This is a genomic window from Gracilibacillus timonensis (genome assembly GCF_900086715.1).
Lineage (GTDB): Bacteria > Bacillota > Bacilli > Bacillales > Amphibacillaceae > Gracilibacillus > Gracilibacillus timonensis.
Map to the genome: position 1 here is coordinate 57672 of NZ_FLKH01000012.1, position 57671 is coordinate 115342.

Here is a 57671-nt window from a genome sequence, read left to right on the forward strand (position 1 = left end):
GAGTCGTTCAGCCGATAGATGATATCACAAGCTACTGGACGGAGGAAACGGGTTTATTAGATGAAGAGGATTTTCAAGATTTCTCGGTTGATGAGCACGTGTATGCCGTCCCAGCTAATACGAATCCAACGCATATGATTTTCTATGATAAGGATATGCTGGCAGATGTGGGGTATGATGAGTTTCCTCAGACCTATGATGAGTTTTTGAATTTAGTGGATGATTTGAATGCAGAGGATATCACGCCAATTGCACTAGGTAATGCCGATGGCTGGGTGTTACAATCTGTGTATATTTCCACTATTGCAGACCGCTTTACCGGTAACGATTTCTTGGAAGGGGTTGCAAATGGGGAGAGAGCGTTTACGGATGATGATTTTGTTGAATCATTAGGGGTAATCGAAGAGTTGATGGCTAAGAATGCCTTCAATGAAGATCTAAATACCATTGATAGTACACAGATGATTGATTATTTCCTTCAAGGAAGAACAGCAATGGTCGTTGATGGCAATTGGGGCATCGCCGCTATTTTAGAAAATATGCCAGAAGATAAAAATATAGGCGTAGCTTCTATTCCGTTAAATGATTCCAATACCATTTCAACAGTAGCAGGCACAGGCCATGCGATTAATAGTGAGTTAGAAGGGGAAGAATTAGAGGCGGCACATACCTTCTTGCAATATGTGTATAATGAAGAGTTATGGCAAAATTTAATGGAAGTAGGCCGTCCGATTATTGCAAATTTGGAACTTCCTGAGGATGCGGATATCAATCCAATCACAGAAGAAATGTTGCAAGTCATTGCTGATTCTGATCCAGCTCCCGTGTATGATGCGACACTATCACCAGCGGTTAATGATCAGCTGGAGAATGAATTGCAATCTATCACCGTTGGTGGCTCTACCGCAGAAGAAGCGGCCGCTAATATTCAACGAGTGGCAGATAGTGAACAGTAAATAGATAGAGTATTAGGTAAAGTAGAGTGTCTTATTCTAAGATGCTCTATTTTATTGGGTGATATTGTTCAAGCACAGTTGTTAGCGTAAATGCGCTTTATGTAAGAGATCCTTTCACCTAGCTTTTTCAAAATAAGGAAAGTGTGCTTGGATAGTATCCTCTATACTCATAGAGTAAATTGTACTTGTTACGCCAATTGATATACAGTTAAAGTAATAGAAAATCTGAAAAGTTGTTACTATCTTAAATGGGGAGAAGTCTATGAGACGGTTTGTGTCATTCATTCGGAATAGTCTGAAATGGAAATCTATCATCATATTCTTATTACTAGTCACGATTCCAAGCAGTTTGATTGGTTCCATCGTTATTAACCAGTCGAATACTATTGTGAAGCAACAGGTGATGGATACTACACAACGCAATTTAAACAATATGGAATCGAAATTGACGGATGTTATCGATGAGGTGGAAGAAATATCACGATATATTATATACAGTAACGAATTCCGGGATTTCATGACACATTCGGCTGTTACTAGCAGTGATTATACCGTGTTAAATCGCTTGCGTAGCAATTTAAATGGCTTTTTTGTCTTTCATCAATCGGAAAAGGATTACTTTCACTCTGTGGAAATTAAGGGACAGAATGAACAAGTGCTTTCAGCAGGGGAGCTTGTAGAAGCAGATGAGACAACATGGCGGGATCGCGCTGCTGAATTAAAGGGAAATATTTTGTGGAGTGAGCCTTATTCTCTTTACAATATTCGCAAGAGTGAAGAGGAAACAGTGATTAGCTTGTATCGCACGATTAATCATCTTTACGATATAACGGAACCTATTGGATTGGTTACCTTTCGTTTAGATCAAGAAGCCTTATTTCAACATGTTTCAGAAGGGTTTGTTAATCAGCAGCATCAAGCTTTTTTCATCCATGAAAATTCGGGTAATGTCATTGGCTCAATGAACGATGCACCATTTGAATATGAGGAATTGATTGATAATATAAAAAATGATGGAGAGAGTTTTCAATTCACCTCGCATGACGAAAATTATTATGCCGCCTCTCGTTATATCGATTCGATTGATCTATACATTATATCGGTTGTCAGTGAGGCGTATATCTTGTCAGAAATGGGCGGGATACGCACTAGCTTTGGCTATATGATGGCTATTGCTATCTTGATGGGACTGTTGACGTTTGCTGGCTTTACTTTCTTTGTCGTTCGGCCGATACTAGAATTGACCAGAGAAACGAAGCGTGTAGAGCGTGGCGACTTCCAAGCCAGAGTCCCTGTTCGTTCGAGAGATGAAGTAGGCCAGTTGGGGTTTCGCTTCAATGCGATGGTAGGTAGAATGCAGCGGCTAATTGAAACTAAGTATAAGTTAGAAATACAAAACAAGCATTCTGAACTAAAGGCATTGCAAAGTCAAATCAACCCCCATTTTCTCTATAATACGCTAGATATGATACGTTGGACGGCACGCATCGAAAAGGCTCCAGAAACGAGCAAAAGTATTGAAGACTTGGCTAATTTATTTCGAATTACGCTCAGTCAAGGGAAGATTTTTATCCCGCTAAGTAGTGAATTAAAGTATGTTCAAAGTTATATGGAATTACAGCAGAAGCGTTTGGGTGGAAGCTTTCAATATTATCTGTTTAAGGAAGCAGGAATAGAAGATGGTATTGTCATGAAACTGATTCTTGAACCACTTATAGAAAACAGCTTTAAGCATGGTTTTTTGGCTGCGCAGTCTAATAAAACCATTACGATCCGAGCTTATCGGCAGCAGGACAAACTGATATTAGAAGTATTCGATAATGGAGTGGGAATGGATGTAGAACAGGTTAGTCGATTGTTAAAAGGTGAAGGGTCGGCAGGGGAGGCCAATAGCTTTGCATTAAGAAATGTGCATGATCGAATAGCAAACGCCTTTGGTCAAGGGTATGGAATGAAGATTGGTGAACCTGACCAAGGGGCAAAAATAAGTTTGGTGCTTCCGTGGATGGAAAACGAACAAGTACGGAAGCAGCTGTGGAAAGGAGAAGATTCTGACGATGACATGCAGGATCGTAATAGCTGACGATGAGCCATTGATTACCCATGGACTTGCTAACACGATTCCTTGGGATGAGTTAGACGTGGAAATTGTAGGGACAGCCGAGAATGGTCAGAAGGCTTTAGAAATGTTACATCATACGAAAGTAGATATCTTAATTACGGATGTATACATGCCAGTAATGGATGGAATAGATTTATCGAAAGAAGTGGTTCAGACTTTCCCAGAAACACAAATTATCATGATCAGTGGTTACGACGAATTCGAGTATGCACGAGAGGCAATACGGATGGGAGTACAGGATTATTTATTAAAGCCTGTTAATATTGACGAGTTATTAGCATTAGTGAAAAAAATAAAGCATGACATTGCCGATTATCAGCTGGAGCAAGAGAATAAAACACAATCGATCATCAGACAATATTTATCTGAACAAATATTTCAGGTTCCATCCAGTCAGATAGAAGAACAGTTAGCAGGTTTGTTATCTGAATTCTGTATGATTGGTGTAGAAAAGAAAGATTATATGATGATAGCTAGTGATGGAAAACAGACCAAACATCCGCTTGAACTCCAAGTGACAGAAACAGTGCTTAATCGATATCATATAACATCTTTTTTCTGGTTAGAGACACATGAAAATCAATTCATCTTGTTTCTCTATAGTCAACATCCATTATATTCGCAAACAGAGCTAGCATTATTAATGGATGACCTAATCGAATCTTTTGAACAAAACATCTTGATCGTTGCAAGCCCTATTTCAAAGGATATACAACAGATTCATGCACTCTATCAGGTGATAGATGGACTATTGAATCGTTACCGAGGCACTGAAACCACGCGAATAAATGGCTCTCAAGAACATGAGAGCATTTCCATTTGTCATGCAGAAGTGAATCATTCGATCGTCGAGATGGTCTTGCAGCAGAAATGGCAAGGTTTAGATAAAGAAGTGAAGCAGCAGTTGGTCGAATGGAGAAAACAAGGGGCTACCATAATGGAAATCGTATCAGGGTTGAAAGAGATGGAGCAGGCTATTATCCAAAAAGGGCAGGCAAGTATATTTGAACAGGCAGATTTATTTTTTAGCCAGCCAGTAGATACAAGAATATATAATAATGACCAAGTGTTAGAGTTATTATTTATGGAAGATTTAAAACAATTGATTGCTTGCCTTACTACTACCAATGAGCATCATTGGATTATTCGGCAGGTGCAGGAATATATGCACAGCAACTATCAGAAGGATATTAAAGCAGCGAAAGTAGCAGAAAATCATTATATTACCCCGAATTATTTCAGTATGCTTTTTCGACAGGAAACAGGTTGCAGTTATTCAGAATATCTCAATCAAATCCGCATTAATAAAGCAAAGGAGTTACTAGCAGATACGTCTAATAAAGTCTTTGAAATTGCCGAATATGTGGGTTATCGAGAGTATAAATACTTTGTTCAGGTGTTCAAGAATCAGGAGGGGGTCACGCCAACTCAGTTTCGAAAGCTCCATCCCATAAAAAAATAGATATTATATTAATTTTATAGGATTTCAGATAAATGTAAGCCCTTTTATAATAAGGTACAGATTCTTATCAAAAGGAGTGAGTACATGCATCTGCTAAAAAAACCCTGGATTATTGCAGTAGGTATTATTCCTGCATTGGTCATTTATCTGATTTTCAGTATTGTACCAATTTTTATATCGTTCTATTATTCGTTTATGTCTTGGGATGGTTTTTCAGAAATGCGTTTTATTGGATTGGCTAACTTTCAGGAGGCTTTTCAAGATAAGGTGTTTTGGACGTCTGTACGAAACAATATCTTAGTAGTATTAGCCTCTGTTTTTGGTCAAATCCCGATTGCGCTGATACTGGCATTGTTGTTGAACCGAAAAATCAAAGGAGCGAAGTTTTTCCGGACGATTGGCTTTATGCCAGTGGTTATTTCTACAGTGGTTATTTCGATTACCTGGCGAATGATCTATAATTCTGAATACGGATTGCTCAACAATTTTCTAGAAGGAATTGGTCTCGGCTTTCTACAACAGAATTGGCTAGGTAATCCGTCATGGGCGATGGTAGCTGTCTGTCTAACGATCATCTGGCAGTTTGTTGGGTTATATTTTATTATTTTCTTATCTGCTTTGCAAACGGTTCCGGGAGAGATACTGGAAGCCGCTGATTTGGACGGGGCCTCTGAATGGCAGAAGACACGTCATATCATTCTGCCATCGATTCGCCATATTATCCTTATTTCAATTATTTTGTGTATTAGCGGGAGCCTCAAAACCTTTGACTTGATTTATGTCATGACATCAGGTGGTCCAGCTAACTCTACCGAGGTAATGGCCACATATATGTACAATAAGACATTTGAAGGGCTTCGTTACGGGTATGGAAGTGCTATTTCTGTCCTGATCTTCGTCTTTAGTATCGCGATTATTTTGATCACGACTAAATTGCTGCAAAGGAAAGAGAGGTAAATGCAAATGGAAAAAGTAAACGTAGCACATGATTCAAAAGCGGCTCGAAAACGTAAGATTTTTAAAAAAAGTACGATTTATATTGTTTTAATTGCTTTTACGATAATCAATGCCTATCCAATTTTCTGGATGATTATGAACTCTTTCAAATCTGGGCAAGAGTTTGCCTTTGATCCGTTTGGTATCCCAACAGAATGGATTTTCTCCAACTATGTTGAGGCATGGTTTACCGCTAATATTGGGACCTATTTCTTTAACAGTTTATTCGTTGGGATTACCGCTTTAGTGATCTGTATTTTTGTCGGTGCCTTGGCTTCTTATTTCTTATCCAGGTTTCAATTTAAAGGGAGAAACCTGTTGTATGGTTTTTTCGTTATTGGTTTGCTAGTTCCTATTCACGCCACATTAGTACCGATGTTTATTTTAATGCAGAAAATAGGTTTCTTGAATACCCATTTAGCCTTAATTTTTCCATATGTCGCTTTTAACCTGTCGATCACGATCTTTTTGTTAACTAGTTTTATGCAAAGTTTCCCAAAAGAGATCGAAGAATCAGCGATTATGGATGGCTGTGGGGTGTTTCGTATCTTCTGGTCTATTATTTTGCCTATGAGCCGACCGGCGATTGCGACTGCCGTGATTCTTAATTTTATTAATAATTGGAACGAGTTTTCCTTTGCCTTGGTTCTGATTAACGACGATGCCTTAAGCACATTGCCATTGGGTCTTGCGAATTTTGCCGGTCAGTATGCCACCAATTATACTGGGCAGATGGCAGGTCTGACAATTGTATTAATACCAACAATATTGTTCTATCTCGTCATGGAAAAACAAATTGTCAATGGAATGACGCAAGGGGCTGTCAAAGGATAATGTAAATCACTATTTGGAGGGACAATCATGACTGTTATTTTTTATGATGAACAATTTTTATATGAAGGGGAACGACCTTCCCCGGAAAGCCTGAAGCAATTGCAAGAACAGTGTAAGGTGGTAGATGTGAATGGGTTAGAGCAAGCCTTATCAGAGGGAGACATCGATTGTTTAGTATATTTGCACGGGCGATTCTTCCCTAAGCGGCTATGGAATAGTTTACTAGCTTATTTGAAAAAGGGAAAAGCTTTATTACATATAGGCGGATTCCCTTTTCGAACACCGGTAACGGAAAGAAATGGTGCCTGGATAATGGAACGTGACCAGACATCTTATCACAGACAGCTGAACATTCATGAAATATTATCTGTAGATGCCTCGTCGTTTACTAGACTGGAAGCTAATGATCAACTGCCATTCTTTCAGGGGAAAGAAGCTTTATTTACGATAGAATCGACTAATAATTTTATTTTGCATGCAACGAAATCACGGGATAGACCAGATGAGAATGGATCAAGCGGACCGATGGATCTGCAAATCAAGCCTTTATTAAAAGGAATCTCTCCAGAAGGAAGATTTACCGCAGCACCGGCCGTTTTATTAGAGAATACCAAGTCCTCCTTTGCCGGGGGCAGGTGGCTGTTTATTAATCAACCTCTTACCACGAAATTTTGGACTGCAGAGGGAGTAGCGGCGTTAAAGGAATGGACGGATATCATTCGTCGTGGTGTGACAGAGTTCTGGATGCAACCTAATTATGCCGTCTATGAGGAAGGAGAGCGTCCGTCTATTACCTTGCAGTATGAAAAAATTACACAGGCACTGGATAAGATCGATGTGCAGGATACATGGCGGTACCAGCTCCAGATCATCTATAACAATAAAGTCATTTGGTCGACGGAAGGGAAACTGCAGGTAACCGATCAATGGGACCGTCTCCAGATTCCGGTGGATGTAATGATTGAAAAAGGACAGTATCGGATCGAATGTACCTTAACATCTGACAATGGAGAAGAGCGGACATTAACACAAGGTTTTTGGGGGAACGATCAGGAGTTTTTACAAGAAGGTACATACTTGGAAGTGAAACGCGATTATTTTTGGAAAAATAATCGGCCATTTCCAATTGTCGGCCAAACCTATATGACTTCAGATGTAGCGCGTAAATTTATTTTTATACCGAATCCAGCTGTTTGGGATCAGGACATGGCAGATATGAAAAAGGCAGGTATTAATTTGATTCGAACGGGACTTTGGACGGGTTGGCGTCATGTTATGTTTGAGGATGGTCACCCGTCAGAAGAGGTGTTACGTGCGATTGACGCGTTTATTCTTACTGCCAAAAAACATCAAATCGAAGTCACCTTTAATTTCTTTGCTTTTACCCCAATAGCTTATGAAGGAGTTAATCCTTATTTGGATCCAAGAAGTGTAAAGGCCCAAAAACGTTTTATTGCTGCCCTGGCCTCCAGGCATCGTTATACAACGAATATAAACTGGGATCTAATCAATGAGCCGTCCATGTTTGATCCAAAGCGTTTTTTTCAAGGACCAAGAACGGCAAATGATCCTTTTGAAAATCAAGCCTTTGTTGCTTGGCTAAGGGATCGTCATCAAACGATTCAAGCATTGCAAGAGCGCTGGGATATGACACCAGAAGAACTGCCATCGTTTGAGGCGGTGGAAATGCCAGAGCAAGAAGAAGTGAATTTTGATATTCAGGATATGCGCCGTCTGAAACGGGGGTTGCCATGGCTAGATTATACATTATTTACGATGGATATGCACAACCGCTGGGCGTGTCAGCTTACAGAAACATTGCGATCCGTCAATCCGAAACAATTGGTAACCGTGGGACAGGATGAGGCATTAACGAGTCAGAGGCCCACTCCATTCTTTTATGAACAGGTAGTAGACTATACAACCGTTCATTCTTGGTGGATGCTTGACCAATTGGTGTGGGATGGTATTTTCACCAAGACACCTAATAAGCCCAATTTGATTCAAGAAACCGGGATAATGTATGTGGAAACACCGGATAATAAGGCGAAACGTTCCGAATATGAATTGCGCAATATGTTAGAGCGGAAATATGCTTATGCTTTTTCGACAGGCGGAGCAGGTGCCGTACAGTGGTTATGGAATACCAATTTCTATATGAATAATATTAACGAATCAAATATTGGCGCATTACGAGCGGATGGTTCAGAGAAGCCAGAAGCGGATGTGTCGTATGATTTTGGCAGCTTTATCGGCCAAATTAGTGATTTATTTGAAGACAGGGGATTAGAAGAGATATTAGCCATTTTTCCTTATTCGAATGATTTTTCTAATCGAAAATTTGCCTTTGATGCTACTACCAAGCTTACGAGAGTGCTTGCTTATGACATGAATATACCCTTTAGAGCCATGAGCGAATATCAACTGGAAGCACTTAGGCTACAGACTCCTCGTCTTATTATCGTGCCAAGTGCGCATAACTTTAGCAGGCAAGCTCGTAATCAGCTGATAGACTATGTCAAGGAAAGTGGGGCAGTATTGTTATGGACGGGACCAATCGGCTTGGACGAGTATTGGCAGCATGAACACATATTGCAAAAAGAACTAGGCGAGCATCGATTAGCAAATATTCTCCGAGAGGAATTGCTGACGATAAATGGTATAGAATACCCTGTTTCATTTGGTGATAGACGAATTGGAGAACTATATAAAGAAGAAGTCGCTGGGACAGATTTGCTGGAAGTGAAGCTTGGCAAAGGGAAATTAATTTGGTCACCTCTTCCGATTGAATTAAATCAACGTGCGGATGTCTTGATAGCTGTTTATCAAAAGGCGGTACAGGCTGCAGGTGTAACCAATGAAATAGAGTGGCTGCAAGGGGGACAATACCCTGGTATATATGGACGTAAACTAAGCTTTACGCACGGTAACTTATATATATTTGTCTCCGAGTATGCGGTGGACACACCAATTGAAATAAGGGATCAAGCTTCCGAGAAAAGATATCGTTTTACGTTAGAGAAGGAACGTTCTCAACTGTTTGCAACAGATAAACAGGGGAATGTGATAGCCAGTTATCGAGAGTGGGCTATTATAACAGAATAAAAAGGAGATTCTTCCAACCAGCCTGATCTCACTCACACATGGGAGCAGGCTGGTTTGTATGAAGAGATAGAATAGTCTATATATTAGAGCCATTTCTCTGGGCGTTTAACCTGTCCTTTAAAGTCTTGCGTTCGTTGTCGGTATTGAGAAGGAGTCATCTGTGTAACCGTCTTAAACATATTACTAAAGTATTGACTGGTATTTATTCCAACATAACTGGCAATCTCTGTGACAGGGATATCGGTTTTAGAAAGGAGCATCTTTGCTTTGTCCAGTCGTAAGTTAGTAATGTATTCATTAATCGTAACATGAAGCGATTGTTTGAAAATACGATGTAAATAATTAGGGTGTAAATGAACAATACGAGCTAAATCTTGTACTCTAATCTCATAATCATAGTTTTCATGGATATAAGACAATACTTGATGAATAATGAATTCATTGGTTTCGTCCAGTTGATTTCGTTGCTCATGCCTGCTTTTGGCGATATTCAATAGAAGCTGGATAAATAAGACATCGATCTGAAGCAGATTGCCGGTAGTTTGTAAATCCAACTCTAAGACTAAGGAGCTAAGTTGACTGTATATATGTCCCCCATCCTTTAATATGAAATAATCTTCCTCGGCAGTAAGCATCTTATGCAGTCGATTATCATGGGAAACAAGCGTATCGATATCCGTAAAATGCTTGGACGATTGCCTCCATTCAAATTCTACATTGAGCATACGACATGGCTGTTTTTTCTCGACAATCAAACGATGCGGTACGTTGCCGTAAATGAAAATATATTGCTGTTTACGCAATTCAATGATTTTGTTGTTTATCTCAATTTTACATTTCCCTTTGATCACATACATGATTTCAATCGCCGCATGTTGATGTGGTTTCATATGAAATTCCTGCCATTCTTTAAAATAATAATAGACGGCTTCCGGGAATTGATGCTGCATTGTTATTCGCCCCCTCTCTAAAAACAATAAAGTACGGTAACTTATTACTTATTATACACCACTAGTACAGGTTAATCATGCTAGGCGCTGCTTTGCTTAATCGCAAAATATCCATTCTGTCTAAAAAACACTAATTATTCTGACAAAAGAATGAACCACAATAGGTTAAAAACATGTATAATAATGTATAAGTCGTCCTTCCTATAATAGATGCAGGGGGGGCAAAGGAGTTGAACAACGATGCAAACGATTTGGTTACATTCTAAAATGTCGGTACCAAAGGTAAGCACTGCCATTGTTCACAGAGAGCGTTTGTATGCACTGCTGCGGGAAAAGTCTGCCTCCAAGATTACAGTGATAGAAGCAGCGGCAGGTTATGGGAAAACGACGATACTAAGCCAATGGAAGTGGCAGTTGAAAGAACCGACAGCATGGTTGTCTCTAGATATAATGGACAATGATCCGAATAGATTTTTCCAATATGTGTTGCAATCGATCGTGTATGCGACTGGTTATCCAATGGATCAACAATTGGGACATCTTTTTAATTTAAAATGTATGCCGCCTTCCGAACTCATTATTGATTCTTTATTACATGAATTAGACGAAATGGACACCCGGTTACATGTCATATTAGATGATTATCACCATATTGAACTGGATATGATTCATCAAATGATGATTCGTTTGGTTCAATATTTGCCAGACCATGTTCATTTATATATTGCAAGCAGGAGGAAATTACCTTTTCCAATTGCCTCCTGGCGTATGAAATGTTGGGTGAAGGAAATAAGTATGTCCGAACTAGCCTTCACGTATCAAGAGATAGAAGCAGTATTTCAAAAGAATCACATCACGGTAGATAAGGCATCGTTTTGCCAAAATGTTTTGGATCGTACGGCAGGCTGGGCAGCTGGCGTGCAACTTGCTAGTGTTTCAGCAGAGAGGAATGCAGGATCTTTACAGCGTTCTGCCGCTTTTGCCTCTGAATATATTATGGAAGAAATCTTTACTACCTTGGCTCCATCGACACAACACTTTCTGTTGCAAACATCATTGTTTGAGGTGCTGGATCCGGAACTTTGCAATGCCTTGACCAATCGAGAAGACAGCAGCGAACAGCTTGTTGAATTAGTAGATTACGGTATCCTGACCATACGTTTATCTCAAGAAAAACAAGCCTTTCGCTATCATCCGCTTTTGTTGGAGGTATTGGAAGAAGAGAGACAGAAGGTATATCGTGGAGAAGCTTTGCAGGAACTGACAAAAAAAGCTGCATGCTTACTATATAACAAAAGAGATCACCATATGGCGATTGAATTTGCTTTAAAGCATCAGTTGTTTTCTTTGGCAGATCAATGGATTACGACGAATTTGCTTGATATCTTTAATAGCGCACAAACGCATTTATTAATACAATGGGTCGATCGTTTGCGAAAAGCGGCTTATCCAGTACATGTGGAAACATTGCTGATTTATGCCATCTCGCTCATGAATATTCAAGAGATAGAAAAGGCCAACCAAGCAATTAGCGAACTGGATGCGCGTGATAAGCAAGACGGGTGGAAGGATAGGGAAGAATATTCCGAACTCGTCAGTATTTTGCTTTCTTTGAAGGCTGCTGTTCATTTGGCAGCTGGGGAATTAGAGATGTTTGTGGAATTAATTACGAAGCAAGTACAGCGAGGGCTGGTCCATGATAAATGGTATCTTGCTCCGGTACAGTATAACCCTTTTTATGCTAAGGTGACGCGGACTTCTTTGGGTGGGAAAGGGAAATATTCTGATATTAATCTGCATCGTGCCTTTACGGAGTGGTTTCGTCAAACAGAATTCAAGGATCAGCATTTAATGGGATACAGCTATAGCATGCTTGCGGAGCAGCTCTATGAAGAGAATCAGCTGGAGGAGGCATTACGAGAAGTTACGCAGGGACTTCGTTATGCCAATACCTTTAAAGACCGTGGTTTATATGTGCCATTAACGGTATTACAAGGGAAGATATACATGGCACAAGGGCAGATAACCGCGGCCCATGCGGTATGGGATTTTTCCATCCATCATGTTTCTGAATGGTACTGGCAACGATCCATCGAAGCGATGAAGGCATTGGCCTATATAAGAGAAAATAAACTAGAAGAAGCAGAAGCGGTATTATTTCGTGTAAAGCGTCCGGATTCTCTGCGAATAGAATTAGGTCAAGAGTTATGGGTGTTAGTCTATTGCCGGCTGTTGATGGCAAAAAAAGCGTACCGTGAGGCATTAAACATTGTAATGGAAGTACATGAATACGGCCAAGGCATTGGTCAGATTGATATCATCATCGAAGCAGCCCTCTTAGAGACGCTCTGTTATTATCATTTGGACCAGGACAAAGTCGCACGCACTACCCTAGAAGTGGTGCTTGCATTGGGATCACGTTATGGCTATAAACGGTTAGTTATTGATGAATTAAGCACGAGTAACATACTGCATTCCTATCTAAATAATACGACTAACATGGATCTGGACCAACAGAATTATCTAAAAAATTTGATCGCGCTGCAACAGACAAGCATGATCCGTCTGGACAAACGTTTAGGTCAACTGACAGAGCGCGAAAAGGATATCCTGCGTTTGTTGATAAGCGGAGCTTCTAATCGGGAGATGGCCAAGCAATTGTATTTATCAGAAGGAACCATTCGTGTCTATTTAACGAATATATACAGTAAATTAGAGGTGAAATCAAGGACACAGGCCATTTTGCTAGCGAAAGGATGGGAGATATAGAATCTATCTGTCATCCTTTCACCATTTTCCTTAGATATGTTTATATGGTGCGAATTCCTAAGATTTCGCCAGCGTAACCCCCTGCCTCATGTCATCGAATGAGCAGAAGGATTCTCGACCCTATCTAGTAATTCGCTAAGACTACGTACTTGATGATAAGTGTCGGTATAAGCAATATGTGATGCATTAAATTCACTAGGGCTAACGAGTCCGGCAGCGGCAGATATTCTGAATAGGCTTTCTCGTAAGGTTACCAAAAAATTAAGTGTGCGGTAACATTTTTCATCAACGACTAATGCCTGCTGCAGCTTGGTGTCTGTGGTAGCTACACCAACTGGACAACGGTTGGTATGACAGATTTGTGCCATAATACAGCCCACGGTGATCATAAAGGCACGAGCGATATTGATTAAATCAGCACCCATCCCAAGCAAAACAGCAATGCGGTCAGCCGTAAACAGTTTTCCTGAGGCGATCACTTTTACACGATCTCGCACACCATATTTTTTCAATGTTTGATCGACAATCATCACGGCTGACTTTATCGGTAAGCCGACGCGATCAGCTAATTCTTGAAAGGTAGCCCCCGTACCACCTTCCGATCCATCTACGGTAATAAAATCAGGACCTGTTCCGGAATCCCTCATATATTGGGCAATTTCTTCAAAAGACTGATTACCTCCGATAACGACCTTCATGCCTACAGGCAGTCCTGTGTGATTTCGAATTTTATCAATGAAGTCAAACAAGGAAGGAACATCATGAAATTCATGGAAGCGGTTGGGACTATCAATCTCTTGATAAGGCTCAACATTACGAATAGCAGCAATTTCTTCCGTTACCTTTTCCGCAGCCACATGTCCGCCGCGTGTCTTCGCTCCTTGGGCTAACTTTAATTCAAAAGCCTTTACTTGTGGTATCTCACTTTTTTCTTTCAAAAGATCCCAGCTGAATTCCCCAGATTTTGTACGCACACCAAATAAACCTGGTCCGATTTGAGCAATGATATCGGTATTTCCTTGTAAATGATGATCAGACAAACCACCTTCTCCAGTATTCATCCAAGAACCACCAGCCATACCAATTCCTTTAGATAAGGCAGCAATTGCATGATCTCCCAAGGCACCATAACTCATGGCTGACATTCCCACCAATCCTTTAACGATAAAAGGGTGCCGGCATTGCGGTCCAAGTACAATCGCGTGTTCATCAGTAAGCAGCCAAGGTTTGATTTGATTATCTTGGAATGTTTCTTTTCGATTAAATAAATTGTCCTCTTTGATTTGATACACCTTGGAATCAATAAGCGGTTGATTATCTACTTCCAATTCTGCTTGCTGTTTAGGAAACATGGCGTTTTGTACATAAAAATCCGCTTCTTCAAAATCTCGTCGCGAACCAAAACCTATCATGTTCTTCTGATATTTGGCTGGCATGATGATATCGCGATAATCATCACGGGAGAAAGGCTTGCCCGATCGATCTTGATCAAATAAGTATTGCCTTAGCTCAGGCCCCATCTTTTCCAGGATATATCGCAATTTCCCGAGCAATGGGAAGTTTCGCAAGATGGCATGCTGATGCTGACTGCGATCTTTCAGGTAAAGAAAAACAAATAATATCAATGGCACAATAATGATGGTAACGATAAGTATAATGGTGGAAAGCAGGATCCAATCTAGTATATTCCATTCCATTTTGTTGTCACTCCTTTTTTGATGTATGAATAAGGTGGTCCTATTTATGGAATACCCTGTTTTTGTGGAAGTACACGGTGTAGTGAATAAATACAAATATTCACATGGAGAGATGCATTATTAATTACTGAAAATAGTGATCACGCTTCATAGGATGAATGCCCATTATGCTTCAATCAGGTAATTTCATTCAGTTACCAAAAAGCAATCAAAAAAATCGGTTCTCATATTATTTATCTTACAGAAATGTATCAGTTCATTTCTGCAGTTAGATAAACAGGGGAAAAATGTGATATAGTTAAAATTAATTAAAAATTATGGGTGGAGTGAAGAATGCTAGGGAAATTTAGCAAGAAAGGTATGACAAGGGTAAAGAATTACAATATAGTCCTAATGGAGCTTTGAGATAGAAGTGATTTCCGTCTTATTTTAAGCGCATACAATATATAAAATAAACTATTAATAGGGGGCGTGTTGTAAATTCTACGTATTGTTTGTTAAATTGCTCATGTAATTTTATGAAGATGCTATCTATACTCATAAAAATTCAGTCAAAGGATGTGGGGAAATGAAAAAAATAATTCAAGTAGGTACAGGTGATTTTGGATTGACATGGCTGGAAATTCTGAAAGATGATCCCCATGTAGACATTGTTGCCGTTGTAGATGTAGCAAAAGAAAATTTGGAGAAAGCTCGCAGAATAATGGACGTAAAAACGATCAATTATTATGAGAATCATTTAGAAGCATTTGAGAAAGAAACAGCGGATATCGCAGTGGTAATTACTCCACCACAAACACGTGGGCAAATTACTTTAGATGCCTTAAAGCATGATTTCCATGTTTTCATGGAAAAACCTTTAGCCCACACGAAAGAGACAGCAGATGATTTATTTGAACTTGCAAAAAAATATCAACAACATGTGGTAGTAAGTCAAAATTATCGATATCGACCTGAAATTCAAGCCATTAAACAAGCAGTAGAACAAGAAGTCGTTGGTCCTATTGAATATGTTGAGTGGAACTTTCAACGGGCTTCTAAATTCGGGGGATGGAGAGATAATTATCAAGAAATCATTTTGGAAGATATGAGTATTCATCACTTTGATTTATTAAGATACATTCTTGGAAAAAACGCAGATACTGTATATGCCAAAAGTATGCGTCCTTCTTGGAGTTGGTTTCAAGGTAATCCAACAGCGAGTGTGTTGATCGATATGGAAGGTATACATGTCAATTACTTTGCGAGCTGGGTAACTAGCGGTCCGGAAACTTCTTGGAATGGTGAGTGCAAGTTATACGGTAGGCAAGGCATCATCGCATTAATTGATGATAGGCCTATGATTATTAAGTCAAATGGAGAAGAACAGTCATTATCTCTTCCTGAGATGGAAAAACAAGATCGAGCTTTTTCTATAAATGAAATGATAACAGCTATTGAGGAGGGGCGAGAACCTAGTAATGTTGTGTCTGATAACATCTACAGTTTCCAAATGGTAAGCGCTTCTTTGGAATCAATTAAATTAAAAAGAGAAATTGATTTGAAGAAGAATTTGTAACAATAGAAAGCCTATATGGGATAATGACATATTCAAGTAGAGATGATAATGATGAGCGATATCTGCTTTTATTTGAATTAACGTGGTAGGCTTAGGCTTACCACGTTAATTGTACAATTATACCAATCTACTTCTTCTTAATCGTAATCACATGAAAACTCTGATTAGGCAAAATCGCATGTAAATGCCCGCCATCTAATGCTGCATTACCATTCGCCTTTGGAACGACATTATTGGGCTGAGCCTCCGTGTTTTCTGCCTTTAAGTCAGGATGGGTTAATACAACATGTTTGTCCACCTGATATCCTTCAAATTGACGCAGATCAACGGTGAGTTCCATTTGTTCCTTCAAGTCTTTGTTTACTGCAAAAATAGTAACGGATTCTTGTTCTTCATTCATCACAACAACAGAGTCTAGGTAGGGAGCATCACCGTGAACAGACTCATAAAAAGGGACATCGATTTCTGTTTGTAGCACGGTGCCTCGACCTAAATTACTGATCAACTCAAACGGATAGTAAATGGTTTGTTTCCAAGCCCCGGTATCTGATGTCATAATCGGTGCGATCACATTTACCAGCTGAGCAAGGCAGGCAATCTTGATGCGATCGGCATGTCGCAACATGGTAATCATCATGCCAGCTACTAAGAGGGCATCTTCAAAATTATAAACATCCTCCAATTGATGAGGGTGCTGCGTCCATCGTTCAATGTCTTTGTCTTGTTCATTAGAATGATACCAAACATTCCATTCATCAAAAGAGAGATGAATATCCTTTTTACCACGTTTTTTCGCCTTGACGGCATCACAGATGGAGATGACTTGGCTGATAAACTGATCCATGGCGACGGTATTGGCTAAAAATCCAGCTGAATCGTTATCACGATTGCCATAATATTGATGTAAGGATAAATAATCGACTTGATCATAACACTCCATCAACACGGTATCTTCCCATCCACCGAATGTCGACATTTGCAATGAGGAGCTGCCACAAGCCACGGTTTCAATTGTTGGATCCATCATTTTCATGGTACGTCCCGTTTCAGCAGCAAGTCGGCCGTATTCATAAGCCGTTTTATGTCCCTCTTGCCAAGGGCCATCCATTTCATTGCCTAAACACCATAACTTAATATCATGCGGCTCTTCCCACCCATGCTGACGGCGCAAGTTACTATAGTAACTCCCGCTTTTTAAATTGCTATATTCCAAAATATTTTTGGCAGCTTCGATTCCCCTAGTGCCTAAATTAACCGCCATCATAGTTTCTGTCTTCGCCTTTTTCGACCAATCGATAAATTCATTTAAACCGAATTGATTGGATTCAATGACCTGCCATGCTAAGTCAACTGTTTCTGGTCGTTTATCTTTTGGTCCAACACTGTTTTCCCAACGATATCCTGACACAAAATTCCCACCTGGATAGCGAACGACGGGAACATTTAATTGTTTGACCAAATCAATGACATCCTGTCGAAACCCCTGTTCATCAGCAAAAGGGCTTTCCGGTTGATAAATTCCTTCATATACGGCACGACCAAGATGTTCAATAAAGGACCCATAAATGCGGTTGTCGATTTCACCAATCTGAAAATGTTTGTTGATATGTAAGTTTGCTTTTTTCATGTCTATCATCCTTTCTAATATTCGGAAGGTTGTTTTTGATAATGTTGCAATCGTTCAAACTCTTCGTCAGTGATCGCTAGAATAGTCCCATGCTTAAAACCATAAGGAAAAGAAAAGTTCGTATCGGCACGGGTGAATTCACCGCTAGCCAAGGAATCAGCCAGGAATGGGATATAACCGTGACCGGCAGCGTCTTTTGTTCCATAAAAGTCTAAAAATAACGCCCAGCGATTATCTGCTAATTTTGTAGCAGTTGGTGCTTCATACACGCCTGTTTCCAGCTCACCCATACCATGATCAAAAGCCTCGATCTTTTCAAATGGACCGGTGATGTGGTCAGAACGTAATAGAATAATGTTGGCTGGATGGCCTTCGCTTTTCACAAAAAGATAGTACAGGCCATTTTCTTCGTACATCGCAGAATCAATCACACCACTATCTTCTTTCTTATACAGAATATTTGGTTCGCTAAAATCACGAAAATCCTTTGTTCGTGCATAATAAATCGCTTTTGGACCAAAATTGTTATCCGCATGGGCAGAAGACCAATGTACGATGTAATCCTCATTGTGCTGGTCATAGATGATATCTGGTGCCCAAAGACAACCAAAATGCTCATTTCCAAGTGGTATCATTTCTTGCGGTTCCCAGTTGATTAGGTCTTGGGAGCGCCATAGGGCTAAGGATTTGCTGCCATGGCGTGAAATGGTTTCCCATGATCCCTGATATTGATTCAACATACCATAGGATAAGCTCAAATCTGTTGCCAGGATGACAAATTCTCCAGTCTTGGTACGGATAATGGTATGGTCACGAACACCTTTGTCACCATAGTAACTCCACAGCACTGGCTTTTCTTGATTGACAGATTCCCAATCAAACCCATTACGACTGATGCCAAAATAAACTTGTTCGCCATCAGGTGTTCTTTTCTCTTTAAAGTGAACGAATAGATAGGCACACATCTTATTACCTCCCTAAAACTATTAGGATAAGCATACTAGAAAACCCTTTCAAAAAGAATAGGCTTTTTTCCGTTGTTCTTGACACTTCTTCCGGTCTTGATATACTCAAGGAAAGGTAAGGGGGATGCTTATGTTGAGACTGGATTATTGTGATTATAGCTGTCATAATCGCGATGGTGATAGGATTTATCGTCCTAATGGGTTAGGTTGTTATCTTTTTTTACGTTTCTATCAATCAATGCGTATAGTATTAACTGATTCCATCGTGTACGCACAGGAAGGTGCTTGTATTCTGTTTACACCTGAGTATCCGCAAGATTATTCTGCAATACAAGAGTTCCAGAATAGTTATGTGCACTTCCATATGCAAGGGAGGAATGCTCTAGATTACCAGTTGCCATTAAATGAAGTTTTTTATCCTGAAAATATAGAAGTAATCGATCAACTATTTCAAAAGATCCAGGCGGAATTTCTTTCACCAGACATCTTTCAACAAGAAATGATGGATATGTTACTTCGTCAGCTGTTGATAGAAAGTTCGCGGCAACTTGTCCCATCTTATCAATCAGAAGAAGCTAGTATGTTACACGCTGCTTTTCGTAACCTTCGCTTTACCTTACTTACTCAATGTGAAAAGGATTGGACGATTGCCCAGATGTGCCAGGCTGTACATTTAGAGAAAAGCCAATTCTACACATATTATGAACGATTCTTCTATATTTCGCCCAAGGCTGATTTGCTGAATGCACGTATAAATAAAGCTAAACAAATGCTAGTAAACCAAGCGGCCGTAATCCAAGATGTATCGGAAAGCTGTGGTTTTGGCAGTGCTAGCCATTTTTCGCGTCAATTTAAACGATCGGTCGGATATTCGCCACGGGAATTTCAAGAGAAGCGGTTGAGATGATTAGTTTATTAACTTTTCAATATCTAATAATATTGTTAGGAGTTTTGACTGTGAAGCTGGATGGTGCATGGTTTATTCTAATGAAAGTAATATATTTTTATAGAATAGCCAGGTTTAAAATACAAGGGGGAGTAAAAATGACAGTCACAGAAGAGTTTAGCCTATATAGAATAGTTTCAGCTATTATACTATCAGGAAGTAATATCCTTTTAGTGCAAAATAACAGTAACGATGCTGATTATACGTGGAGTCTTCCAGGTGGAGTAGTGGAGCTAAATGAAACACTTGAAAAGGCACTTTATAGAGAGGTACACGAAGAAACTGGACTGCATGTGCAAAATCAGGAATTAGCGTATATTCATGAAAGTTTTATTCGGAAATATACGGCACATAGCCTAGTGACCGTATTTAGAATAGAGGTTGATTTAAAAGATACACCCCAAATGAACGATCCTGATGGTGAGATTGTACAAGTAAAGTGGGTACCTGTAAGAGAATTAAGCCATTATATTAAAAAATCACATGTGCTGAGAGCTTTAGAAAAATGGTTGAAAACGAGACAAACATGTTATATAAAAGAAAAGGAAATTTTGTAAACAAACACTTGTTCTACCTGGTGATTGATGCTATACTAGTCTTAGAACTTCACCACGATACATCCCTCATAACCTCACAAAGGACGTGCTATAATGACCGTATTATCACTCGTTCGCGAAGCACCTCAGACCTACACCAAACATGACCAATTATTCAAAGAATTAATCCACAACTTTTTCGAAGAATTCCTGGAAGCCTTCTTTCCTGATGTCCACGCTTATTTAGACTTTGCCACCATCAAACCCCTTTCAGAAGAAGTATTTTCCGACTTGCATGATGGAGACACTCGCCGCTTGGATATTGTCGTGGAAACCAAATTGAAAGAAAGCGATGCTATGCTGATTATCCATGTCGAACCACAAAGTTACCAACAGTCGAATTTCCATGAGCGCATGTTTCTTTATTTTAACATGTTGTATAATAGGTATAGAAAACCGATTGTGCCGATTGCTGTTTTTAGTTACGAGGAAGACTGGGAATATGACCAATATACGATGGCTTTCCCTTTCCATCATGTGTTAACCTTTAACTATAGGATCCTTCATTTGCGTGAAAAAGATTGGCGTGACTATATTCGTTCAGATAACCCTGCAGCGGCAGCCCTTCTGAGTAAAATGGGCAAGAAAAGGTAGAAGTAAAGAAAGAATTCCTGCGTATGCTAGTACGAATGAAATTAGATCCAGCCAGAGAACGACTAATTTATGGATTTTTTGAAAGCTATTTAATCTTAAATGAAGAAGAGGAGGAAGAATTGATGGAGGAAATCAAACGATCGGACGATGCCGAAAAGATTTTGGAACTGCCTATTTCGTATGAGGAAAAAGGGAAGGAAATGGGTAAAAAAGAGGATGCTGTAGTGATGTTGAAGGAAGGTTTTTCTTTAGATTTAATCTCAAGAATTACCGGTTTGGAAAAAGAGGTGATTGAGGACTTGAAAAGAAATTCTAAATAATTAGTAGGAACAGGTGTGAGATAAGGAAGTAGCTTGTCACTAATGATAATGCTTTAAGGTAAACGGATAACCCATGTACATTATCGTTCGTTTTCGAAAAAGGAACTAGACAGTAATCTCCCTTATTTGATATGATAAGTTGATGTTTTTGAAAAATGTTAGAATATTTAAACGGATTCGAAAGGTCTGAGGAGATTATAATGAAAGTTTTAGGAAGAATTAGTTCATTTGCGGGCAATACCTTTGCACTATGGGTTATCCTTATTGCCATTATTAGTTTTATCTTTCCTAGTGGATTTAGCTGGATTATTTCATATGTCAACATCTTGTTGGGAATTATTATGTTCGGCATGGGTTTGACACTGACACCACAGGATTTTAAAGGAATTATCAAAACACCAAGAAGTGTATTGATCGCAGTGATTGCACAATATACAATTATGCCTTTATTTGCTTATTTATTGGTAAAAGTTTTTCAGTTAACACCGGAAATTGCGGTAGGTGTTATTTTGGTTGGCTGTTGTCCTGGCGGGACAGCGTCGAATGTGATTACCTTTTTGGCGAAAGGAAATACGGCTTTATCTGTAGCTACAACTACCGTTTCTACGCTATTATCACCGATACTGACACCAACGCTCACTCTATTGTTAGCAAGTGAATGGATGTCTGTGTCTTTTGTTGATATGTTTTTTTCTATTGTAAAGGTAGTATTGATTCCGATTATTTTGGGCTTTGTTGTGCGTATGCTGTTCCGAGAGCAGGTGGAAAAAAGTGTTACTGCGCTACCGCTTGTCTCCGTAATCGGTATTGTTGCAGTAGCGGCAGGGGTTGTTTCTGTCAATACAGAGGCGATTGCAACGTCTGGCTTACTCATTTTTGTTGTGGTCATGTTACATAATATCCTAGGTTTACTGGTAGGTTTTCTATTGGCAAGGATAAGTAAGCTGAACTTCGCCGATCAAAAGGCGGTTGCGATTGAGGCGGGCATGCAAAATTCAGCATTGGCCTCGCAACTAGCACTGAACTTCTTTGCGGCCAACCCGATAGCAGCCGTGCCAAGTACGATATTCAGTATCTGGCATAATATATCTGGGCCGGTACTAGCGACTTTTTGGTCGAAACTTAGTGACAAGGCACAGAAATAATATAGAAAAGAAGTCGGTCAAATCAGTCCGGCTTCTTGTTGAAAAATGTGAAGTTTTTGTCGTGATTTTTGCTGTTAAGGATCTTAGCAGGTACAAAATGCGGCTTCGGTTATGATAACACCTCTAAATGAAAGCGATATCCTTGCAATATTCCTAGCACTTCAAATAAAATACAGAGTACAATCGTTAAACAACTTTTGGAGAAGAGGTGGCCTTAGGTGAATCAAGAAGATCAATTGTTTGATCAATTTTATCAAAATGCATTAGAGGAGTCTGTCAAGGCGGTAGGACCGGCAGAGCGAAGATCGATTTTAACTAATACACTTCTTGAATTGCTAGGAGATTTTTCGTATTTAAATGATACCCGAGTTCCTTTTCAGACACGTGTGCTAGAAACAAAGGATTGTGAGAGATATCACAGAGATTTAATAGCATTGTCCGTTACAGAGCTTGTGGAGATAAAAATGTTTATTTTAACACCGAAGACCAATCAAGAGGTTTTTCCATCTGTTCTGGCTGTCCACGGACATGGATATGGTGTCCATGAAGCGGTAGGGCTGACTAAAGATGGGGAAAAAGAAGAAAACACGATTCACCATCAGTTTGCTATTCAGTTAGTGAATCAGGGTTTCAAGGTTTTTGTGCCTGAAGTAATTGGGTTTGGTGAGAGGCGTTTGACGAGAGATATAGAAGCGGGAAATGAAAATTCTTGTGAATCGATGGCAACCAATCTATTAATGGAAGGAAAAACATTAGCTGGTCTGCGGATTTGGGAGGCACGGTGTATACTAGATTATATAGAAGAGGACGCTCAAGTAGATGCAAATAATATAGCAATGATGGGCTTTTCAGGAGGTGGATTGGTGTCCGCTTTTACAGCCACTTTAGATACCCGAGTCAAGGCAACGGTATTAACTGGATTTGCCAACACATTTAAGGGTAGTACGATGGCAATGCACCATTGTATTGATAATTATATTCCAGGTATTTTGGCGGTGGCGGAACTGCCAGAGTGGATTGCTTTGATTGCCCCACGGAGTCTGTTTATTGAATCGGGCGAGAACGATCCAATTTTTCCAAGTCAATATACCAAAGAGGCTATTGAGGAAATTAGTGAATATTATACATTTTCTCCAGAGAAATTTAGTTATGATATTTTTCCAGGGGCACATGAAGTAAGTGGTAGAAAAGCGTATAATTGGTTACAGCAACAATTGCTGCAAGGAAAAGGGGGGTAGTCATGAAAAATGCTATATTCATAATGAACCAAGATACCTTTAATTTGGTGTATCCTTCTTTTATACGAGATGAGATAGCCACATTGGTGAACGTTGTAGCCGAACCAATGTCGCAACAGGAGTTAAGCAAAGACTTATCGGTATTGCAAGATGTAGAGATTATCATTACCGGGTGGGGAGCACCTGCTATTGATCAGACACTACTAGACGCTGCTCCAAATCTTCAACTTGTTCTATATGGTGCAGGATCGATTAAGGCTATTGCAAAGCAGGAGGCATGGGATCATGGCATTCGATTTACAACCGCCGTATCTGCTAATGGCAGGCCGGTGGCAGAGTTTACTTTGTCACAGATTCTCTTTTGTTTGAAAAATGGTTGGGAGTTTGTCCGAGAGATTGAAGCAACGAAACAGTATCCACCGAAGCCTTTTGCCATAAAAGGGGCATTTCGAAGCAAAGTTGGTTTAATTTCGCTGAGTACGGTAGGAAGACATACGTTGGAATTGTTGCGTCCGTTTGACATCGATATTTTGGCGTATGATCCTTTTATTACGCAAGAGGAAGCGGATCAGCTGGGGGTCACACTTTGTTCCTTAGAGGAATTATTCCGACAAGCAGATGTGGTCTCCTTACATACACCGCTGCTGGAAGAAACGATTGGGATGATTCGCGGAGATCATTTCCGCTTGATGAAGCAAGGATCCAGTTTTATCAATACAGCAAGAGGAGCGATTGTTCGAGAGCAAGAAATGATCGAAGTGTTACAAGCGCGCAAGGATATCACCGCAATACTTGATGTGACACATCCTGAACCGCCAAGCCAGGATTCCTTACTGTTTCAACTGCCAAATGTGGTCATCACCCCACATTTAGCAGGAAGTGAAGGCGAAGAATGTGGACGGATGGGAAGCTTTATGTTGGAAGAATTAAAAAGGTATCTAGATGATCAACCATTAAAATGGGAAGTTAGTGAAGCGCAATTTGTACGTATGGCTTAAAAAAGGAGGTCTATTGTGAAATTAGGAGTATGTTCGGTAACATTTCGTGATAAAAGCCCTCAGGAAATCATTGATTTAACAAAACAGGCAGCATTGGATGCGATTGAATGGGGAGCTGATACACATGTTCCAGCTGGAGATATGCAAACGGCTCAAGAAATTGGAGAAGCGACGAGAAATCAAGGGTTGGAAATTAGCTCTTATGGCTCATACTACCGCTTGGCGGATTATGGGGATAACGAGGAAGCATTTCAAGAGGTTTTGCAGTCGGCCGAGGTATTAGGAGCACCAGCGATTCGTGTCTGGGCAGGGGTAACAGGCAGCGATAAAGCAAGTGATGATTATCGAGGGTTGGTCGTACAGGACGCTCGTCGAGTTGCCGATTTGGCTAGTAAGCATGGAATCAGCATTCATTTAGAATTCCATGGAAATACGCTGACAGATACCAAGGAAAGTGCACGACAATTAATGGAAGAGATTGACCATGATAATGTCTTTACGTATTGGCAGCCGCCCAATAGTGTATCCATAAAGGAAAGATTAGCTAGCATAGAAGCCGTAAAACCTTGGATAACCAATGTTCATATTTTCTATTGGTATTCTTTTGAGGATCGTTTAAACTTAGCTGAGGGACAAACAGAGTGGCTGCAATATTTAAGAGAGATATTTCAGGACGGCAAGGAACGATATGTATTGATGGAATTTGTTAAATATGATGAAGAAGAGCAATTCTTAGAAGATGCTCAGACGCTGCATGAATTAAAACAAACGCTTAAGCCGAGTCTATAAGGATGTTGATGTGCATGGTAAGGCAGATACGTGTTGTCTTATCATGCGCGTAAAGGCTATCGTTTATTTAGTTACCGGTAACAATTATAGATTTATATTCCCTTACAACGGTTGTTTAGTCAAATAATGTAAGCGCATCATAATTGCCCAGCGGTGTTTTGTGAATATAATCAACATTCAAAAAAATAAATAGGAGGTATGATGTCATGAATTTTAGCAGAGAAGATGTAGAAGTGTACTTACAGGCAGTCAGAAGGGTCATTCGGGAGGGTCCATTTGATGCGACTTGGGATTCTTTATCACAATATCAAGTACCAAATTGGTATCAGAAGGCGAAGTTCGGTATTTTCATTCATTGGGGATTGTACTCGATACCAGCCTTTGGGAATGAATGGTATTCTCGTAATATGTATATCCAAGGCTCTCCAGAATTTGAACACCATCGGAAAACCTATGGGGAGCATAAAACGTTTGGATATAAGGATTTTATTCCTCAATTTCAAGCAACAAACTATGACGCAGAAGAATGGGCGCAGTTATTTGCTGACGCAGGTGCACGATATGTGATGCCAGTTGCAGAGCATCATGATGGTTTTCAGATGTATCGCAGTGATATATCAGCTTTTAACGCCTATGATATGGGGCCGAAGCGGGATTTAATGGGTGAATTAGAGACATCTCTATCCGAGCGAAGCATCCCATTTTGTGCATCCTCCCATCGAATAGAGCATTGGTTCTTTATGGGGCATGGGAAAGAATTTGATAGTGACATCAAAGAACCATTAACTCGCGGTGATTTTTACTGGCCAGCTGAAAAGGAATATGGCACACATGACTTGAATGCTCCTGCACCTAGCGAAGAATTTATGGAAGATTGGCTGGCTCGTTGTTGTGAAATCGTGGATAATTATCGTCCGAAGGTATTTTATTTTGACTGGTGGATCCAGCATCCAGCTGCCAAGCCGTACTTGAGAGAATTTGCCGCCTATTATTATAACCGTGCTGCCGAATGGGGAGCTGAGGTAGCGATCAACTATAAGCATGATGCATTTATGTTTGGCACGGCCGTCTTGGATATCGAACGCGGACAATTTGCCGAACAGAAGCCCTATTTCTGGCAAACTTGTACCTCTGTAGCTACCAACTCTTGGGGATATACCGAGAATAACCATTATAAGACAAGTTATAGCCTGATTTGTGATCTGGTTGATATTGTCAGCAAAAATGGTACTATGCTTTTAAATGTCGGACCAAAAGCAGATGGCACCATACCTGACCAAGATAGACACATTTTGTTAGAGATAGGAGAATGGTTGCGGGTAAATGGGGAAGCGATCTATGGCAGTAAGGTATGGCGTCAAGCGGGCGAAGGTCCTACTACTATCGAGGAAGGCCAGTTTACCGATGCGGAGCAGAAGCAGTTTACCTCGGAAGATATTCGTTTTACGGTGAACGGATCGTATTTATATGCGACTGTGCTCCAGTATCCTGAAGATGGATTGGTCCATATCAAATCACTGGCAGACCAGGATGCGTCGAAACTGCCGCATTTTTCTGGAATTATCAAGGATGTTACGATACTAGGTTATGAAGAAAAACCAGTATGGAAGCGAACAAGCAGCGGATTGCAGTGTAAAACCACGCAGGTGCAATCAGATAAACCAGTGGTATTAAAAATAGAATTGGACTGACTGTATTTGCCACTGTCTATTTTATATTATTTTTAGTATAATGAAAAATTAGATGAAACAAATAAACTTGTCACAACGTAAATAGTAAATAGACAAATGAAAGGAGGTGAATACAGATGGCGATTGAATTGTTGTATGACTTATTAGCTGAAGTTTCTCCAATGTACTTTTATTTGAGTATCATCCTGTCAATGATTTTCACGTTTCGAATGGTAGATATTCATGTTAGTAGTACGATAATGGCAAACCAGAGATATACAAAAGAATACCATGCATTGGCATTTAAGCGGCTGCCAATCGATGACGCTCGTGAGGATTCACGTGATGTACAAGACTGGATAACCCATACAACCAAGCGCATAGATGTGCCTGATGATGATAGTGATAATCATTCCTTCTCGTTTTATCCAAGCAAACAAAAACGAGGAGGTTCACAATGGGACAAAAATCTGTATTCCCTTTCTTTGGCAAGTATAGTTTTATTGTAGGAACGATTCTTTTATTTTTAACTGGTTGTGTTGGTGATGGAGATTCATCTGGCTTTTTTGATCAGTATTTGATTGGTCCATTTTCTTATCTTATCAAACATTTGGCGACTCTATTAGGGGATAATTATGGACTGTCTATTATCGTGCTGACGGTGATGATACGTTTGTTATTGATGCCTTTCATGCTAAAACAAATGAAATCAAGTCGCGAGATGCAGGAGAAAATGAAGGTGCTAAAACCCGAGATGGATGCAATCAAGGAAAAGTATAAAGATAGCAGTAAAGATGCCAATGTGCAAATGCAACAGGAGACGATGCAACTTTATCAGAAACACCAAATCAATCCTTTAGCATCGCTTGGCTGTCTGCCTATTATCATTCAATTTCCGATCTTAATTGGTTTTTACTATGCGATTCGTAGCACACCGGAGATTTCCACTCATTCCTTTTTGTGGTTTAGCCTGGGAGAGGCAAATATCTGGATGGCATTGATAGCCATGGCGGTTTATTTTGTGCAATCAAGAGTGACACAAATGGGTATGGATCCCGCTCAGAAAAAACAAATGGCGATCATTGGTCTGATCTCACCGGTCATGATTGGTCTGGTTTCTTTTGGGGCACCAGCAGCACTTCCGCTGTATTGGACGACGGGTGGCTTGTTTTTAATTGTTCAAACACTGATTTCCAAGAAACTGTATCAACCAGGAACTTTATCCACTGCCATTAGCTATAAATCGAAACAAACATAGAAGGTTATTCAAGAGACAGGGTGGTTTGCCCTGTCTCTTTATTTGTGGATACGGAAATGACGGCCAAAATGAGAGGAGAATCGTAAAAAATGTCCGTCATCTCGGAAATGACGGCCAAAATAAGAGGAGAATCGTAAAAAATGTCCGTCATCTTGGAAATGACGGCCAAAATGAGAGGAGAATCGTAAAAAATGTCCGTCATCTTGGAAATGACGGACAAAATGAGAGAGAATTATGAAAAAAAGTCCGTCATCCGCAACGAGATCGCTTTCCTGTTTTAAAAATTTTTCGATAATTCTTGACAAGGGTTTTTCCTTGTGATAAAGTATACCATGTTACTTGGTATTATTTGAACGCTTTTTTACTATATTAATAGATGCAGATACAATCAACTCTCTATGTTGCTATAGAGAGTTTTCCAAACTTATAAAATTATATAGAAATATCTTATCCAGAGTGGTGGAGGGACATGGCCCTGCGAAACCCGGCAACCTTTAAGTGCATGCAGCTTAAAAGGTGCTAAATCCATCAGGTATCATCCTGACAGATAAGAAGTGGAACAGTCCTCTTTTTATCGAAAGAGGGCTTTTTTTATTAGATGATCGATAACATAGAACGAGGGGATTATAATGACAGTTGTTATTTTGGATGGGAAACGAACACCTTATGGTAAATGGAATGGGGCATTGGCGGGGTATAACGCTGTATCACTTGCCAGCAAACCATTAACTCATTTAATAGAAAAATATCCGACTCTGGGAACGATTGATGGCGTGATACTGGCACAAGTGATTCAAGCTGGCCAAGGACAGAATCCTGCGAGGCAAGTGGCATTTCAGGCGGGGTTAGACAGTCGGATTCCGGCGATGACAGTAAATAATGTTTGTCTTGGCGGGGTAGCCACCGTGATCGACGCTGTAAGAAGAATCAAACTTGGCGAAGGGAACACCTACATTGTTGGTGGAATGGATTCCATGTCCAACGCTCCTTACGTCATTCCAAAGCCTAAACCCAAAGACTTTGGTCATCAGCAAATGACGGATACCTTGCTTCGAGATGGATTATCCTGCGCCTTGAGTGAACAATCCATGGGCGTGTTGACAGAGCAGTATAACCCATCCTTTCACATTACTAGAGAAGAGCAAGATAACATAGCTTTTTTATCACAAACACGGGCAGCAAAAGCGCGTGACGCTGGACGATTAGCGGAAGAAATCGTGCCGTTTGATCAGGTGTTAGTAGAAGATGAGGGAATACGGCCTCAGACCACATTGGATAAATTAGCAGGTTTGTCACCTGTTTTTGCAAAGGATGGAACGATTACGGCAGGGAACGCTTCACAAATGACGGATGGTGCGAGTGTTGGAATTGTCACTACTTCAGCTAAGGCAGAAGAGTTGAATACGGAGCCACTTGCTTGTGTCAAGGATTGGGCAGAAACTGCAGGGCCAGATACCAGCCTACAAACCAAACCAGCAGATGCCATCGAAATGGTATTAAAACAGCAAAAACTTACCGTGGAAGATATTGATTTATTTGAAATAAATGAGGCATTTGCCAGTGTCGTTATTGCCAGTGCCAATCAATTATCTATTTCCGAGGATAAATTAAATGTAAATGGTGGTGCAATAGCTATTGGTCACCCATTAGGCGGTACCGGTTTCCGACTGGTTCTAACTCTTGCCTACGAATTAAGACGACGAGGTGGGGGGAAAGGAATCGCTGCATTATGTGGTGGTGGCGGACAAGGAATCGCGATATTAATAGAGGTAAATGGGAAAGGGGATAAAGCATGAGTGTGGAAATAAAAGAACGCAATCATCATTTATTATGGGAGCCTACTCAGCAGGATATCGAACAATCAAACTTAAAAAGCTTCGCCACACAAGTGAATCAGCCATTATTCCCTTATGAAAGGTTGCATCGCTGGTCGATAACCCATATCGGTGCCTTTTGGTCGGCTGTTTGGGATTACGCCGAGCTGATAGGAGAGAAAGGTACGATTGCTTATTTGCCTGGCAAGACGATGAAAGAAGCTACCTTTTTTCCGGAAGCACGGCTGAATTTTGCCGAAAATCTCTTGCAAGGAAATCCCAATAAGATTGCTGCTTATGAAGCAGATGAAACAGGCGTGACTGGGCAAATAACCTATGCCGAATTGCGAATCGAAGTGGCGAAAGCACAGCGCGGCCTTCGTTCATTAGGTGTTGGGAAGGGTGATCGTGTTGCTGGAATTACCAATAATAATGTAGAAGGTTTGATTGCCTTATTAGCGACGACCTCGCTTGGAGCCGTATGGACGTCCTGTTCACCTGATTTTGGTGCAAAAGGGATTGTTGACCGGATCGGACAGGTACAGCCGAAAGTATTAATCGCTAATCTTACGTATCAATATAAACAAAAGCCATTTGACATCACCGATAAGGTCTTGGAAACCGTGGAACAAGTCGGCAGTATTGCTAAAGTGGTTACGACACTGGGAGAGGTAGAAGGTGGCTTGACCTGGGAAGAGCTGCTTGATAACGACGCAGTGGAGCCGGTTTTTGAACAAATAGCTTTTCGCGACCCAGTGTATATCCTCTATACTTCCGGTACAACGGGATTGCCAAAAGCCATTGTCCATTCGGTTGGCGGCACATTACTGCAGCATGTGAAAGAACATCAGCTTCATTGTAACCTGAAAGAAGAGGATGTGCTATTTTGGTATAGCAATACGGCTTGGATGATGTATCCTTGGCTCGTATCTGGTTTAGCGAGCAGAGCTTCGGTTTTATTATATGATGGTGCTCCTGTGTTACCAGATAAACCAGCACATTTATGGAATATTGCTGAGGAAGTAGGACTAACCCATTTTGGCACAAGCCCGAAATATTTAGAAACCTTAATGAAAGAGAATATCGTCCTAAAAGAACGTTATCCCTTAACCCGGTTAAAAAGCATTCTGTCCTGTGGTGCTCCATTAGCAGCAGAGCAATATGACTGGATTTATCAGACGGTAAAAACGGATCTCTATTTGGCCTCGATTTCTGGCGGTACAGAGATTATGGGATGCTTTGTAATGGGCTCTCCCATCCATCCAGTTAAACGAGGAGAAATAAGCTGCAAAGCGCTAGGTATGTCGGTTGACGTGTTTGATGACCGAGGGGTGGCAGTCTATGACCAAAAGGGAGATCTCGTTTGCACGCAGCCATTTCCAAGTATGCCGATCACTTTTTACGGTGAAGGCGGAGACGAGAGATATGAGAAAAGTTATTTTTCGGAACGGCCTGGTATATGGACACATGGTGACTTTGCGGAACAAACGATTGACCAAACTTTTGTTATCTATGGTCGTGCCGATACCGTATTAAACCCGGGTGGTGTGCGAATCGGAACAGCAGAAATCTATCGTGTATTGGAACAGATAAAAGCAGTGGAAGATTCGATAGTATTCGGCTTACCTTGTGACAATGACGAAGAGATTGTCCTTTGTGTAGTGGTGGATGAATTGACAAAGGGATTAGCCAAAGAAATCAGACAGGAGATTCGCTTGAAGGCTTCTCCACGCCATGTCCCCCGTCGCATTTATCAAGTTGCCGATGTACCTCATACGAATAATGGTAAAAAAGTAGAGGGAGCGGCGAAGACAGAGGCGATTGGGAAAGAAGTGAAAAATAAGGCTTCTATACGCAATCCGGAATGTCTAGCAGATTTCACCCATATCAAGAAAAGGGAGTGCTATTAATGGTGAAGCGTCCAAAAGGTGCGATTATTGGTATTGGGGAGTTACAGCCTGTACGCTATTCAGAAGAAAAAACGACGTTAAGCTTTATCGCCGAGTCGGTGCAATTGGCCTTACAGGATGCAGGATTATCGAAGGAAGATATAGATGGTCTGCTCGTTGGACCTCAAGTAGGAGAAACGCCTCAGCATGTACCAGCAACTGTAGCCGAATATTTAGGCTTGGAGCCCTCGATGTCTAACACGGTAGACTTAGGTGGTGCTACTGGCGCAGGTATGATCTGGCGCGCTGCAGCTGCAATTGAGGCAGGCATGTGTGAAACAGTCGTCTGTGTATTAGCGAATAAAAATGAACGAGGTAATCCGCCACGTTCACCGAATCGTAATCCGATCCGTGAGTTTGATGTTCCATTTGGAGCATCTGGTGCCAATACATCCTATGCCTTGTTAAAAAGGCTGCATATGGAAAACTACGGATCAACACAAGAAGATTTTGCACGGATTGCTTATTGGGCAAGAAAGAACGCTCGTAAGAATCCTAAAGCAATTTTTCATGACAAACCTGTGGAATTAGAAGATATCTTACAGTCACCGATTATTTCCGATCCGCTTCATTTATTAGAGATTGTGATGCCATGCGCAGGAGGTGCGGCGGTGATCGTGACCTTAGAAGAGAAGGCGGAAAAGGCTAAGCAGAAGCCCGTTTATCTAAAAGGGGCAGGTGAAAAAATCACACACCGAGCGGTTAGCCAAGCTCCAGCAGTGGATCGACATCCTTTCTCCTATTCGATACCTTATGCCTTGAATCAAGCAGGTTTAACCGGGAAGGATCTAGACTTACTCTCTCTTTATGACTGTTATACGAGTGTAGTTGCTGTACAGCTGGAAAGCCTCGGCATTTGTGAACTCGGTCAATTTGGCTCTTTTGTCCGATCACACACGTTCAGTCATGATGGGGATTATCCCTTAAACACCCATGGAGGTCAATTAGGATTTGGTCAGGCGGATTTGGCAGGCGGTATGTCACATGTTATTGAAGCCGTAACACAATTGCGCGGTGAAGCGGTTGGGCGCCAGATTCCAGAGGCAAAGCACGCCCTCGTCACTGGTAATGGAGCGACTTTAAGTGAGACAACAGCTTTAGTGTTAGGAGGAACGTCATCATGAATATCTCATTACCGCAACCAACGATCACTCCTATAACTCAACCATTTTGGGATTATATACAAAAAAAGCAGTTCTATCTGCAATATTGTCTGGATTGTGGTCAGGCGGTGTTTTATCCACGAGCACATTGTCCCCATTGTTTTGGCTCCCGCCTAGAATGGCGTCCGGCCTCAGGGAATGGAAAATTAACAACATGGAGTGTTGTCTATCGAGCTGGACATCCAGCATGGCAAGAACGGACACCTTACGTGGTAGGCATCGTTGAGTTAGAAGAAGGCCCTTCGTTATTAGCCCATCTAATCATCGATGAAGTGGAACTGCGTTATCAAATGCCAGTGGAAATAAATTATCAAGAAGTGGATGCTTTTGTATTACCGTTTTTCCGAAAGAAAGGAGCTCACGTATGATTCTTACCTACTTTTTGTTCATTGTATTTTTTTGGGTAGTAGGTTTAACCATTTGGACAAAGTTTTATAAAAAAAGTTAAAGGTGGTTGTCAGTTATGTTGGGAGAGGCAAATAGTTTATTACTTTGGACTGTTATTATTTTATTAATTGGATATTTTGTTTTGGTAACTTGGATTGGAAAGAAAGGGAGACAGCATAGTAAATCAATGAATGGTTTTGCCACCGCACGAGGTAAGGTAAGCCCTTGGCTAGTGGGTGCGAGCTTTGCGGCGTCGTATTCCAGTGCAAATTTATTTATTGGGGTGCCTGGGTTGGCTTATGAATATGGTACGTCGGTGTTATGGTATACACTAGGTTGTTTCGGGGTTTCTTGGGTAGGTCTATTAATTTTTGCTAAAACATTTTGGCGTTACGGTAAGAAATTCGGCCGTGTATCAACGGTACCGGAATGGCTGGGTAAACGTTATAATTCCAAGGCATTGCAAGTAATTGTATCCTTATTAATCTTATTTAATGTTTATTATATCGTTGGTCAGAATGTAGGTTTGGCAACTATTTTTGAAACCGTGCTTGGCATCCCATATTTTTGGGGAATTATCGTCGGTGTTACGATAACTATTCTATATATAGGTTTAGGTGGGGCATACGCCCAGATGATTACGGATGGTATTCAAGGTTTATTAATGGCAATTGCCTCCATCTTGATAGTTATATCTTTCTTTTGGACGATCGGCGGCGGTTTCAATGTATTTGGTGAACTAGGTAGCAAACTGAGTGCGATTGATCCGAACCTCACCTCATTTGTTGGAGCGGAAGGCCCTTATAATAGTGTGTTAGCCATTATGGCCGTGCAGTTCTTGCTATTTAGTTTTATTCTTATGCCACACTTACTGAATAAAATTTTATCGATTGAAACGGAAGAAGAGCTGGCTCCATTTACGCTTTCGTCTGGATTGGTGTTATTTGTTATTTCTACCTTAATGGTTTTAGGAGGGTTGGCAGCACGTGTACTTTTCCCAGCTCTGGAGAGTGCGGATGCGGCTATTCCTGCTTATGTGATTGAGTCATTCCCAAGTATTATTGCAGCCATCATGATTGTCGGGATTATTTCGGCGATCCTTTCCAGTACAGATAGCCTGTATCTAGGTGTTACTACCAGTATTGGAAATGACTTCTATCGTATTTTGGCACCTGTATTTAAGAAGGGGATTACGGCAGCGAAATTAGAATCACAATCGGTTAAAGTAGCTAAGGGTTCCTTGATTGTAGTAGGGTTATTGTCTTTATATATTTCATTGGACCGGCCAGATTCTCTATCGATATTGATCCAATTTAGTTTTTCCGCGATCCTATCTGGCATTTTGGCACCGATATCGCTAGGATATTTCTGGAAGAAGGCAACGAATTATGGGGCAATAGGTGCTGTTATCTCTGGCGCTGGATTGTATGTTGTCTTTACACAACTTAATGTAATCGAAAATATCTATTTAGCCATGTTCTTCGCTTCATTAGTTTCTTTTGCGGTGATGATTGTGATTGGATTACTCACTGCCACGCAGGAACATGAAGATATGGTATTAAAAAAAGCGAATCGATCTACAACAAATGAGTCAGAGATCAACGCATAATAAATAAAACAAGGACAGTCTCAGATGATGGGCGCTGTCCTTGTTTTGTTGTTTAACGCGTCAGATAATTCACAGAACAGAAAGTAACCAGATTTTACGGACCGGTGAAAGAATCTCACGGACAAAAAACCACTGAATCGTGAAATTTTGTCCGTAAGAATGGATCTCACGGACAAAAAACTGCCAACCTCCAAAATTTTGTCCGTAAGAACGAATCTCATGGACAAAAAAGCGCCAATCCCCAAAGTTTTGTCCGTAAGAACGTGATCTCACGGACAAAAAAACACCAATCCCCGAAGTTTTGTCCGTAAGAATCACCTTTTACAAGCAAAATCAATGAATCACAACCCTTCTTCGCCCCTTTTACCTTTTCAACGGATGGGTAATTGTAATGGAAGTGCCACAGCCTTGTTCACTTTTGATCGAAAAATCATATTGATGATTAAAGATTAAGTCTAAACGTTTTGCAATATTAGCTAATCCAATATGTTGAGTAGATAGTTCTTCTTCTTGCATTCTTTCTCTTACCAGTCTCAGCCTTTTAGGAGACATACCTATTCCATTATCGCTGATGGTGACTTGCACGTTGTCAGATACGATGCGTACTTTTACCTTGATGGTAAGCTCCCGGCAAATTTGTGGTTCGATTCCGTGCGTCAAGCTATTCTCGATAATAGGCTGGAGCATGAACTTCAATACCTGTATATCTAATAGATTTTCTTCATAGTCCCATTTAATCGTAAACGGTTGATCCGATCGAATCTGAATGATTTCTGCGTAATTTTTGGTATGATGGATTTCTTCTCTTAAGGTGACAGTCGATTGTTTAATCCTTAAGGAGAAATTGAGAATATCACTTAAGGTTTCTAGCATCTTTGTTACCTTATTAGGTTCACCAGTAATTGCCATTGCCCGCCAGTAAATAATCGCTAGTGTATTGGACAAGAAGTGCGGGTTTACTTGATTTTGTAAGGCCAATAATTCAGCCGATTGAAGTTGGTATTGCTTATCCTTCAGTTCTTGTTCTAAATTACTTTGTTTTAAATAGTTTTTCAGAATTCGTTGCACAATGACTTGGTATTCATTGTCTTTGAATGACCACCGCTTTGGGACAGGTTCTGAATTGTTCATATGAAGGATAGACATAATCTGCTGGACGTGTTTGGCGTTTTTTTGTGATAGATAATAAATCGTTGCCGCACCTAAAATAAGGGACAGCATTACCAAAACGATTGTAGATAACCGCAATTGATTAGGAATTTGGTAGATGACATTATCTTCTGTAACGGATACATACCGTAGATTATATTCGTTTGAGAATAATTGATTGACGATATAAGTATCTCCTTCAAAATGAAAAGAATAATTTTCCTCTTGCTTACTCAACGGCAAATCGGCTGGTTCTAATTGCTGCTCTGAGTCATTTTGGTAAAGTAATTGATTATTTTCATCGATTACAAAAATGCGTTGATTTTGATAATGATAGAGTTCATTAATTAAATTTTCAAAGTAACGTTGATCGATATTTAAAACAATTAAACCTTGTGCCGTTGCGCCATTGGTTTTGAATAGATTCTTATATATCGTTATCACAGATGTAGGGGATACAAACGAATACTCCGCAATATCACGCGTTTCTATCCATGATTCTGTTTGAATAGAATCATTGTCAAATGCTTCATACCAATCATCGTTATACAACGAATCAATAGGGATAACACCTTGGTTAGAGGTTAACACGTTATCTTTATCGTTTTCATAAAAGATATAGATCGAATGAATATAAGGTGTAGCAATTTCTTTTCGTCTTAATGTTCCCTCTCCATAGTTTAAATTACCTTGTTGACGTAACGTTAAGGGTTCCTCATCCAAGATATTTTGTAACGACAATATAATCTCTGGATTCCAATTATAATCCAAATGAAGCAGTTCGATTTCGTTTAATACCAGACTTGTTTGGTGCTCCAGCTGTTGCAGCACGTTCATATTGTTGGATGTTATCGATTCTCTCATATGATTGTCCGTAACAAAAATGGCAAAGGTTCCAAGGATGAAAACAGGAATAAACACAGGAAACAAAAAAAGTATGATGTTTTTAAATAGAATTTTTTTCATTTTGTGTTAACTAATTTCTTGCTTTCGGTATTCTCTTGGTGTTATGCCATAATATTTTTTAAACGTGCGCGTAAAGTTTTTAGGGCTGCTATAGCCAACCAATTCACTAATTTCATAGGTTTTGTAATGAAAATCATCGAGCATTTCCTTAGCCTTTATCATTCGTAATTCGGTGAGATACGTAGAGAAATTAATTCCCGTCTTTTCTTTGAAGAACGTACTGACATAGTTGGGAGACATTTTGCATAATACAGCCAAATCATCCAAAGATATGTCCGCATAATGTTCCTCGGCATAGTTTTTGATCGTTTGGATGATGTTATCTACATAATTTCGTTCCCCTTTATTAGAAAACAAAGAAGTATCCAACTCCTTCTTTAGACGAGTGAATACCTCTTGCATCTCTTCAAATTTACCTGGTTTAATAATATAATCTTTTACCCCGAAACGTATGGCCTCCTTGGCATATTCAAAATCTTTATAGCCACTTAGAATAATGGTGTGGATTCTGGTATGTTTGTTGTGTAATTGCTGAGCCAGTTCCAGGCCATCCATAACAGGCATACGTATATCTGTCAATACAACATCTACTTCATTTTCTTCAATAAAAGCTAATGCCAATTTCCCATTTTCACAGTGATGGACTACTTCGAATCCTAGTTGTCCCCAAGGAAAATAGTTTTTCAACCCGTACCGAATTTCTTTCTCATCATCTACTATTACCATTTTATACATATTAAGATACCCCTTTCAATGTCATGTGAAAAGGTATCATTTTTTTTAATGCCATAAACAATGATACCTTTCTTGTGTAAACGCTTTAATAATGAGTGGAAATAAGTAATGGAAGCCCTTTTTTTGTTTTGTTCAATCGCTATACTTGAAGTACGGTTTCAGCATGTTCTTATTTTAAAAGAATAAACAAAAAATAACAAGGAGGTATCCAATGTTTTTCGAGAAGTTAACCGAAATAATGAGAATATTTTGCATATATTTTCTTCGTTTTATTTATTTGAATATGCTATGGGGATTATTTACGCTAGCCGGATTAGTTGTGTTTGGTTTTTCTCCAGCTACGATTGCTGTCTACCGAGTACAGGAAAAATTAATCGAAGAAAAACACATCCCGTCCATCTGGAAAACATTTTGGCAAGCGTATCGATCGAATTTTTGGAGTGCCAACAAACTCGGATTCGTGTTGACGATAATCGGGGGGATTATTTATTTTGATTTGCAGTTTTTCATAATGATGGATCATGCGTGGAGTTATTATGCCGGCATTCTATTTTATATCCTATCTGTGTGGTATATGATTATGCTGTTATATATTATTCCGGTATCTACTAGTTACTCATTAACGTTATTTGGTAAGCTAAAACAGGCCTTTATTATCGGGATGCTCCATCCAATCAAAACCATTTTGATGGCGATTTCATTGGCTGGTACGGTTTATATCCTGCTTATGTTCCCGCAATTACTGATAACGATTGGAATAAGTTTGATCAGTTTTATCGTGATGATTTTTGGCAAAACAGCAGTGGAGCATGTTTCGGAATTAAAACATAGAGTTGCTCAGCAGCAAACCGTTAAACAAACATAACAAAGGGAGTGCATTGCAATGAAAAAGAAGTGGATGATCATCGTGTCCGTGCTTGTTGTACTTATTTTATCAGCATGTGGGTCAAATAATGATGCTACTGGCGGAAGTAGTGGGGATTCAGATGAAGTAAATCTAAGAATGATGTGGTGGGGTTCTCAAGAAAGACATGATCGTACCTTGGAAGTTATCGATTTATACATGGAAGAGAATCCAGGTGTGAACATTTCAGCAGAATTTACCGGATGGGATGGTTATTGGGAGAAAGTGGCTACTCAAGCGGCAGGGGGAAACATGCCAGATATTATTCAAATGGATTATAAATATTTATCCGAATATGTAGGCAGAGATCTTCTGGCAGATATGAATCCATATGTAGAGGATGGAACACTTGATCTTAGTGATGTAGAAGATTTATATATCGATGGGGGTAAGATTGACGATCAATTATATGCACTGAATATTGGAGCGAATGCTCATGCCATTGCAGTGGATCATGCCATTTTTGAGGAAGCCGGTGTAGATCCATTAGAACCGGGTTATACGTGGGATGATTTAAAAGAAGTTGGACAAACCATTTCAGAGAATACAGATGATAATGTATACGGTGTTCATCCAAGTGCTGGCGTTATGGGGTTTAAGCATTATTTAAGACAACATGGCCAATGGTTATATAACGAAGATGGAACGGCTTTAGGGTATGACGATGATCAATTACTGGAAGACTTTTTACAAATCACGGTTGATATGTTGGAATCTGGAGCAGCGGCTCCTCCGGATGTATTTAAAGTAGCTGGAGATAGCCTCGAGCAATCTCCAATTGTCAATGGCGAGACAGCTATTCTTTCGGACATTCATAGTAATCAAATTATTGCCTTGGAAGCAGCGGCTGGTCGCTCGATTGATTTAATGTTACAGCCTTCCATGGAAGGTGGGGAATTAGGGCATTATATTAAGCCAGGTCAGTTCTTATCCATCGCAAAAAGCTCCAAGCAACAAGAAGAAGCGGCGAAATTTCTTGATTTCTTCACCAATAGTATCGAAGCGAATGAAATTTTAGAGGCAGAGCGCGGGGTACCGATCGCTACAGAAGTGAGAGAGCATTTGAAAGAACAGGCAGATGAATCAGGAACAAAAATGTTTGAATACGTGGAGTTAGCGGAGGAGTACAGCCGTGAAATTGATCCACCAGATCCACAAGGGTCAACAGAAATCGAAACCTTGTTTGAAAATGAGGTAGCCGATCCGATCTATTACGGCGAGATTACGCCAGAAGAAGCAGCAAGCAATTTTAGAACAAAGGCGACCACTATTTTAGAAAATAATAAATAACAATAGAATCGGAAAGTCATCTTGGTTACTAGGGGGGAAGTTGTCCGCCAGATCCCCACTTCCAGACTGGTGGGGATGACGGACACTTATACAGCGATTTACCACCTGTAATTTAGGTGATGAGCCCACTCTATTATCCAATGACTTTTCTTTTTATTCATGGAGGTGTGCGAAGTGGCAGAACAAGCTCAAGTATCTACTCGAAGTCAAGGGAAGCTGCGAAAACAATGGAAAATTGATTTAGTTGGATTTGCATTTATTGCGCCCTGGTTAATTGGTTTTGCTGGGTTTATTATCGGACCGATGATTGCCTCCCTGTATTTTTCTTTTACTAACTACGATCTCTTAACATCCCCAACTTGGATTGGATTAGGGAATTACATACAGATGTTTACGAGTGACGTTCGATTTATACAAGCTTTGAAGGTGACATTGATTTTTGTATTTGTTAGTGTGCCTCTTAAACTGGCTTTTGCTTTATTTGTGGCTATGTTGTTTAATACGAATCGCAAAGGAGTAGGTATCTATCGTACCTTATTTTATGTCCCATCTATTCTAGGTGGAAGCGTTGCGATTGCGATCGTGTGGAAACAGTTATTTGGACGTGATGGCGCGATTAATGATATTTTAGGTTTTTTCGGTATAACAGGAACAAGCTGGGTAACCAGTCCGGACTTTGCCCTTTCCACGTTGATTATTTTGGTAGTATGGCAATTCGGGTCTCCAATGTTAATTTTTCTAGCAGGTTTGAAGGCCATACCAAAGGAATTATATGAGGCTGCTGCGGTAGATGGCGCCAATCCTATTCAGCAATTTTTCAAGATAACCTTTCCCATGTTATCGTCTGTTATCTTTTTCAACTTGGTGATGCAAACGATTCAAGGATTCATGACCTTTACGCAAAGTTTCTTGATCACAGAGGGTGGTCCGATGGATAAAACCCTATTCTATGCTGTTTATTTATATGAGAAGGCGTTTGCCCATTTTGATATGGGGTATGCTTCTGCCTTGGCATGGATATTATTGATTATTTGTGCTATTTTCACCGGGTTTATTTTTCGCTCAGCTGGTAGTTGGGTCCACTATGAATCGGAAGGAGGAAAATAAAGATGATGCATCGAAAGAGTAGGAAGACGATCATATACCATGGTGCGATTTGGGTGCTCGGTTTGTTCATGATTTACCCGATTCTTTGGACCATTGCCAGTGCCTTAAAACCGGAAGATGAGATTTTTCGGAATTCTGCTTCTTTAATTCCATCTATGATTAAGTGGGAGAATTTCAGTCAAGGGTGGCAGGGTTTTGGTGGTCTAAGTTTTACAACCTTTTTTATGAATTCATCCTTTGTCACACTGATGGTTGTATTAGGAACCTTAATTTCTTCTTCTCTTGTGGCATTTGGTTTTGCCAGAGTCAATTTTCGTTTCCGGACTGCTTTATTTGTATGTATGATTATTACGTTAATGTTACCACAACAGGTAACGCTTATTCCTCAGTATATTCTGTTTCATAATTTAGGCTGGGTTAACACCTTTTTACCTTTAATTGTACCCGCCTTTGTTGGGGGAACACCTTTCTTTATCTTTTTATTGATACAGTTTATTAGGGGGATCCCACGTGAGTTAGATGAAGCGGCTTATATGGATGGTTGCAGTGCATTCGGGATATTCTGGCGGGTTGTTTTACCATTAACCATGCCTGCTTTAGCCACGGTAGCCATTTTTTCTTTTTATTGGACATGGGATGATTTTATGACGCCGCTGATTTATTTGAATGATACAGCGTTATATACCGTTTCTCTGGGATTACAAATGTTCTCCGATCCTTCATCCGTATCGGCTTGGGGGCCAATGTTTGCGATGTCCGTCGCGTCGATTGTACCACAGTTGCTGATTTTCTTGTTTTTTCAAAAGTATTTGGTAGAAGGGATTACGGCTGGAGGAGTAAAAGGATAAGTGATGATCCTGTGTGGAACGAAATCATCCAGTGCTTTAGAGAATGTGCAGAATACGGATAATTTAGGTGGAAACAAAAGCGTGTGGAGATCGAAAAAATGAGATTTCCTCACGCTTTTTTACTCTTAAATGCCTTTTAATAAGAAATGGCCGTAAACCATCATTCCAATTATGTGTGGCTAAACATGAGGTAAGAAGGGGATGACTATCGCTATGAGGAAATAATGTAACGGCTAATGAAGAGAGGATGGATTTTTCCGTAGATTCAGGAAACAGCACAGATAGAAGCTAATTTTACCTTTTGCTGGTTTTAATGTGATTTTTACCTAGAGGGGATGAACGTTTTATGTTGCTAAACGATGAAGTATGATCCAGCTGGACATGATCCACGAGCCAAGCCTATGTTATTCATGCCCAACCTTTAAAAAATTAAAATAACTCCGGATAAAACCCTCTTGCTAATTCTTCCACTGCATACGCCATTCTTGCACCGGGAAGAACGCTTTCTAACGAGATCGTAACAAAACGTTCTTGCTGTACACTTTCTAATTCAGCTAAGGCGGCGTTGTTTTGAATCTCAGCTATCTTTTCCTCGGCTGAAGGCACGTCATAATCATGAATCAGAATAACATCTGGTTCACGAGCGAGGACCTCTTCATAACTGACTGTACTCCATTGTTTATCGGTAATATCATCAAAAATATTACGACCGCCGGCTAGTTCGATCAGGCGTGTTTCAAAATTATCGCCACCAGCCGTAAAGACACCTTCACCGCCACTATCGTAAACAAGTACGTCAAGAGGTTCGCTGTCTTTCCTTTTTTCTTCTACCTCTGCCATTCGTTCTTGTTGATCGGTAATAAACGCCTCTGCTTCGTCTTCTGCATCAAAAATGGTGCCTATATCCGTAATTTCTTGATAGATATCCTCTAAACTGCCAGCACTATTGAGGTAAGCGGTGATCTCATAATCATCTAATTCCGCTAAGTCAATACCTTCTTCGCCAAATTCCCAATCAATCCCGTAAATAAAATCGGCGCCACTAGATAGAACGGCTTCACGTGTGGCTGATCCATGTGTTAATTCGGGAATCTGCTCATATTGTTCTTTGTACTCAGGCAGGGCACCGCGGCTGTGATTATTTAGGGTATTACCGATTATCTTATCTCCTTGACCAAGCGCAATCAGTAATTCGGTGGTGTTTGGACCGAATGTTAATACTCGTTTAGGTACATCGGGTATCGTTACTTCTCGTCCATAATTATCCACTGTCAAGGTGTTGGTTTGATCTGGTTCTTGTGATTCTGCCTGTTGTGAACAGGCGCTAATGACTAGCAAAATCGTCGTTATAAGCATGCTATTTTTTATCCATCGTTTCAAATTAATCCCTCGCTTTATTCGTTATATGTGCTGGTAAAAAGGTAATCAGAGGTTTTTTAGTTATAGGATGCGGCGTAATATCTACTTGCACCTGAAATACCTCTTGCAGCAAATTTTCTGTTAATATGTCTTCTGGTTTCCCGGATTGATAGATGATCCCATGATGTAACACATAAATTCGGTCACAATAGAGTGCTGCCATATTCAAATCATGAATGGCAGAGAATACGGTGGTTCCTAAATCTTTGATCAGATCAAATAATTTCATCTGGTGATAAATATCTAAATGATTGGTTGGTTCATCTAATAGTAGAAAGTCGGTTTGCTGTGCCAACACTCGGGCAAGTAAGACACGTTGTTTCTCCCCACCTGAAAGTTGTAAAAAAGGGTGTTGTCGCTTATCCTGCAATTCTACTCGGTCAAGCGCATTTCTAATAATTTGTGCGTCGTTTGAAGTGTCTGGCTCAAGTAATTTCTTATGTGGACTACGCCCCATTGCCACGATTTCTTCTACTGTAAAATCAAAGGGAAGTGTGTTTTCTTGTCCAATGACACCTAAACGTTTGGCGAGTTCTTTGACTTTGATCGTGCGGTAATCGACCCCATCTATATAGCAAACACCAGAATCAGGTTTCAAGCTGCGGTATATATTTTTTAACAGAGTAGTTTTTCCACTTCCGTTTGGTCCAATAATGCCAATGAATTCGCCATGATAGACATCTACGTTCACTGATTTAAGGATGGACCGATAGGATAGTTGGTCTACTTTTAATGTCATACATTCCCCCCCTTTTCCATTGAAAAGTAGCCATAAACATCAGTTTTTTCTACGCTTTAACAGCCAGATAAAGAAAGGACCTCCAACAATGGCTGTTAAGACACCAATCGGTAATTCCTCGGGAGCAATCACCATACGCGCCGCCACATCGGTCCAGACAACCAGAATCCCTCCGATTAGTGCGCTGACTGGAAGTACTTTTTTATGATCGGATCCAACGATGAGGCGTGTCATGTGCGGTACCATCAAACCAACAAATCCAATGGCACCACTTACGGCAATGGTCACACCTGTTAACAAAGAGGCGATAACGATCAGCAATTTTTGCATGAACCGTACATTAAAGCCTAAGGTCTCGGCCGTTTCATCGCCGAGCAGCAATGTATTCAAGGCGCGGTTTTGAATGAGTAAAATGGTCATACATATCAACATGACGAGTAACGGCAGGGTGAGGTAAGCCCACTTAGCTCCGGCTAAACTACCGGCCATCCAGAAGGTCGCATTATGTATTCCCAATGCATTAGGGGCGCTCAGGGTAATCAATCGCGTAATGGCTTCCATTATTAGGTTGATGGCTACGCCAGATAGTAATAATTGTGTGATATTAATTCGACCATTCACTCTAGCAAGGCTGTATACCAGTATAATGACGATAAATGAGCCAATAAAGGCACTGATAGGTAAGTAATAGCTGCCTAAAAACGAGAAAGCGCCAAATAGCATACCCAAAGTAGCAGTAGCGGAAGCACCTGAAGAAACACCTAATATGAAGGGATCGGCTAGTTTATTCCGCACTAATGCTTGTAACGTGACACCAGTTACAGCTAGCGAAGCACCAACAATCATGCCTAGTAATACTCTTGGCAGACGCAGACTAAGAATGATATTTTCATCCCTTGCCTGCCAGCTCATTTCTACTACATCATGAAGAAAAGGTAGTTTACTTGTTAAAATTTGCAGCACGGTCAATGGGGAAACGGATACAGGGCCGAGTCCCACAGCCAGAATAATAGATAGAAGCGCCAATATACCAAACGCTACCATATATTTTTTATAATGACTCCCTTTAGAATACGTCTCTGACATATAGCACCTTCTAATTAAACATTGATTGTATACGTGTATACATGTATAATTATAGCATAAAGGAGGTAATTTTTAAAATGACTTTATCAACAAACATAACACAAGCAAAAAATTTAGGAGAACAAGCCTATGATATACTCCGTCATGCCATCCTTACGTTTCAATTAGAGCCTGGTCAGACAATTTATGAAAAGGATATTGCAGCTTCCTTGAATATCAGCCGTACACCGATTCGAGATGCGATCCATTCCTTGATTGCGGAGGAATTGATTCACGTGCTGCCTCAGCGAACCAAGCATATCGCACCTATCTCTAAAAGGAAGGTGAAGGAGAATGCCTTTGTGCGTCTCAGCTTGGAACGTAGTGCTTTTCAACAAGTGGCTAAGCAGTGGAGGACAGAAAGTGATTGTCAGACGGCAGAGCAAGAAATAGAACGGATTCTATCAGAACAGAAATGGGCTTCCAAACAGCGGGACATCGAACGATTTTTATTGGCAGATGAAGCCTTTCACAAGCAAATTCTTCAATTAACAGGGAATCAAACGTTGTTAAAGGTAGTTTATTTAATGAGGGGACATTTAGATCGATTTAGATATCTTGCGATGAAAGAAGTAGATAGCACGGAGCAAATTATTGCCGAACATGAACAGTTGTTTACTTTCCTCCAACAACAACAGCCAGAGAGGGTTGCCGCATTATTGGAGCAGCATATGAGCAGGATAGATCAGCAATTCCCGCTGTTGGAACAATCTTTTCCGGATTATTTTGTGGAATAGAGAACTCTGCCGATTAGAAAGAGTTCTCTCTATAAATAGTAACTGCCTAACTCAATCCCTGCAGTAGTTGTCTCCATCTATCGGCAACCTTATCTTCTGCATAGGTTATCGTACTCTGTTGGGCAGCTTTGCGATAGGTGTTTTTTTCTGCAGTGGTTTTATTTAGATAGAAAATAATCTGGTTTGCAAACTGTTTTTTATCATCAAATGTAACATGGAACCCATTATGATCATTTTGAATCATCTCATCCACGCCATAGCGCACATTGTAACTGACGACAGGGCAACCATACGATAGGCTTTCCAATACACTCATAGTGAATCCTTCTGCTTGCCCGGTAAACAAAAATAATTCGGCAGTGGTATAAAGAGTAGTGAGATTATCTTGATAGCCATTGAACTGAACATTCTTTTGTAAACCAAGTTTGATGGCTAATTGTCTTAGTTTCTTTTCCTCTTTCCCTTTTCCATAAAGCTCTAAAGTAACATCCGGGATTTCTTTTTTAACGAGAACTAGCGCTTCAAGCATATGATTCAAGTTCTTCTCCGAGGCAAGCCTGCCAACACTAATTAATTTATTAGAAGAAATATTAACATCTTCTGAGATATACGGAACAGGTCGAGGATGGGGAATGGTGACTAAGTTTGTTATCCCAAATTGTTGTTCCATCTCCTTTTTTTGGCGATTGGTCAGTACGACAATATTCTCAAAGCTGTAAGGACTGTTTAACACCTTTTGATAGTTGGAATTAATCTTAGCTCGGGACTCTATATCAGAAAAATAAGTGGAATGAATGATAGAAACTAACTTTGCGTTGATTTGTTTGTTTTTTATAAAAAGGCTGCTGAATTTTTTGTTTCGATCGATCATAACAATCGACTCTGCTTCGATTATTTTCTTTAAGAAATATAGCATCAATGCTTGCTCATCTTCTAGCACAGCTTCATAGGCTGAATCATTACCAGCAACCAAAATAGGGCCATCTACATGTTTCGTTAAAACACGCTTGCCATACACATCGAAATACTCGGTGACATAAGCTAAGTTATTTTCAGTTAAATATTCCGTGTGGGACAATTGACCATAAGCGTTAAAGTGATCTCGAGCTATTTTTCTCCCTTCATGGAAATAATTAATATGGCTTAAGAGCTGTTGATCAGTGAAAACCAAATACTTGATTTGCTGATTATTTGTATCGAAGACACGGAGGTGATAAGAGTCATCTTTCGTGTTGACTTCTTGATATCCGTATGTTTTTTCTTTTTTTAGATGATAAGCTGGTAACTGCCGCCCTTCTTCTGTTTTTTGCAGATAGTCATAGAGGTTGATCATAGGAATCTCTGAATCAACTACTCCGTTTTCTACATAGCGTTCCCAATTTTGCCGCACCTTTTTGTTCTTAAGTACGGTGATGAAGGTGGGGGTGATGCCCAAATACTTGATAAAAAGATTACCTCGTATCATGGCTGATTTCTCTATTCCGGTTAAGCTGCTCCCAATATCTGTATGTAAAAAATAAACATTCTTCAAGGTGTCAAAAGCCTCCATTTGTTTAGTTTACTCGACGGATGATAAAAAGGCGTCATAATAAGCGATGTAACCAGAGAGGTTATGTTCGACATCGTCAATTCTTGTTCTAAAGGTATGATGTCGGATGAAAAACGCCCCCATAATCCGTGCTGGTCGTTTATGATAGATCGCTAATTCCGGATAAAAGAAACCATTTCGTTGATATTCCGCCCTTTTCTGTATTGTTTTTACCAATTTGTCTTCATCAAAGTTGTCTAATAAATGGCGGGAGTTGGTCTGCTTAAGCCGTTCTACCATGCGATGTGCTGCTACCGTCAATTCCAGAAAGGTTGGATAGGTGGTAATGCGTTGATAAATATAATCTAAACGACCTGCTACATTTTGCAATCCAAATTGAAAATATTTCTCTTCAGAGCAGTAAATAGTAAGCTCATTGGTACAATAGCTTAACCAGTGGTCATGGTTTTTCCAATAATCGTTGGCAATAAAATAGTCAAAAGCATGCTGAACCATCTGTAAGTGTTCCGCATTTTCTGAGAGATGATACAAGCGCATTAAAGCAAAGGCAGCTTCACCATCATAATATATGGTTCGATAAGCTTGTTTCATTTTCAAAGAAGGAAAGTCCAAGATATGGACAAAGGAACCATCTGGTTGTTGCATCCGTTTGATCCCATTTGCTAATGCGTTAGCCAGATCTAAGTATTGTTCATTTTTAAAAACGGTAGTGAATTTGGTTAATGCAAGTATGGCTGCTGCATTTCCTCCTAATTTTATTTCATAACCACCTGGAATCTGTTCCAGAAGAAATGCCTCGTGCTCATTATCATTAGTAGTAATATAAGTTTCTACCAAGTATTGGATCCCGCTCGTAATTGCTACTTTTAAATCCTCATTTGGGAGGAATTCGTAGGATTCGCACATAGCGTATAGTGTACTGCAATGCCGTAGAGTGTTATAATGCTCAATTTCCCGATCAAAGCAAGAAAAATATCCATAAGTAAATCTACCGTCTTCATGTACTAAATGTGTCAAATATTGCTGGCTTGCTTGAACCATGGATACGATCTCTTCTTTAGTTAATGCGGTGTTTCTTCGGCCATTGTTTCGTTCATCCATATGTAATTCATAACACTTCTCATCTGCTAGGAAATATCCTTTTGTTTGAAATAGTTGCACAGAAGATACTTTATTAAAATCCAAAGCAGGCAGGTTAGGGCGATGTTTTTTTATGTATAATTGCAGATTTTTTTCGTCAATAAAGGCACGTTTATTCTGTTTGTCATATTTTAAGACAGCATTTCCGTTTAGTTCTTGTTCAAGAAAAGCATGGTTAAAATTTTGGTCGAAACTAACCCCATAACGAAAATAGTAGCGCTTAGTCTGTGTGAGTCGCTTAATAAATTCAAAAACGGAGAGCGCTTCGGTGTTTTTGACTATATCTATTTTTATATAAGGAAAATCATGTGATTGTTTGGAGATAAACGATTCTCCAAGGTGAACGAGTTTGGTCCATGACTTTTGAAAGGAATTTGCCTTTACGTGAAATACAATCGCACGATGCTCTAATGTGCCCAATGAGAGGAACAAAATCGTCTCTTTTGATTGGTTTAGGGATTCTTTGTCAGCAATATAATGATATAACTGCTCCATTCGTTCCTTGAATGTCTTTGCCTTTTGTAAGGTTGTGGTATTCATGAGATCCTTCCCCCTAGGACAGATTTTATTGGAAAAGAGGAGAAGCAAATGTGTTGTCATTTGCTTCTCGAAAGGATTACAACGAAATATACATGTACTTATGAATGTTTTTTCTTACGACCAAACAATCTAGCTGCAATACCAGCAAGTAATGCACCAATACCGCCTACTCCATACATCCATAAGGACGTAGCTGTGTCTGGCAATTTATTTCCTGAATCTCCGTTAGATCCGTTATCAGAACCGGCGTTTGAACCATCATCAGAATCAGAACCAGAACCAGCGTTACCGCCATTTGGATCTTCTGGAACCGTGACATAATCATCATCGCTTACTTCGCCAGCTTCATCGGTTGCGACAATATTTAATACATCGCCAATGTTTACGGAACTACCTGCAAGATGAACGGTGTATTCACCTGTCTCAGAATCATATTGTGTGTTTTCAATGGTCACCTCATTGCCATTACTATCGATAATATCGATGTCAGCCAATCGTTCATCTGATTCGAAGGAAATATCATAACCATCGTCACTATTTCCATCAATCTCAATATCGGTTAAGATCGGTGCTCCATCTAAGTCAGCATCCCCATCATCATCTTCACCACCATCTCCATCACCATTATCTGGATCTTCTGGAACCGTGACTGTCTCCTCGTCGTTTGTGTTTCCGGCTGCATCGGTAGCTGCAATGATAAGTTCGTCATTCACTTCCACGGCATCTCCGGCGATTAGTAACAAATACTCACCAGATTCTTCGTCAACGATTACGTCGGTGATATCAATTTCTTCTCCTGTTTCACTATCCGTTAGCTGAATATCTTCTAACACTTCATTGGATGTGAAGGAGATTCCATAACCATCTGCGCTGGATCCTGAAATATTGACATTATCGAGCTCTGGTGCTGTAGTGTCTGTTTCGTTATCCGAGTCAGAATCACTGTCGGAATCAGAATCGCTATCGGAGTCAGAATCACTATCGGAATCCGAGTCACTGTCGGAGTCAGAATCACTATCGGAATCAGAATCACTATCCGAGTCAGAGTCACTATCGGAATCAGAATCGCTATCGGAATCAGAATCGCTATCGGAATCAGAATCGCTATCGGAATCAGAATCGCTATCGGAATCAGAATCGCTATCGGAATCAGAATCGCTATCGGAATCAGAATCGCTATCGGAATCCGAGTCACTATCCGAGTCAGAGTCACTATCGGAATCAGAATCGCTATCCGAGTCAGAGTCACTATCGGAATCAGAATCGCTATCGGAGTCAGAGTCACTATCGGAATCAGAATCGCTATCCGAGTCAGAATCACTGTCGGAATCAGAGTCACTATCCGAGTCAGAATCACTGTCGGAATCAGAATCGCTATCGGAGTCAGAGTCACTATCGGAATCAGAATCACTATCGGAATCAGAGTCACTATCGGAATCAGAATCGCTATCCGAGTCAGAGTCACTATCGGAATCAGAATCGCTATCCGAGTCAGAATCACTATCCGAGTCAGAGTCACTATCGGAATCAGAATCGCTATCCGAGTCAGAATCACTGTCGGAATCAGAGTCACTATCCGAGTCAGAATCGCTATCGGAATCCGAGTCACTGTCGGAGTCAGAATCACTATCAGAATCCGAGTCACTATCAGAATCATCATCTTCATCAAATACAATCGTATCTTGAGAATTTAGACTAGAAAGTAATTCTGCATCAATCACTGTGCTATTTACACCAGCACCATATACGGGAACCTCTCCAGATACCCCAGCTGGATTATTAACGGCTAGATTTAAGTCAACGGTTGTCTGACCAAGCAATTGGACACTTGCTAGATCACTAGATAAATCAATGGTGCCATTAGAAATGTCATCGATAATGCCAGTAGCTTCGCCTGCTACATCGGTTAGACTACTTAATACGCCGTTAATCGAGTCATTTAATCCACCAATAATTAAACCGACACCAGGAATATCTTCTGCACCAGGTAAGATTTCGATTTCCACCCCATTGATGGCGTCTACAACATTTTGCAAAGTGCTGACAATAACATCATTTACAGCAGTTTCTAAATGTTGGCCAATACCATCAGAGAAATTAACCACAACCGTACCATCTGGATTTACTGTTACCTCCACTTGGTCATTATATTGAGCTAAGTCGGCTAAGGCGTCATCTATATTTGTTAAGGCATCAAGAGCACCTTCTAATTCAGAAATACCATTTATCGTGAGTAGATCTTCAGGTATGATACTGCTTTGCAAGTCATCGACAACACCTAACACTTCACCAACAACACTATTTAAATCACCTGTTAACCCATCAATCGCAGGTCCTAAGCCAGGTAAGTCATCCATGGTGACCGCCGTGATATCTACAGATACATCTGCTGGACCAGTTGATGACAGTTGGCCTGCTAAATCCTCAAGGTTAAATACGACGACTCGTTCTGGACCAATTAGTTCTGCATCGGCTAAGCCGGTACCAGTTAAACCGAGATCTAGACTATATGGATCGTCAGCAACAGGTTCTGTCAAATCAGCCGTAACATCGACATTCGTTAATAACTGCACTTCTGCTAAACTAGCAGCTTGTACCTCTATACTAGAATTGGTTAAGTATTTTCCTAGAAAACCGTCAGCTGGCGCAGGTGAAGTAGATAATAATAAGAGCGTTGCTGAAGCTGCGGCTGCCATCTTTTTCATGCTTGACGTTTTTACTCTTTGCTTTTGATCCATTTTCTTTTTGTAATCAAAATTTCTCAAATGAATACCTCCTCAATCTATCTCTTATCTATATATTTATTCTCACATGTTCAACAGTGTTGTACGGTCCCCCTTGTTATATACATATTCATGTGAGTCTTTCTCTCAACTATCATAAAATTTATAGAGCACTATAGCCTAAATAATAGCTAAAAAGTGGATATAATATAGACAATAAATAAAATTATATTAATTTTATTTAACAAAAAAGGTTAAAAATAAATTAATTATTAACCTTTTTGTAATAATCCAAAAGTGTTCTAGAGAATATTAGGTAATATGCTAGGTCAATAATCTTGTTATGTCAATAACCCCCAATGTCGAAAGTAAAAGCTATATATGGACAAATTAGTAAAAAATAATCATGAAGTAACTAGGAATAATTAATTACCATAATTTTCAGAAAATAATGATAAATGCCATGATCATGGAAAAAAAGGGATGAAATACAAAAAATAATCCATTTTATAATTTTACAAAAAACGGAAAAAATAATGTCGAATACCATCGAACGATTGAGCACAATTGACTATGTAAAATTTTTGTCATATGGCTGTTATTTTGTCGTTATTTTATCTTTTTTAGGGAAAATTGATTGTGTAAATTCCATTTAATATCTTTGATCAGGGATAAATGCTAGTACATGATCAACAAAAATCGTCAAAAAAATGTAACGCCTTATAAGCGATAGAGCACCGAAAGGCGTGTATAATAAGAGGTAATGGTGAAAACTTGCTATTAAAGGAGGATTTTCTGCATGTTGAAGGCATTTATGACAACCCTTCGCTCAAAGTTGTATGTCATGCTAGGGCTTGCGATTTTACTGGCTGCGGCGATTGTTGTCCAAGCTTTCTTGATCGTCTCGATTATCGAGCGGATATTTTTAGAATCAGTGGCTTTCTCCAATATTCTAACCACCATCCTGTTACTGTGTATCGCCTTATTACTGCGAATGACGCTGCAGTATGGCGTGAAATATCTAGGTATGCGTATGGCGCGAGCAGCAAAAATAGATATTCGACAACAGTTGCTCAGTCATTTTATCAAACAACCTATTTTGGAAGCGAATAAGGGACAATCCGGTGACAAAACAAGCCTTTTTATGGATACAGTAGACGAAGTGGATAATTACTTTAGCCAATATATGCCGCAAATGATTCAATCCGTCGTTATCACGGTAACTATTTTGTTGGTTATTCTTATTCAAAATTGGTCTAGTGCACTGATCATTCTGGTGTCGGCACCGTTTATTCCCATTTTTATGATGATTATTGGTTTCAAAACAAAAGATAAATCACAGGAACAATTGGCTGCTTTAGCCTCTTTTTCCGGCACGTTTCTGGATACGCTGCAAGGCTTGCCATCATTAAAGCTATTGGGCAGGTCCAAGGCACAACGGGAAAAAATAGCGGAAAGCAGTCAACAGTTTCGGGCGGCGACGATGGACGTTCTGAAGGTGGCTTTTTCCAATTCGCTGGCCTTAGAGTTTATTTCTATGCTTAGCATTGGTCTGATTGCCTTAGAAATTGCCATTCGAATGATTATTTTTGAAAATTTAACCTTCTCGGTTGGCTTTTTGATTTTATTGTTGGCTCCCGAGTTATTTAATCAATTAAAACAGCTAGGTTCGGCTTTTCATACGGGACGAACCAGTATGGGAGCTGCCCGTCGTTTGGAAGAGGTATTGGAACAGACAGCAGAACCGGTAGAATGGGGAAATCAACAACTGCAACAAGATGAGATTCCGATATTACGAATGGAACAGGTTACGTTTCAATATGGAGAGGGGTCCTTCCAGCTGGCGCCGATCTGTTTTACCATTCCGTCAAATAGTCACATCGCTATTATTGGGAAAACGGGTGCTGGAAAATCCACGTTATTGCATCTATTAGCAGGTTTGATTCCTGCTAGCACAGGCACCTATTTTATAAATGACCTCGAACAGTCAGCAGTGGATAAAGCGACTTGGTTTGAACAAATCAGCTATGTCTCCCAACATCCATATCTACTTTCCGCAACGGTACGTGACAACATTTTATTAGGTGCGAAAGAAACATATGACGATCAAACTATTCAGCATATCGCTGAACAAGCGGGGATTTGGCGTTGGATCACCCAGTTACCTGATGGCTTGGATACATGGATAGGAGAAGGGGGCAGGGGACTGTCTGGCGGGGAAAAACAGCGGATAACATTAGCCCGCGCTTTCTTGAAAAAACCCCATATTATCCTATTTGATGAGCCAACAACAGGTTTAGATATTCAAACAGAACAACTGTTGCAGTCTTCCATGGCGTTATTACGAAATCAGGCAACCGTCATTACCGTGGCCCACCGCCTCCATACGATACGAAGCGCGGATCAGATTTTATTACTAGAGGAAGGTTACTTGACAGCACAAGGGACACATGCTGAACTACTAGAAACCAGTAAGATTTATCAAGAGATGCTCCAAGCACAGCAAGGAGGTAAGCCGTGATGAAGGATGTAGCTATCGTACTACGCATGCTGTTAAAAGAGAAAAAAGATGTGCTATTGTCGATTCTGTTCGGTTTTATCGCGGGAATGACAGCGGTGGGATTATTCTCGGCAAGTGGTTATTTAATCTCACAGGCGGCGCTGGCTCCTCCGATTTATACATTGATTGTGATTGTTGCCTTGGTAAAACTGTTGGGAATCACTTCTGCGGTTAGCCGTTATGGCGAGCGGTACGTTTCTCATCGTGGCACCTTTACGATGTTAAAGAATATTCGTGTCTATGTGTATGATCGCATCGAACCTATTGCGGATCGATTGCTACAACGCTATCGAAGTGGGGATATATTAGCGAGAATTGTGGGGGACGTGGAGTCACTGCAGTATTTCTTTTTACGTGTGTTCTATCCTCCGATTGTATTAGTGACGGTAATGCTAACTACGATCTTATTTACGACCATTTTTTCCATAAAAATAGCGATCACAATGGTCATAGGGATGGTCGTGCTTGTTCTGTTCATCCCTGCCTGCTTCTATCTGCAAGAAAAAAAGAGGGCAAGCAAGGTTCGGGAGAGCAGAGGTGCTTTGTCTGCGGAATTCACCGAATATTTATATGGCTTTCAAGAATTAACGATTTATCAGCAAGCAGACGAAAAGGAACAACAATTACTGGCAGCCATGAAAGAATATGAAGCAGAGAAATTAAGCGAAAATCGTCGGCACGCCTTCCAAGAAACGGTGATGATCTTTCTTGCCTTCTTTCTTGCCGTGATCGTTTTAGTACAAGCGAGTTTTTATGTGACAGAAGGGTCCTTGTCGGGCTTGTTGTTGGCGATGCTGTTTATGATTGCACTGACGGCCTTTGAGGATGCACCGATGATGGCGACATTCCCCGCATATTTGGATCAAAGCAGACAGGCCTCCCAACGCTTGATAGAAGTATGGAGCGGGGAAGAAGCAGCATCATCAACACCTGCAAAACAGATGGCACAGCAAGAGGCTTTAGCGTTTCAATTTGATCAGGTCTCGCTGCAATACCTTGATCAGCCGACATCCTTTGTGAAAGAGATATCCCTGGATATTCCGGCCGGGTCAAAGGTGGCGATTGTAGGGGCGAGCGGCTCGGGTAAGTCCACGTTAATGCAGGCAATGCTTGGATTCTTGCCGGTGACAAGCGGTTGTTTATCGGTACAGCAGACCCCGATCGAAACGTGGGAAAAGGAATCACTGTGGCGTATCATGAATGTCTCTCTACAGCAGAATCACTTTTTTTACGGGAGTGTAGGGGACAATCTTGCCTTGGCCAATCCTAGTGCAACGGAGGATAATTTACGAGTAGCGTTGAACAAAGCCACGTTATCACACCTTGCCCTTGATGACTTGGTCCAAGAAAGTGGTGCCAACTTATCTGGTGGTGAAAAACAACGACTGGCATTAGCGCGGTTATTTCTCCATCCTGCTGACACATGGCTGTTGGATGAGCCAACTTCTTCATTGGACGCCATCACCGAGCAGCAAGTTATGCAGCAGGTGTATCAACACGCAGCAGACGCTACCATCGTTATGATCCGCCATCGACTAACTGGATTGGAGCAAATGGATCAAATTGTTGTGATGGATCACGGTGAGGTAGTGGAACAAGGGACCTATCAAGAACTGATGAAGCAAACAGATGGTTATTTTAGGAAGATGAAGCGGTTAGAGGAAGAGCAATTGCGATTCAGCTAATGATTAAAAAAACAGCACTCCTCGAAAAAGGAGTGCTGTTTCCATTATCCCTTCCTAACCACCACAAATGCTAATCCAATGGCGGCGAATAACACAATAAAGGGAGCAATAAAAATTAGAAAATCATTAAACATCGCCATCACTTCTTTCCTTTTTTATAATTTTCGTCAAATAAGAAAAGTCGCAGTAATAAATATAAAGAAGGAATCAATAAGGCCATCCCCAGGATAAAGACAACCACTAAGGAAATTGCCATTGCTTGATTGGTGAACCCTTCATAAATGCTGAAATGTGGATAGAGTAAATACGGATAATGTGAAATCCCATATCCAAAAAAGGCAAAAGCGAATTGCCCAACTAATAGCCAAAAGGCGGTGCCATAGTTGCGGCGCTGCCAAATCAGCCAAATCGTTAATCCCCATAAAATAAAGGAGATAGCAAACATCCACCATAAATCAAGAATACTTTGATAATGCTCGTAATTATGGGCGCGTAATTCAAAAATAATCCCTCCGGCGGCGATAATTAGTGGAACCGCCCAGCCCAAGGCGTATTTACGCATCAGAGCAGTGGCTCCTTGATCTCCCGTTTGATCGGCATACCAGGTCAGGAATACCGCGGATATATATAAGACAGCAATCAAGCTTAACACCACAATCGACCATGTCAGCGGACTGAAGAATAAATCACGGTAACTAAGGCTTGGCTCTCCATTGGTAATTGATACAAAGCCACCTTCTGAGATGGTAAGCACAATCGACAAGGATGCCGGAATCAGTAAACCAGATAAGCCGTACATGATTGCGTAGCCTTTATGCCCCTTTTTTCCATAGGATTCAAAGGCGTAATAGGAACCGCGAATCGCTAACAGGACTAAGGCTAGACTTCCAGGTATTAACAGAATCGTGCCATAATAGAAAGCCGTCTCCGGAAAGAAA

43 protein-coding genes, 1 pseudogene and 1 riboswitch (2 of these 45 cut by a window edge) are annotated in these 57671 nt (G+C 40.3%); of the genes and pseudogenes, 30 read left to right on the forward strand and 14 right to left on the reverse strand.

Annotated elements, in window-relative coordinates:
- The 6 genes from BN6556_RS11500 to BN6556_RS11525 all read left to right on the forward strand — a co-directional run.
- Window positions 1-956, forward strand: partial view of an extracellular solute-binding protein gene (locus BN6556_RS11500; RefSeq protein ID WP_066191455.1) — the 3' portion only. The gene continues 346 nt to the left of window position 1, outside the view; 956 of the gene's 1302 nt are visible here — the last part of the coding sequence; its start codon lies beyond the left edge, outside the window; the stop codon is at window positions 954-956.
- A 262-nt stretch (window positions 957-1218) separates the two neighbouring features.
- Window positions 1219-3039, forward strand: coding sequence for a sensor histidine kinase (locus tag BN6556_RS11505; protein ID WP_066191458.1), 1821 nt, complete (start codon window positions 1219-1221; stop codon window positions 3037-3039).
- Window positions 3014-4540, forward strand: coding sequence for a response regulator transcription factor (locus tag BN6556_RS11510; protein ID WP_066191461.1), 1527 nt, complete (start codon window positions 3014-3016; stop codon window positions 4538-4540). Before BN6556_RS11505 ends, BN6556_RS11510 begins: the two co-directional genes overlap by 26 nt.
- Window positions 4541-4624: 84 nt before the next feature.
- Window positions 4625-5497, forward strand: a complete 873-nt coding sequence (locus BN6556_RS11515; RefSeq protein WP_066191463.1) for a carbohydrate ABC transporter permease — start codon at window positions 4625-4627, stop codon at window positions 5495-5497.
- 6 nt (window positions 5498-5503) lie between these two features.
- Complete coding sequence (locus BN6556_RS11520; protein WP_066196292.1) at window positions 5504-6370, forward strand: carbohydrate ABC transporter permease; 867 nt, start codon at window positions 5504-5506, stop codon at window positions 6368-6370.
- Window positions 6371-6397: 27 nt separating this feature from the next.
- Window positions 6398-9475 carry a beta-galactosidase gene (locus tag BN6556_RS11525; RefSeq protein WP_066191466.1) on the forward strand — a complete coding sequence of 1026 codons (3078 nt, stop codon included), beginning with the start codon at window positions 6398-6400 and terminating at the stop codon, window positions 9473-9475.
- 83 nt (window positions 9476-9558) lie between these two features.
- On the opposite strand, the gene BN6556_RS11530 is transcribed toward BN6556_RS11525, so the two are convergent.
- Window positions 9559-10425, reverse strand: coding sequence for an AraC family transcriptional regulator (locus BN6556_RS11530; protein WP_066191469.1), 867 nt, complete (start codon window positions 10423-10425; stop codon window positions 9559-9561).
- Window positions 10426-10665: 240 nt separating this feature from the next.
- Here BN6556_RS11530 and BN6556_RS11535 point away from each other — a divergent pair, with 240 nt between their 5' ends.
- Complete coding sequence (locus BN6556_RS11535) at window positions 10666-13194, forward strand: LuxR C-terminal-related transcriptional regulator (RefSeq protein WP_066191472.1); 2529 nt, start codon at window positions 10666-10668, stop codon at window positions 13192-13194.
- 86 nt (window positions 13195-13280) lie between these two features.
- Here the strand turns inward: BN6556_RS11535 and BN6556_RS11540 are convergent, their stop codons facing one another.
- The gene (locus tag BN6556_RS11540; protein ID WP_066191475.1) at window positions 13281-14891 is read right to left on the reverse strand and encodes an FMN-binding glutamate synthase family protein; all 1611 of its coding nucleotides are present in this window, start codon (window positions 14889-14891) and stop codon (window positions 13281-13283) included.
- Between the two features lie 568 nt (window positions 14892-15459).
- On the opposite strand from BN6556_RS11540, the gene BN6556_RS11545 reads away from it, so the two are divergent.
- A complete protein-coding gene (locus tag BN6556_RS11545; RefSeq protein WP_066191478.1) occupies window positions 15460-16449 on the forward strand; it encodes a Gfo/Idh/MocA family protein in 990 nt (329 codons plus the stop codon).
- A gap of 127 nt (window positions 16450-16576) precedes the next feature.
- Here the strand turns inward: BN6556_RS11545 and arfA are convergent, their stop codons facing one another.
- A complete protein-coding gene (gene arfA, locus BN6556_RS11550) occupies window positions 16577-18082 on the reverse strand; it encodes an arabinosylfuranosidase ArfA (protein WP_316245344.1) in 1506 nt (501 codons plus the stop codon).
- Window positions 18083-18090: 8 nt separating this feature from the next.
- Entirely contained in the window at window positions 18091-19041 is a 951-nt protein-coding gene (locus BN6556_RS11555) for a glycoside hydrolase family 43 protein (RefSeq protein ID WP_066191483.1), read from the reverse strand.
- Between the two features lie 130 nt (window positions 19042-19171).
- On the opposite strand from BN6556_RS11555, the gene BN6556_RS11560 reads away from it, so the two are divergent.
- The 15 genes and pseudogenes from BN6556_RS11560 (at window position 19172) to BN6556_RS11630 (ending at window position 35517) form a co-directional block, all read left to right on the forward strand.
- Window positions 19172-19948, forward strand: coding sequence for a helix-turn-helix transcriptional regulator (locus tag BN6556_RS11560; protein ID WP_161485700.1), 777 nt, complete (start codon window positions 19172-19174; stop codon window positions 19946-19948).
- Window positions 19949-19998: 50 nt separating this feature from the next.
- Window positions 19999-20544, forward strand: coding sequence for an NUDIX hydrolase (locus BN6556_RS11565; RefSeq protein ID WP_161485701.1), 546 nt, complete (start codon window positions 19999-20001; stop codon window positions 20542-20544).
- Window positions 20545-20637: 93 nt separating this feature from the next.
- Window positions 20638-21497 (forward strand): annotated as a pseudogene (locus BN6556_RS11570) (Rpn family recombination-promoting nuclease/putative transposase).
- Between the two features lie 200 nt (window positions 21498-21697).
- Complete coding sequence (locus BN6556_RS11575; protein WP_066191491.1) at window positions 21698-22642, forward strand: bile acid:sodium symporter family protein; 945 nt, start codon at window positions 21698-21700, stop codon at window positions 22640-22642.
- Window positions 22643-22860: 218 nt separating this feature from the next.
- Window positions 22861-23880, forward strand: coding sequence for a dienelactone hydrolase family protein (locus BN6556_RS11580; RefSeq protein WP_066191493.1), 1020 nt, complete (start codon window positions 22861-22863; stop codon window positions 23878-23880).
- 2 nt (window positions 23881-23882) lie between these two features.
- Window positions 23883-24878: a hydroxyacid dehydrogenase gene (locus BN6556_RS11585; RefSeq protein ID WP_066191495.1), complete on the forward strand. Its 996-nt coding sequence runs from the start codon at window positions 23883-23885 to the stop codon at window positions 24876-24878.
- A 15-nt stretch (window positions 24879-24893) separates the two neighbouring features.
- A complete protein-coding gene (locus BN6556_RS11590; RefSeq protein WP_078060077.1) occupies window positions 24894-25667 on the forward strand; it encodes a sugar phosphate isomerase/epimerase family protein in 774 nt (257 codons plus the stop codon).
- Window positions 25668-25873: 206 nt separating this feature from the next.
- Window positions 25874-27358, forward strand: a complete 1485-nt coding sequence (locus tag BN6556_RS11595; protein ID WP_066191499.1) for an alpha-L-fucosidase — start codon at window positions 25874-25876, stop codon at window positions 27356-27358.
- Between the two features lie 116 nt (window positions 27359-27474).
- Window positions 27475-27846 carry a hypothetical protein gene (locus BN6556_RS21940; RefSeq protein ID WP_130859566.1) on the forward strand — a complete coding sequence of 124 codons (372 nt, stop codon included), beginning with the start codon at window positions 27475-27477 and terminating at the stop codon, window positions 27844-27846.
- Complete coding sequence (gene yidC, locus BN6556_RS11600) at window positions 27795-28595, forward strand: membrane protein insertase YidC (RefSeq protein ID WP_066191502.1); 801 nt, start codon at window positions 27795-27797, stop codon at window positions 28593-28595. The genes BN6556_RS21940 and yidC overlap by 52 nt, the downstream gene beginning before the upstream one ends.
- A gap of 444 nt (window positions 28596-29039) precedes the next feature.
- A riboswitch (SAM riboswitch) is annotated at window positions 29040-29149 on the forward strand.
- Window positions 29150-29224: 75 nt separating this feature from the next.
- Window positions 29225-30391, forward strand: coding sequence for a thiolase family protein (locus tag BN6556_RS11610; protein ID WP_066191508.1), 1167 nt, complete (start codon window positions 29225-29227; stop codon window positions 30389-30391).
- Entirely contained in the window at window positions 30388-32319 is a 1932-nt protein-coding gene (locus BN6556_RS11615) for an acetoacetate--CoA ligase (RefSeq protein WP_066191511.1), read from the forward strand. The genes BN6556_RS11610 and BN6556_RS11615 overlap by 4 nt, the downstream gene beginning before the upstream one ends.
- Window positions 32319-33482 carry a thiolase family protein gene (locus BN6556_RS11620; RefSeq protein WP_066191514.1) on the forward strand — a complete coding sequence of 388 codons (1164 nt, stop codon included), beginning with the start codon at window positions 32319-32321 and terminating at the stop codon, window positions 33480-33482. Before BN6556_RS11615 ends, BN6556_RS11620 begins: the two co-directional genes overlap by 1 nt.
- The gene (locus tag BN6556_RS11625; protein ID WP_066191516.1) at window positions 33479-33889 is read left to right on the forward strand and encodes a Zn-ribbon domain-containing OB-fold protein; all 411 of its coding nucleotides are present in this window, start codon (window positions 33479-33481) and stop codon (window positions 33887-33889) included. Before BN6556_RS11620 ends, BN6556_RS11625 begins: the two co-directional genes overlap by 4 nt.
- A gap of 95 nt (window positions 33890-33984) precedes the next feature.
- Entirely contained in the window at window positions 33985-35517 is a 1533-nt protein-coding gene (locus BN6556_RS11630; protein WP_066191519.1) for a sodium:solute symporter family protein, read from the forward strand.
- A 363-nt stretch (window positions 35518-35880) separates the two neighbouring features.
- Here BN6556_RS11630 and BN6556_RS11635 read toward each other — a convergent pair whose 3' ends face one another.
- Both BN6556_RS11635 and BN6556_RS11640 read right to left on the reverse strand, forming a co-directional pair.
- Complete coding sequence (locus BN6556_RS11635) at window positions 35881-37530, reverse strand: sensor histidine kinase (RefSeq protein WP_161485702.1); 1650 nt, start codon at window positions 37528-37530, stop codon at window positions 35881-35883.
- Window positions 37531-37638: 108 nt separating this feature from the next.
- Window positions 37639-38367, reverse strand: coding sequence for a response regulator transcription factor (locus tag BN6556_RS11640; protein WP_066191524.1), 729 nt, complete (start codon window positions 38365-38367; stop codon window positions 37639-37641).
- 211 nt (window positions 38368-38578) lie between these two features.
- Here BN6556_RS11640 and BN6556_RS11645 point away from each other — a divergent pair, with 211 nt between their 5' ends.
- The 4 genes from BN6556_RS11645 (at window position 38579) to BN6556_RS11660 (ending at window position 42516) form a co-directional block, all read left to right on the forward strand.
- Window positions 38579-39232, forward strand: a complete 654-nt coding sequence (locus BN6556_RS11645; protein WP_066191527.1) for a YesL family protein — start codon at window positions 38579-38581, stop codon at window positions 39230-39232.
- A gap of 18 nt (window positions 39233-39250) precedes the next feature.
- Window positions 39251-40561, forward strand: a complete 1311-nt coding sequence (locus BN6556_RS11650; RefSeq protein ID WP_066191530.1) for an ABC transporter substrate-binding protein — start codon at window positions 39251-39253, stop codon at window positions 40559-40561.
- 159 nt (window positions 40562-40720) lie between these two features.
- Entirely contained in the window at window positions 40721-41668 is a 948-nt protein-coding gene (locus BN6556_RS11655; RefSeq protein ID WP_066191533.1) for a carbohydrate ABC transporter permease, read from the forward strand.
- A gap of 2 nt (window positions 41669-41670) precedes the next feature.
- Window positions 41671-42516 (forward strand): carbohydrate ABC transporter permease, encoded by an 846-nt coding sequence (locus BN6556_RS11660; protein ID WP_066191538.1) that lies wholly within the window; start codon window positions 41671-41673, stop codon window positions 42514-42516.
- A 429-nt stretch (window positions 42517-42945) separates the two neighbouring features.
- On the opposite strand, the gene BN6556_RS11665 is transcribed toward BN6556_RS11660, so the two are convergent.
- Genes BN6556_RS11665 through BN6556_RS11675 form a run of 3 tightly spaced genes read right to left on the reverse strand, consistent with a single transcriptional unit; the run spans window position 42946 to window position 45760 of the window.
- Window positions 42946-43896, reverse strand: coding sequence for an ABC transporter substrate-binding protein (locus BN6556_RS11665; protein ID WP_235817517.1), 951 nt, complete (start codon window positions 43894-43896; stop codon window positions 42946-42948).
- 1 nt (window position 43897) lies between these two features.
- The gene (locus tag BN6556_RS11670; protein WP_066191539.1) at window positions 43898-44674 is read right to left on the reverse strand and encodes an ABC transporter ATP-binding protein; all 777 of its coding nucleotides are present in this window, start codon (window positions 44672-44674) and stop codon (window positions 43898-43900) included.
- 39 nt (window positions 44675-44713) lie between these two features.
- Complete coding sequence (locus tag BN6556_RS11675) at window positions 44714-45760, reverse strand: FecCD family ABC transporter permease (protein WP_066191542.1); 1047 nt, start codon at window positions 45758-45760, stop codon at window positions 44714-44716.
- Window positions 45761-45837: 77 nt separating this feature from the next.
- On the opposite strand from BN6556_RS11675, the gene BN6556_RS11680 reads away from it, so the two are divergent.
- Window positions 45838-46536, forward strand: a complete 699-nt coding sequence (locus BN6556_RS11680) for a GntR family transcriptional regulator (protein ID WP_066191544.1) — start codon at window positions 45838-45840, stop codon at window positions 46534-46536.
- Window positions 46537-46582: 46 nt separating this feature from the next.
- Here BN6556_RS11680 and BN6556_RS11685 read toward each other — a convergent pair whose 3' ends face one another.
- The 3 genes from BN6556_RS11685 to BN6556_RS22760 form a co-directional block, all read right to left on the reverse strand.
- Window positions 46583-48067, reverse strand: coding sequence for a glycosyltransferase (locus BN6556_RS11685; RefSeq protein WP_066191549.1), 1485 nt, complete (start codon window positions 48065-48067; stop codon window positions 46583-46585).
- 27 nt (window positions 48068-48094) lie between these two features.
- Window positions 48095-49765, reverse strand: a complete 1671-nt coding sequence (locus BN6556_RS11690) for a glycoside hydrolase family protein (RefSeq protein ID WP_066191556.1) — start codon at window positions 49763-49765, stop codon at window positions 48095-48097.
- A gap of 98 nt (window positions 49766-49863) precedes the next feature.
- Entirely contained in the window at window positions 49864-52530 is a 2667-nt protein-coding gene (locus tag BN6556_RS22760) for an adhesive domain-containing protein (protein WP_148436765.1), read from the reverse strand.
- Between the two features lie 757 nt (window positions 52531-53287).
- Here BN6556_RS22760 and cydD point away from each other — a divergent pair.
- Entirely contained in the window at window positions 53288-55009 is a 1722-nt protein-coding gene (cydD, locus tag BN6556_RS11700) for a thiol reductant ABC exporter subunit CydD (protein ID WP_066191558.1), read from the forward strand.
- On the forward strand, window positions 55009-56733 hold the full coding sequence (cydC, locus tag BN6556_RS11705; RefSeq protein WP_066191562.1) for a thiol reductant ABC exporter subunit CydC: 1725 nt from the start codon (window positions 55009-55011) through the stop codon (window positions 56731-56733). The genes cydD and cydC overlap by 1 nt, the downstream gene beginning before the upstream one ends.
- 44 nt (window positions 56734-56777) lie before the next feature.
- Here the strand turns inward: cydC and cydS are convergent, their stop codons facing one another.
- Window positions 56778-56867: a cytochrome bd oxidase small subunit CydS gene (gene cydS, locus BN6556_RS22840; protein WP_407920065.1), complete on the reverse strand. Its 90-nt coding sequence runs from the start codon at window positions 56865-56867 to the stop codon at window positions 56778-56780.
- A gap of 5 nt (window positions 56868-56872) precedes the next feature.
- Window positions 56873-57671, reverse strand: the 3' portion of a protein-coding gene (locus BN6556_RS11710) for a cytochrome d ubiquinol oxidase subunit II (protein ID WP_066191567.1). The gene runs 215 nt beyond the window's last position; only the last 799 of its 1014 coding nucleotides appear in the window; its start codon lies beyond the right edge, outside the window; its stop codon occupies window positions 56873-56875.

Excerpts from the sequence above, each read along its gene's own strand:
- BN6556_RS11645 (WP_066191527.1), top strand. The coding sequence starts at position 38,579 with ATGTTTTTCGAGAAGTTAACCGAAATAATGAGAATATTTTGCATATAT.
- yidC (WP_066191502.1), top strand. The coding sequence starts at position 27,795 with ATGGGACAAAAATCTGTATTCCCTTTCTTTGGCAAGTATAGTTTTATT.
- BN6556_RS11680 (WP_066191544.1), top strand. The coding sequence starts at position 45,838 with ATGACTTTATCAACAAACATAACACAAGCAAAAAATTTAGGAGAACAA.
- BN6556_RS11660 (WP_066191538.1), top strand. The coding sequence starts at position 41,671 with ATGATGCATCGAAAGAGTAGGAAGACGATCATATACCATGGTGCGATT.
- BN6556_RS11635 (WP_161485702.1), bottom strand. The coding sequence starts at position 37,530 with ATGAGAGAATCGATAACATCCAACAATATGAACGTGCTGCAACAGCTG.
- BN6556_RS11555 (WP_066191483.1), bottom strand. The coding sequence starts at position 19,041 with ATGTGTGCCTATCTATTCGTTCACTTTAAAGAGAAAAGAACACCTGAT.
- BN6556_RS11545 (WP_066191478.1), top strand. The coding sequence starts at position 15,460 with ATGAAAAAAATAATTCAAGTAGGTACAGGTGATTTTGGATTGACATGG.
- BN6556_RS11535 (WP_066191472.1), top strand. The coding sequence starts at position 10,666 with ATGCAAACGATTTGGTTACATTCTAAAATGTCGGTACCAAAGGTAAGC.
- BN6556_RS11585 (WP_066191495.1), top strand. The coding sequence starts at position 23,883 with ATGAAAAATGCTATATTCATAATGAACCAAGATACCTTTAATTTGGTG.
- BN6556_RS11610 (WP_066191508.1), top strand. The coding sequence starts at position 29,225 with ATGACAGTTGTTATTTTGGATGGGAAACGAACACCTTATGGTAAATGG.
- BN6556_RS11670 (WP_066191539.1), bottom strand. The coding sequence starts at position 44,674 with ATGACATTAAAAGTAGACCAACTATCCTATCGGTCCATCCTTAAATCA.
- cydD (WP_066191558.1), top strand. The coding sequence starts at position 53,288 with ATGTTGAAGGCATTTATGACAACCCTTCGCTCAAAGTTGTATGTCATG.
- BN6556_RS11515 (WP_066191463.1), top strand. The coding sequence starts at position 4,625 with ATGCATCTGCTAAAAAAACCCTGGATTATTGCAGTAGGTATTATTCCT.
- BN6556_RS11505 (WP_066191458.1), top strand. The coding sequence starts at position 1,219 with ATGAGACGGTTTGTGTCATTCATTCGGAATAGTCTGAAATGGAAATCT.
- BN6556_RS11595 (WP_066191499.1), top strand. The coding sequence starts at position 25,874 with ATGAATTTTAGCAGAGAAGATGTAGAAGTGTACTTACAGGCAGTCAGA.
- BN6556_RS11560 (WP_161485700.1), top strand. The coding sequence starts at position 19,172 with ATGTTGAGACTGGATTATTGTGATTATAGCTGTCATAATCGCGATGGT.
- BN6556_RS11615 (WP_066191511.1), top strand. The coding sequence starts at position 30,388 with ATGAGTGTGGAAATAAAAGAACGCAATCATCATTTATTATGGGAGCCT.
- BN6556_RS11575 (WP_066191491.1), top strand. The coding sequence starts at position 21,698 with ATGAAAGTTTTAGGAAGAATTAGTTCATTTGCGGGCAATACCTTTGCA.
- BN6556_RS11620 (WP_066191514.1), top strand. The coding sequence starts at position 32,319 with ATGGTGAAGCGTCCAAAAGGTGCGATTATTGGTATTGGGGAGTTACAG.
- BN6556_RS11630 (WP_066191519.1), top strand. The coding sequence starts at position 33,985 with ATGTTGGGAGAGGCAAATAGTTTATTACTTTGGACTGTTATTATTTTA.
- BN6556_RS11650 (WP_066191530.1), top strand. The coding sequence starts at position 39,251 with ATGAAAAAGAAGTGGATGATCATCGTGTCCGTGCTTGTTGTACTTATT.
- BN6556_RS11675 (WP_066191542.1), bottom strand. The coding sequence starts at position 45,760 with ATGTCAGAGACGTATTCTAAAGGGAGTCATTATAAAAAATATATGGTA.
- BN6556_RS11530 (WP_066191469.1), bottom strand. The coding sequence starts at position 10,425 with ATGCAGCATCAATTCCCGGAAGCCGTCTATTATTATTTTAAAGAATGG.
- BN6556_RS11525 (WP_066191466.1), top strand. The coding sequence starts at position 6,398 with ATGACTGTTATTTTTTATGATGAACAATTTTTATATGAAGGGGAACGA.
- cydC (WP_066191562.1), top strand. The coding sequence starts at position 55,009 with ATGAAGGATGTAGCTATCGTACTACGCATGCTGTTAAAAGAGAAAAAA.
- cydS (WP_407920065.1), bottom strand. The coding sequence starts at position 56,867 with ATGTTTAATGATTTTCTAATTTTTATTGCTCCCTTTATTGTGTTATTC.
- BN6556_RS11510 (WP_066191461.1), top strand. The coding sequence starts at position 3,014 with ATGACATGCAGGATCGTAATAGCTGACGATGAGCCATTGATTACCCAT.
- BN6556_RS11640 (WP_066191524.1), bottom strand. The coding sequence starts at position 38,367 with ATGTATAAAATGGTAATAGTAGATGATGAGAAAGAAATTCGGTACGGG.
- BN6556_RS11625 (WP_066191516.1), top strand. The coding sequence starts at position 33,479 with ATGAATATCTCATTACCGCAACCAACGATCACTCCTATAACTCAACCA.
- BN6556_RS11520 (WP_066196292.1), top strand. The coding sequence starts at position 5,504 with ATGGAAAAAGTAAACGTAGCACATGATTCAAAAGCGGCTCGAAAACGT.
- BN6556_RS11655 (WP_066191533.1), top strand. The coding sequence starts at position 40,721 with ATGGAGGTGTGCGAAGTGGCAGAACAAGCTCAAGTATCTACTCGAAGT.
- BN6556_RS21940 (WP_130859566.1), top strand. The coding sequence starts at position 27,475 with ATGGCGATTGAATTGTTGTATGACTTATTAGCTGAAGTTTCTCCAATG.
- BN6556_RS11690 (WP_066191556.1), bottom strand. The coding sequence starts at position 49,765 with ATGAATACCACAACCTTACAAAAGGCAAAGACATTCAAGGAACGAATG.
- BN6556_RS11540 (WP_066191475.1), bottom strand. The coding sequence starts at position 14,891 with ATGGAATGGAATATACTAGATTGGATCCTGCTTTCCACCATTATACTT.